General features: G+C 63.1%; 44 protein-coding genes (1 of these 44 running past the window's edge). 24 read left to right on the forward strand and 20 right to left on the reverse strand.

All coding sequences use genetic code 11. The features are described 5' to 3' along the window. Both gpgF and gpgS read right to left on the reverse strand, forming a co-directional pair. Positions 1 to 228, reverse strand: partial view of a glucosaminyl phosphatidylglycerol flippase gene (gene gpgF / locus MQW23_RS04855; protein WP_252106680.1) — the beginning only. It extends 777 nt beyond the left edge of the window; the window shows 228 of its 1,005 coding nt (coding positions 1–228); its start codon is at positions 226 to 228; its stop codon lies off the left edge, out of view. Beyond that, positions 200 to 1,318: an N-acetylglucosaminyl phosphatidylglycerol synthase gene (gene gpgS, locus MQW23_RS04860; protein ID WP_252106681.1), complete on the reverse strand. Its 1,119-nt coding sequence runs from the start codon at positions 1,316 to 1,318 to the stop codon at positions 200 to 202. The genes gpgF and gpgS overlap by 29 nt, the downstream gene beginning before the upstream one ends. 223 nt (positions 1,319 to 1,541) lie before the next feature. On the opposite strand from gpgS, the gene MQW23_RS04865 reads away from it, so the two are divergent. Both MQW23_RS04865 and MQW23_RS04870 read left to right on the forward strand, forming a co-directional pair. Then, a complete protein-coding gene (locus MQW23_RS04865) occupies positions 1,542 to 1,958 on the forward strand; it encodes a ribbon-helix-helix domain-containing protein (protein ID WP_252106682.1) in 417 nt (138 codons plus the stop codon). 33 nt (positions 1,959 to 1,991) lie between these two features. After that, positions 1,992 to 3,185: an extracellular catalytic domain type 1 short-chain-length polyhydroxyalkanoate depolymerase gene (locus MQW23_RS04870; protein ID WP_252106683.1), complete on the forward strand. Its 1,194-nt coding sequence runs from the start codon at positions 1,992 to 1,994 to the stop codon at positions 3,183 to 3,185. 76 nt (positions 3,186 to 3,261) lie between these two features. Here MQW23_RS04870 and MQW23_RS04875 read toward each other — a convergent pair whose 3' ends face one another. Continuing rightward, entirely contained in the window at positions 3,262 to 5,202 is a 1,941-nt protein-coding gene (locus MQW23_RS04875) for an exoribonuclease II (RefSeq protein ID WP_252106684.1), read from the reverse strand. A gap of 217 nt (positions 5,203 to 5,419) precedes the next feature. Between MQW23_RS04875 and MQW23_RS04880 the strand changes: the two genes are divergently transcribed. Further along, positions 5,420 to 6,217, forward strand: a complete 798-nt coding sequence (locus tag MQW23_RS04880; protein ID WP_252106685.1) for an HAD family hydrolase — start codon at positions 5,420 to 5,422, stop codon at positions 6,215 to 6,217. A 46-nt stretch (positions 6,218 to 6,263) separates the two neighbouring features. Here MQW23_RS04880 and MQW23_RS04885 read toward each other — a convergent pair whose 3' ends face one another. Then, complete coding sequence (locus MQW23_RS04885; RefSeq protein WP_252106686.1) at positions 6,264 to 7,916, reverse strand: OFA family MFS transporter; 1,653 nt, start codon at positions 7,914 to 7,916, stop codon at positions 6,264 to 6,266. 303 nt (positions 7,917 to 8,219) lie between these two features. Between MQW23_RS04885 and MQW23_RS04890 the strand changes: the two genes are divergently transcribed. The 6 genes from MQW23_RS04890 (at position 8,220) to MQW23_RS04915 (ending at position 14,901) form a co-directional block, all read left to right on the forward strand. Next, entirely contained in the window at positions 8,220 to 8,942 is a 723-nt protein-coding gene (locus tag MQW23_RS04890; RefSeq protein ID WP_252106687.1) for a response regulator, read from the forward strand. Next, positions 8,942 to 10,411 (forward strand): ATP-binding protein, encoded by a 1,470-nt coding sequence (locus MQW23_RS04895; RefSeq protein ID WP_252106688.1) that lies wholly within the window; start codon positions 8,942 to 8,944, stop codon positions 10,409 to 10,411. The genes MQW23_RS04890 and MQW23_RS04895 overlap by 1 nt, the downstream gene beginning before the upstream one ends. A 277-nt stretch (positions 10,412 to 10,688) precedes the next feature. Continuing rightward, entirely contained in the window at positions 10,689 to 11,903 is a 1,215-nt protein-coding gene (locus tag MQW23_RS04900; protein ID WP_442908583.1) for an ABC transporter substrate-binding protein, read from the forward strand. 62 nt (positions 11,904 to 11,965) lie between these two features. Then, on the forward strand, positions 11,966 to 12,880 hold the full coding sequence (locus MQW23_RS04905; protein ID WP_252106690.1) for a carbohydrate ABC transporter permease: 915 nt from the start codon (positions 11,966 to 11,968) through the stop codon (positions 12,878 to 12,880). Then, positions 12,873 to 13,751 carry a carbohydrate ABC transporter permease gene (locus tag MQW23_RS04910; protein WP_252106691.1) on the forward strand — a complete coding sequence of 293 codons (879 nt, stop codon included), beginning with the start codon at positions 12,873 to 12,875 and terminating at the stop codon, positions 13,749 to 13,751. Before MQW23_RS04905 ends, MQW23_RS04910 begins: the two co-directional genes overlap by 8 nt. Positions 13,752 to 13,779: 28 nt before the next feature. After that, positions 13,780 to 14,901 carry an ABC transporter ATP-binding protein gene (locus tag MQW23_RS04915; protein WP_252106692.1) on the forward strand — a complete coding sequence of 374 codons (1,122 nt, stop codon included), beginning with the start codon at positions 13,780 to 13,782 and terminating at the stop codon, positions 14,899 to 14,901. Between the two features lie 19 nt (positions 14,902 to 14,920). Here MQW23_RS04915 and MQW23_RS04920 read toward each other — a convergent pair whose 3' ends face one another. From MQW23_RS04920 to MQW23_RS04930, 3 genes are all read right to left on the reverse strand, one after another. After that, entirely contained in the window at positions 14,921 to 15,946 is a 1,026-nt protein-coding gene (locus MQW23_RS04920) for a YcjF family protein (protein ID WP_252106693.1), read from the reverse strand. Then, entirely contained in the window at positions 15,943 to 17,331 is a 1,389-nt protein-coding gene (locus MQW23_RS04925; RefSeq protein ID WP_252106694.1) for a YcjX family GTP-binding protein, read from the reverse strand. The genes MQW23_RS04920 and MQW23_RS04925 overlap by 4 nt, the downstream gene beginning before the upstream one ends. Positions 17,332 to 17,419: 88 nt before the next feature. Then, a complete protein-coding gene (locus tag MQW23_RS04930) occupies positions 17,420 to 18,292 on the reverse strand; it encodes a D-hexose-6-phosphate mutarotase (RefSeq protein WP_252106695.1) in 873 nt (290 codons plus the stop codon). Positions 18,293 to 18,489: 197 nt separating this feature from the next. Between MQW23_RS04930 and MQW23_RS04935 the strand changes: the two genes are divergently transcribed. From MQW23_RS04935 to nikR, 5 genes are all read left to right on the forward strand, one after another. Continuing rightward, positions 18,490 to 18,732, forward strand: coding sequence for a GlsB/YeaQ/YmgE family stress response membrane protein (locus tag MQW23_RS04935; protein WP_252106696.1), 243 nt, complete (start codon positions 18,490 to 18,492; stop codon positions 18,730 to 18,732). 210 nt (positions 18,733 to 18,942) lie between these two features. Next, complete coding sequence (locus tag MQW23_RS04940; protein WP_252106697.1) at positions 18,943 to 21,405, forward strand: DUF1266 domain-containing protein; 2,463 nt, start codon at positions 18,943 to 18,945, stop codon at positions 21,403 to 21,405. Between the two features lie 87 nt (positions 21,406 to 21,492). Continuing rightward, on the forward strand, positions 21,493 to 22,122 hold the full coding sequence (locus MQW23_RS04945; protein WP_286086815.1) for a C40 family peptidase: 630 nt from the start codon (positions 21,493 to 21,495) through the stop codon (positions 22,120 to 22,122). A 61-nt stretch (positions 22,123 to 22,183) separates the two neighbouring features. Continuing rightward, a complete protein-coding gene (locus MQW23_RS04950) occupies positions 22,184 to 23,374 on the forward strand; it encodes an MFS transporter (RefSeq protein WP_252106698.1) in 1,191 nt (396 codons plus the stop codon). 10 nt (positions 23,375 to 23,384) lie between these two features. Then, entirely contained in the window at positions 23,385 to 23,786 is a 402-nt protein-coding gene (gene nikR / locus MQW23_RS04955) for a nickel-responsive transcriptional regulator NikR (protein WP_252106699.1), read from the forward strand. A 78-nt stretch (positions 23,787 to 23,864) separates the two neighbouring features. Here the strand turns inward: nikR and MQW23_RS04960 are convergent, their stop codons facing one another. Further along, on the reverse strand, positions 23,865 to 24,347 hold the full coding sequence (locus MQW23_RS04960; protein WP_252106700.1) for an FKBP-type peptidyl-prolyl cis-trans isomerase: 483 nt from the start codon (positions 24,345 to 24,347) through the stop codon (positions 23,865 to 23,867). A gap of 181 nt (positions 24,348 to 24,528) precedes the next feature. Between MQW23_RS04960 and MQW23_RS04965 the strand changes: the two genes are divergently transcribed. Beyond that, positions 24,529 to 24,810 carry a hypothetical protein gene (locus tag MQW23_RS04965; RefSeq protein WP_252106701.1) on the forward strand — a complete coding sequence of 94 codons (282 nt, stop codon included), beginning with the start codon at positions 24,529 to 24,531 and terminating at the stop codon, positions 24,808 to 24,810. 103 nt (positions 24,811 to 24,913) lie between these two features. Here MQW23_RS04965 and MQW23_RS04970 read toward each other — a convergent pair whose 3' ends face one another. The 8 genes from MQW23_RS04970 to MQW23_RS05005 form a co-directional block, all read right to left on the reverse strand. Next, on the reverse strand, positions 24,914 to 25,381 hold the full coding sequence (locus tag MQW23_RS04970; RefSeq protein ID WP_252106702.1) for an outer membrane lipoprotein: 468 nt from the start codon (positions 25,379 to 25,381) through the stop codon (positions 24,914 to 24,916). A gap of 357 nt (positions 25,382 to 25,738) precedes the next feature. Next, the gene (locus MQW23_RS04975) at positions 25,739 to 27,334 is read right to left on the reverse strand and encodes an isocitrate lyase (RefSeq protein WP_252106703.1); all 1,596 of its coding nucleotides are present in this window, start codon (positions 27,332 to 27,334) and stop codon (positions 25,739 to 25,741) included. Positions 27,335 to 27,580: 246 nt separating this feature from the next. Then, entirely contained in the window at positions 27,581 to 28,756 is a 1,176-nt protein-coding gene (locus MQW23_RS04980) for a cupin domain-containing protein (protein ID WP_252106704.1), read from the reverse strand. Positions 28,757 to 28,781: 25 nt separating this feature from the next. Continuing rightward, the gene (gene purB / locus MQW23_RS04985) at positions 28,782 to 30,167 is read right to left on the reverse strand and encodes an adenylosuccinate lyase (protein WP_252106705.1); all 1,386 of its coding nucleotides are present in this window, start codon (positions 30,165 to 30,167) and stop codon (positions 28,782 to 28,784) included. Positions 30,168 to 30,211: 44 nt separating this feature from the next. After that, positions 30,212 to 30,853 (reverse strand): high frequency lysogenization protein HflD, encoded by a 642-nt coding sequence (gene hflD, locus MQW23_RS04990; RefSeq protein ID WP_252106706.1) that lies wholly within the window; start codon positions 30,851 to 30,853, stop codon positions 30,212 to 30,214. Next, a complete protein-coding gene (gene mnmA / locus MQW23_RS04995) occupies positions 30,850 to 31,974 on the reverse strand; it encodes a tRNA 2-thiouridine(34) synthase MnmA (protein ID WP_252106707.1) in 1,125 nt (374 codons plus the stop codon). Before mnmA ends, hflD begins: the two co-directional genes overlap by 4 nt. A gap of 70 nt (positions 31,975 to 32,044) precedes the next feature. Further along, positions 32,045 to 32,482, reverse strand: coding sequence for an NUDIX domain-containing protein (locus MQW23_RS05000; RefSeq protein ID WP_252106708.1), 438 nt, complete (start codon positions 32,480 to 32,482; stop codon positions 32,045 to 32,047). Further along, complete coding sequence (locus MQW23_RS05005) at positions 32,479 to 33,129, reverse strand: pseudouridine synthase (protein ID WP_252106709.1); 651 nt, start codon at positions 33,127 to 33,129, stop codon at positions 32,479 to 32,481. The genes MQW23_RS05000 and MQW23_RS05005 overlap by 4 nt, the downstream gene beginning before the upstream one ends. Before the next feature lie 221 nt (positions 33,130 to 33,350). Between MQW23_RS05005 and MQW23_RS05010 the strand changes: the two genes are divergently transcribed. From MQW23_RS05010 to clpA, 3 genes are all read left to right on the forward strand, one after another. Then, positions 33,351 to 35,585, forward strand: coding sequence for an NADP-dependent isocitrate dehydrogenase (locus MQW23_RS05010; RefSeq protein WP_252106710.1), 2,235 nt, complete (start codon positions 33,351 to 33,353; stop codon positions 35,583 to 35,585). A gap of 216 nt (positions 35,586 to 35,801) precedes the next feature. Further along, positions 35,802 to 36,125: an ATP-dependent Clp protease adapter ClpS gene (gene clpS / locus MQW23_RS05015; protein ID WP_252106711.1), complete on the forward strand. Its 324-nt coding sequence runs from the start codon at positions 35,802 to 35,804 to the stop codon at positions 36,123 to 36,125. A 170-nt stretch (positions 36,126 to 36,295) separates the two neighbouring features. After that, positions 36,296 to 38,572 (forward strand): ATP-dependent Clp protease ATP-binding subunit ClpA, encoded by a 2,277-nt coding sequence (clpA, locus tag MQW23_RS05020; protein WP_252106712.1) that lies wholly within the window; start codon positions 36,296 to 36,298, stop codon positions 38,570 to 38,572. Between the two features lie 155 nt (positions 38,573 to 38,727). Here the strand turns inward: clpA and infA are convergent, their stop codons facing one another. The 3 genes from infA to aat form a co-directional block, all read right to left on the reverse strand. Beyond that, positions 38,728 to 38,946, reverse strand: a complete 219-nt coding sequence (gene infA, locus MQW23_RS05025; RefSeq protein WP_007111068.1) for a translation initiation factor IF-1 — start codon at positions 38,944 to 38,946, stop codon at positions 38,728 to 38,730. Between the two features lie 197 nt (positions 38,947 to 39,143). Beyond that, on the reverse strand, positions 39,144 to 39,878 hold the full coding sequence (locus MQW23_RS05030) for an arginyltransferase (RefSeq protein WP_252106713.1): 735 nt from the start codon (positions 39,876 to 39,878) through the stop codon (positions 39,144 to 39,146). Positions 39,879 to 39,907: 29 nt separating this feature from the next. Next, complete coding sequence (aat, locus tag MQW23_RS05035; RefSeq protein WP_252106714.1) at positions 39,908 to 40,639, reverse strand: leucyl/phenylalanyl-tRNA--protein transferase; 732 nt, start codon at positions 40,637 to 40,639, stop codon at positions 39,908 to 39,910. 173 nt (positions 40,640 to 40,812) lie between these two features. Here aat and MQW23_RS05040 point away from each other — a divergent pair, with 173 nt between their 5' ends. Further along, a complete protein-coding gene (locus MQW23_RS05040; protein ID WP_252106715.1) occupies positions 40,813 to 44,292 on the forward strand; it encodes a DNA translocase FtsK in 3,480 nt (1,159 codons plus the stop codon). Between the two features lie 164 nt (positions 44,293 to 44,456). Continuing rightward, positions 44,457 to 45,110, forward strand: a complete 654-nt coding sequence (gene lolA, locus MQW23_RS05045) for an outer membrane lipoprotein periplasmic chaperone LolA (RefSeq protein WP_252106716.1) — start codon at positions 44,457 to 44,459, stop codon at positions 45,108 to 45,110. A gap of 63 nt (positions 45,111 to 45,173) precedes the next feature. Here the strand turns inward: lolA and MQW23_RS05050 are convergent, their stop codons facing one another. After that, entirely contained in the window at positions 45,174 to 46,517 is a 1,344-nt protein-coding gene (locus MQW23_RS05050) for a replication-associated recombination protein A (RefSeq protein WP_252106717.1), read from the reverse strand. Between the two features lie 339 nt (positions 46,518 to 46,856). Here MQW23_RS05050 and MQW23_RS05055 point away from each other — a divergent pair, with 339 nt between their 5' ends. The 4 genes from MQW23_RS05055 (at position 46,857) to MQW23_RS05070 (ending at position 54,401) form a co-directional block, all read left to right on the forward strand. Beyond that, the gene (locus tag MQW23_RS05055) at positions 46,857 to 47,402 is read left to right on the forward strand and encodes a hemerythrin domain-containing protein (RefSeq protein ID WP_252106718.1); all 546 of its coding nucleotides are present in this window, start codon (positions 46,857 to 46,859) and stop codon (positions 47,400 to 47,402) included. A gap of 101 nt (positions 47,403 to 47,503) precedes the next feature. Continuing rightward, positions 47,504 to 48,289 carry a glutamate racemase gene (gene murI, locus MQW23_RS05060; protein WP_252106719.1) on the forward strand — a complete coding sequence of 262 codons (786 nt, stop codon included), beginning with the start codon at positions 47,504 to 47,506 and terminating at the stop codon, positions 48,287 to 48,289. A gap of 36 nt (positions 48,290 to 48,325) precedes the next feature. After that, a complete protein-coding gene (gene trmA, locus MQW23_RS05065; protein WP_252106720.1) occupies positions 48,326 to 49,429 on the forward strand; it encodes a tRNA (uridine(54)-C5)-methyltransferase TrmA in 1,104 nt (367 codons plus the stop codon). Positions 49,430 to 49,580: 151 nt separating this feature from the next. After that, positions 49,581 to 54,401 carry an NAD-glutamate dehydrogenase gene (locus tag MQW23_RS05070; protein ID WP_252106721.1) on the forward strand — a complete coding sequence of 1,607 codons (4,821 nt, stop codon included), beginning with the start codon at positions 49,581 to 49,583 and terminating at the stop codon, positions 54,399 to 54,401. Positions 54,402 to 54,578: the final 177 nt, after the last annotated feature.

A 54,578-nucleotide genomic window follows, 5' to 3' on the forward strand; every position in this document is an offset into this window, starting at 1 on the left:
CAGCATCAGGCGTAGCCGAAGGGCGTTGATGTTCCAGCACAACGCGGCAATGACGACCATGAGGCTCAGCAGGCCCGTTGGAAAAGCCCTCGCGTATACAAGCGCTTCGCGCCCGCCGGCCAGCAGGACCAAAACCAGGGGCGCGACGATGGCCGCCAGCAGCAAAACCACCGGCAGCACACGCAGGCGCCGGGCGGGCTTAGCGGCCGAGAGCGCGGGAAGGAGCATGACGTTGCTCGCCGGTCAGCGCTTGATAGTGGCCAAGCAGATCGAAGATAACGCTTTCCCATCCAAACCGGCGCTCGACGAAGTGGCGGGCGTAGCGGCCGCTTGCCGCGATGTCGTTATCGAACAGTGCTCGGCAGGCATCGGCCATGGCGTCGGGGTCGAGCGGTGGGCATAACACGCCACCACCCAGCGGCACGTTCTCGATCAGCGCCCCGGCGCGCGCGCCTACCACCGGCAGACCGCTGGCCATCGCTTCCTGGGCGATCAGCCCAAACGTCTCGCGGGTGCCGGCGTGCAGCAGCGCGTCGCTGGCGGCCAGCGCCGCCGCCACCTCGAAAGCGCCGCAGCAGCGGCTCACGCTGGTGACGTTGGCGGGCACGCGCGTCGGCATCCCCGGGCCCATCAGCAGAAGATGATACTCATCGCCCAGGTGCTTCATGGTCGAGAGCAGCACGTCGATGTTTTTCTCCCGCGAAAAGCGCCCGACGAAAATCAGCAGCCGCTTGTGCTCGGCGATCCCGTAGCGCGTTCGCAGGCCCGGGTCGGCGTGGCGCGGATGAAAGCGCTCGAGGTCCACGCCCAGCGACTGAACACGCACGTCACTCACGCCCCAGTCGCAAAGGCGATCCGCCATGGCCTGGCAGGGCGCGAGCACGCTGTCGAAACGGTTATAGAGATCGGTCACGTAGCGAATCAGGCGGCGCTGTACGCGGTGGCCGAAGCGGTCGCCCATCAGCCGGGGCAGGTCCGAGTGGTAGAAGCCCACCACCGGCACGCCAAGACGCTGGCCTGCCTCGAGCGCGGCCCAGGCGGTCACGTAGGGGTCGCCGGCTTCGATGACGTTCGGTGCAAGGTTGACGAGCGCTTCGCGCCAGGGTCCCCGGCGTAGCGGAAAGCGGTAGCCTTGGCCCAGCGGCAGGTTGAGCGCGGGCAGTGTATGGCGATCGCTCAGGCTGTCTCGCTCGGCGCCGGGCACCAGTAGGCTAGTGCGAACGCCGCTCGCTTGCAGTACGCGGTGTTTGGCCTGCAGGTAGGTACGCACGCCGCCGCTGGCGGGGGCGTGAAACATGGTGATGTCGGCAATGTGCAAGGTCGTCTCCGCCGGCGATAGTGATCGCTTAGCCTAGCGAGAAAACAAGTCAGTTATGCGACAGCGGTGTCGCTTGTCGCTTGTCGCTTGTCGCATCGAGCTCGTTTCATTACCGCCGTTACACCGAAAGATCTTGCTTATTGCTTGATTGAGCCTAATATAACATCCATGCGGATGGTATATGGATTCCTATCGCCATCTTTAACGTGGAGAGGGGCTTTTTATGAGCGTTCACGAGCTGCGCCGCAAGACCGGCGACACCAGCGAAAAAATCACCATCAATCTGGGCGTGGTCGATTTGGGGCAGATCGATCTGCTGGTTCAGGAGGGCTTTTACTCCAATCGCACCGACCTGATCCGCACGGCAATCCGTAACCAACTGGCAAGCCACGCCGAGGTGGTCAAGCAGACCGTGTCGCGCAAGGCCTTCGTGCTGGGGCTTACGCACTACAGCCGGGCGGATCTGGAAGCGCTGCAGGCGGCGGGTGAAACCCTGCAGATCCAGGTGCTCGGCATGGCGACGATCGCCGACGATGTCACCCCGGAGCTTGCCGCCGCGACGATCGAGTCCGTCGTGGTGCTCGGCGCCCTGCATGCCAGCAAAGCGGTCAAGGCGGCGCTGTCAGGCCGCATTCACTGATGTATTCATCGATGTATCCTTGAGGTATCGATCATGATCGACGCAACCCGTACCCAGCGAATGCAAGAAGCGACGCGGCTTACCCGCGCCGGAAAGCTCGATGAGGCGATGCGGGTATTGCAAGGGGGCGCGCCTGGCGCCGACGACCCCGAGCCCGCGTCGACTGAAACCGGTAACGTGTTTGATAGCACCTGCGAGGTGAAGGCGCGCATCTTCGAGCCGTTCGAAGCACCGCGCCAGCCCCACGCCTTTGATTGGCGCCAGCAGTGGGCCAGTATGAAAGGTGGCGCGACGAGTGCTGACGATGCGTCCGAGCACCTGGCGCCGGCCACCCCCGGCACCTTCACCGCCGGGCGCTTCGCCAACCGCGTCGGCGCACGTGACTACAAACTCTACACGCCGAGCGGCTATCAGGGTCAGCCGATGGCGCTGGTGGTCATGCTGCACGGCTGCACCCAAAACCCGGACGACTTCGCCGCCGGCACCGCCATGAACCAATTGGCCGAAGAGCAGACGTTTTGCGTGCTTTACCCGGCCCAGCCGGCAAGCGCCAATACCTCGAAGTGCTGGAACTGGTTCAAGGCCCAGGACCAGGCGCGCGACGGCGGCGAGCCCGAACTTCTAGCGGGCATGACGCGCCAGGTTTTGGACGCCTATCATCTTGACGGCTCGCGGGTGTTCGTGGCCGGGCTGTCCGCAGGCGCGGCCATGGCGACCACCTTGGCCATGACCTATCCGGAGCTATTCGCCGCCGTAGGCGTGCACTCGGGGCTGCCCCACGGCGTTGCCAAAAGCCTTCCGGACGCGCTGGCCGCGATGCAGGGCGGGCAGGGCGCCACCGCCGTCACTAAACGGCAGGAGTGCCGCGTGCCGGCCATCGTTTTCCACGGCGACCGCGACACCACCGTGCATCCAAAAAATGCCGAGCGTGTGGTGGCCCAGTACGCCGCGAGCCGGCTTAGCGCCACGACCGAGCAGGGGGCGTCCGGCGCCGGCCAGCGCTATACGCGCCGGGTACATCGCGACGATCAAGGGGGGGGCAGGCTGGAGCAGTGGACGCTGCACGGCGCCGGCCACGCCTGGGCCGGGGGCAGCGCGGCGGGAAGCTATACCGACCCCAAAGGGATAGAGGCGAGCCGCGAAATGCTGCGCTTTTTCTTCGCCCAGCGTAGCAACGCAGAAAACGACCCGGCGGCTTCGAAGCCGTCTCGCCACGCAACGACCTGACCCGACGAGGCGAGTGTCAGGATATAAAAAAACGGCGGCGCCCTGGGGCGCCGCCGTTTTCGCGTTTCAACACCGTTTAGGCGGCGGGCTTGGCCACCAGCGAGCGGGTCTCTTCGCGGGCCTCGACGAGCTGAACGCGCAGGGCGTCGCCGAGCTTGTAGCGCTCCTCGCTCTCGATCTGGATGCGGCCTTCCTTGTCGTCGATCACGACCTTGTCGCGGTCAGCGTGCATCAAGGGCGCCGGCACGAAGGCGGTGGCGCCGTTGGCCAGCAGGCGCACGCGCATGCCGCCGCGGTTGATCGCCATGATCTCGGCCTCAAAAACGTCCTGGTTCTGGGCCGCCGGAGTCAAAAAGCGCACGTAGAGCCAGTCTTTCACGTCACGCTCGGCCATGCGGTTCAGCCGGCGGCGCTCGGTGAGCTGCTCGGTCAGTGCCTGGCTCGCTTCGGCCGGGGCCTGCTCGCCCTTTAACACGCGCTTGATCAAGCGGTGGTTGACCATGTCGCCGTACTTACGAATTGGCGAGGTCCAGGTGGCGTAGGCGGCCAGCCCCAGGCCGAAGTGCGGGCCGGGCTGGGCGGACATACTGGTAAAGCCCTGGAAACGGCGCAGGCGGGCGTCGAGCCAAGCGTCGTCGCGGGATTCGAGCGCGCGCTTGAGATCCTTGTAGTGGTCGAGCTCGGTCAGCGCCTCGAGGGCCACTTCGATCTCCTGACCGGCGAGGAACTCCTGAGCGGCTTCGGCCTTTTCCGGCTCAAACGCGCGGTGCACGTTGAAGATGCCGTGGCCGATGTTGGCGGCCAGATAATCTGCGCAGCAGGCGTTGGCGGCAATCATCGACTCTTCGATCATGCGGTTGGCGATGCGGCGCTCTTCGGTGTTGATCGCCAGCACGTTGCCCGCTTCATCGAGCTCGAACACGTAGTCCGGGCGATCCTTGAACACCAGCGCGTTCGCGTTACGCCAAGCGGTGCGCGCCTCGGTCAGCGCCTGGAGCGCCTTGAGCTGCTCGGCGATGTCATCCGCCGGGGCCCAGTCGCCTTCACCGTCGATCCAATCGGAGACCCGATCATAAGCAAGCTTGGCGTGGGACTGCACGTTGGCAGCGAAGAAGCGGTAATCGCCCAGGCTTCCGTCAGCGTTGACGGTCAGCGTGCAGGCCAGCGCCGGGCGTGTCTTACCTTCCCACAGCGAGCAGAGATCGTCGGCCAGCTGCTCGGGCAGCATGGTCACGTTCTGGCCCGGCAGATAAACGGTGAAGGCGCGCACCCGCGCTTCCAGATCCGCGGCGTGCTCTTCGTCGACGTAGGCCGTCGGGTCGGCGATCGCCACCGACAAATCCCAGCCGCCGTCGTCGCGGGTGGTGATGCGCAGCGCATCGTCCATGTCCCTGGTCTTTTCACCGTCGATGGTGAAGAAGGGCTCACTGGTCAGGTCTTCACGCTCAAGGCCTTCCTCACGCAGCGGCCAGTCGCTGCCGGCCTCCGGGCTTGCCTGCTCGAGCGCGTGACGGGCCAGCGTCACGCGCCAGGGCACCGCCGGGTTGTCGGCCTTGGCCACCAGCTCATCGATCTGGGCGAAAAAGCCGCGGTCGTTCTCTTTCAGCGGGTGGCGCACCAGACGTGCCACGACCCAGTCGCCGTCTGCAATCGTCGATTCGTCGAGGCTGTTTTTGATGCGCGACTTGATGACGTTGCGAATCGAGGGGTGGTCCGGCACCACGGCCAGGCGGTCTTCGCGCTTTTGCACGCGCGCAACGAAACGGTCGAGGCCGGCTTCGATCAGCTTCTCCGGCTCGACGGATTTCTTGTCGCCGTTTTCGTGAATCACCGCCTCGACCCGGTCGCCGTGAATCACCTTTTTCATGGCGGGGGGCGGCACGAAGTAGGAGTCGCCGCCGTCGGTTTCGAGAAAGCCGAAGCCTTTCTCGGTGCCCTTGATCACGCCTTCGGCGCGCGGCGTGGTGTCACGAATCTGTTGCTTGAGCTGAGCCAGCACGGAGTTATTTTGCAGCATGAGTTCAATCAGTTGGCGAGAGTAGCCTGCCACTATACGGATTCCCGCCCACCGCGCCAATTGCCCAGCGAGTCGATATCGCCGGGGGCTCGCAAGGTCAATGACTTACCCGCGCCTTTGATAATCGGTTAAGCTTGCCAGCCGTTTGACGCGCGCGAACATCTGACCAGAACCTTCAATAAACCCTCTCGTTAACGCCCTCGACCAAGGAGCCACCATGACCCCCCGGCTGATTGTTTCCGACCTGGATGGAACGCTTTTGGGCAGTGATCACGTGCTGCACGAAAGCACCATCGAGGTGCTGCGCGCGCTCACCGAGCAGGGCCACCAGCTCACGCTCGCCTCCGGGCGCCACTACCGCGACATGAAAGTGTTTCGCGACGAGCTGGACGTGCCGATGCACCTGATCAGCAGCAACGGCGCCTACACCCACGCCCCGGACGACACTCTGCTCGCGGCCCACCACGTCGACCCGGATAAGGCGCGGGCGCTGATCAACCTCGACCGGCCGGCCAACGTGCGCTTGAGCCTTTACCTGGACGACGCCTGGTATATCGATTCCGAGTCGCCGGGGCATTTGGCGATGCACGCCGCGACCGGCTTCGTCTATCAGGTGGTCCCCGCCGACGAGATGCCGGTCAACGGTATCGGCAAGGTGCTGTACGGCGGCGATCCAAGCGAGCTCGCCCGCATCGAGGCGAGCGTTCGCCAAATCGGCGGGGATCACTTGCACGTCACCTACTCCACGCCGAATTCGCTCGAGATCATGGCCGGTGGGGTGAACAAGGGCGTGGCGCTTGCCGCACTGCTCGAGCGCCTGAACCTGAGCGCCGACGAGTGCCTGGCGTTTGGCGACAACCTGAACGACGTGGAGATGCTTGCACTTGCCGGCGAGGCGCATTACATGGCCAACGCCCACCCGGAGATGGCCGGGCGCCTAGGGCGCGGGTGTCAGATCGGCCACCACCACGAAGCGGGGGTGGCCGAGCTTCTGCGCGAGCGTTTCGGGCTCTAGGCGATCAGAGCCCGGGCGGATGGCGACTCTGGTCTAGAACTGTGGTCTAGAAGAGCGCGGCGGCCTTCGCCAGCGCGATATAGAGCCCGATCAAAAACGGCACCCCGACCGCAAGCCAGGCCAGCACGCCGCGCGCGCCGAAACGCCCCCGGGCGGCCTGGTGGGCATCACTCGACACGCTCGCTTCGTTTTGCAAGGCGCGTTCGCGAGCCAGCTCTTCTTCTGACATGTGCAGCGATTGATCGACCGGGCGCACGAGGCTATTACATACGAGCCCCACGGCCAGCAGCCCGGCCATGATGTAGAGCGTGCGGTCGTACACCAGCGCCGGCGCAACGCCTGCGTCGAGCTGGGCTTCACGAATGAGCGTGATCACGATCGGGCCGATCAGGCCCGCAGCGGTCCAGGCGGTGAGCAGGCGGCCATGAATGGCGCCGACCATCTGGGTGCCGAAGATATCGGCAAGATACGCCGGCACCGTGGCGAAGCCGCCGCCGTACATGCTCAAGATCACGCAGATGGCGATGACGAACATGCCGGCCATGCCCCAGTGCCCCCAGGTGGGCAGCGAGCAGTAGGTAATAATCCCAAGGACGAAGAAGACGTAGTAGGTGTTCTTGCGCCCGAGCTTATCCGAAAGCGAGGCCCAGAACAGCCGACCGACACTGTTGAACAGGCTGATCAACCCCACCAGCCCTGCAGCGGCTGCGGCAATGGCGGCGCTCTGAGCGCCGGTCAAGGCAGCGCCGGTGTTCTCGAGCCCTAACAGGGCAGGACCGAAAACGTCCTGAAGCATGGGGCTTGCCATCGAGATGACCGCGATGCCCGCGGTGACGTTCAAGAACAGCACCGACCAGATCAGCCAGAACTGCCGGGTTTTCCAGGCGTTGCGCAGATGAACGTGACCCTGGGTGATCATGGTGTTGCTCTGCTGTTTGGGCGAGGGCTGCCACCCTTGTGGCTTCCAGCCGTTGGGCGTGACGCGAAAGCTCAAAGCGCCGGCGCTCATGACGATGAAGTAGATGACGCCCATTGTCATCAGAGTAAGTGCGACACCGTTACCGCCGTTGTCGGCGTACAGCCCCATTAGCCATACGGCCAGCGGTGCGCCCACCATGGCGCCGCCTCCGTAGCCCATGATCGCAAAACCCGTGGCCATGCCGCGCCGGTCGGGAAACCATTTGATCAGCGTCGAGACCGGCGTGATGTAGCCAAGCCCCTGACCGATGCCACCGAGTACCCCGCAGCCCAGATACAAAAGCCACAGCTGGTGGGTCATCACGCCAACCCCGCCCAGCACCAGCCCCCCGCCCCAGCAGAGCGCGGCGATGGCGCCGGCCTTGCGCGGCCCGGCATGCTCGAGCCAAGCCCCCCAAAGCGCGGCGGAGATACCCAGCATGGCGATGAAAATACCAAAGGTATAGGTCACATGCCCCACCGCCCAGTTGCAGGTCGTGGTCGTTAGTGCCTGCAAGAGCCCGATATCGCCACAGCTGGCAGCGGTCTCGGTGGAGGGCAGCAGGGTGGACATGGGAATCCAGAACACCGAAAACCCGTAGGCCATGCCGATACACAGGTGAATCGCGAGCGCGGAAGTCGGCACCAGCCAGCGGTTGAACCCTGGACCGGCGATGGTGTTTTCGCGCTCGAAAAAGCCAGGGCGTGCCCCGGCGGAACTGGCGGTAGTGGCAGTACTCATTCGTAATCCTTGATTGTTGTTAAAAGACGAGCGGTCGAGCAGCCTTTATGAAGTGTTGTGCCTATTGTTGCCGTAGTGAAGGGCACCCCAGCGCCGCTTCAGTTAATTTTAAGACGCGGCGCGCCACAACTAGCCAATAGTTATATGAAGGTGATTGCATATGAGAATCCAACGGCCTGCGAGCGCTTTGCAGCGCTCAGAGCGGGCCAAGGCGTCTACCACCTTGGTCGATAGCCGCTTGTGATGAACCGGGCTCTCCACCATTATCGTGGCCCAACGATAATGAGCCGGAACCCGCTTATCATGACCACATCGAGTGACTGCATCATGGTCGTCGACGACGATCCGGAGATCCGCGAGCTGCTGGCGGATTATCTGGGCCGCCACGGCTACCGGGTACAGACCGCCGACGGTGCCGATTCGCTGTTCAAGGCGCTCGAGACGAGCACGCCGACCCTTTTGATCCTGGACGTGATGATGCCCGGCGACGACGGCTTCGCCATTTGCCGCCGCCTGCGCCGCCAGGGGGATCTGCCGATCATCATGCTCACCGCCAGTAGCGATGACACCGACCGCATTCTGGGTCTCGAACTCGGCGCCGACGACTACGTAGCCAAGCCGTTCAACCCGCGCGAGCTTCTGGCACGCATCAAGGCGGTACTGCGCCGTGCACACGCCCCGGCGCCGGCCAGCGTCAAAGACGCCCGGGTAGTACGCTTCGGCGCCTGGCAGCTCGACCGCACCACCCGTGAGCTGACGGACGAGCGCGGCGTTCTGGTCGCGCTCTCCGGCGCCGACTTTCAGCTTCTACAGGTATTTCTCGAGCGCCCGGCGACGGTGATCACCCGGGACGATCTTTATACGCTCACCCGCGGGCGCGACGCGCCGCCGTTGGATCGTTCCATCGACGTTCACGTTTGCCGACTGCGCCAGCGCTTGGGCGAGGACGCCCAGCACTCCCAACTGATTCGTACCGTGCGCGGGGCGGGCTACGTGCTCACCGCCCGGGTCGATGCCGTCGGGTGATGACGCTGAAACGGCTTCTTCAACGCCTGCTTCCGGCCACGCTTCGCGGGCGCTTCGTGATCATCATGATCGCCGGGGTGCTGGCGGCCCAGGCGGGCAGCTACGCGCTTTGGAGCGCTCAGGTGCGCGCCAGCCAGCTCGAACAGCTCGACGAGCTATCCAACAACATGGCGCAAAGCATCGCCTCGACCATGAAGTACTTTCGTTCGCTGCCGGTGGACTATCGCCATATCGTGCTCGACCAGCTGCGCAACATGGGCGGCACACGCTTTTTCGTCAGCGTCAACGAGCGGCGCATCCCGGTGATCGATATTGGCGACGGCCCGGAAAAGGCGCTGGTGGTGGACAACGTCCACACCATTTTGACCCGCGAGCTCGCCATCGACGATGTCGTCGTCGAGTTCTCGCGCCCGGACACCCTGCGCCTTTTCAATAACGAGGTGCTGCTGCATGATCTGCCGCCGCGCTGGGGCCAGCACAGTCTCTTGATGGAGCCGCTGTCGCCGCCGATTCTGGTGGTACAGCTCGAACTCGCCCCGGATATGTGGCTCTATGTCGCCACCCTGCTCGGCGTGCCGGACATTTTCAATGCCAGTGCCTGGCTGTCCGAGGAGCGCCTGCTGGTGGGGATTCTGGTGCTGATTAGCGTGCTGGGGCTCTCGCTTTTAAGTATCAAAAGCGCCACTCGGCCGTTGGCGCGACTCTCGAGGGCCGCACGCCAGCTCGGTGATGATTTGGACAGTCCACCGCTCAAGGAGAGCGGCCCGAGAGAAGTCGCCGCCACGGCGGCGGCGTTCAACCGCATGCAGCGGCGCATCCGCGATCAGGTCGAGGAGCGCGAACGGCTCTTTTCAGCGATCTCTCACGATTTGAAAACCCCGATTACCCGGATGCGCCTTCGCGCTGAAATGCTCGACGACCCGCGCCAGCGTGAGCGCTTTTGCGCTTCGCTCGACGAGCTTTCCGAGCTGGTGAAGGGGGCGCTGGCCTCGGTCAAAGGGCTCGACCTGCACGAGGCGCCGGTGGCCACGGATATCGGGGCGCTGGCGCTTCATCTCGCCACGGAGCTTCGTTTGCAGGGTGGCGATGTCGAGATCACCGGCCAGGCCGCGCCTTTGGTGGTCAAGCCGCTGGCGATCAAGCGCTGTCTTTCGAACCTTTTGGAGAACGCGGTATTCTACGGCCAGCACGCCCGGGTCGAGATCATCGACGCCCCGGAGCGCGTGACGATTCGCCTTAGAGATGCCGGCCCCGGCATCGAGGATTCACAGCTCGACCGGGTCTTTTCGCCGTTCGTGCGCCTGGAAGCCTCGCGCAGCCGCCACACCGGCGGCAGCGGCTTGGGGCTCGGCATCGCCCGCCACATCGCCCGCGCTCACGGCGGCGATATTACGCTTGCCAATCATCCCGCCGGCGGGCTCGTCGCCACGCTGACGCTTGCCCGTCAGGCCAATGTTACCGGCTTGTAATAAAGCGCCAACACTTTGTAGGAAAGCGATACTCCCGTTTGCCTGCCCGGCGGCGTACCCTCACGTAAAGGGCACGCTCGAACGCGGCCCCATTGTTTTAAAACAGCCGAACGTCTTATAACAGTCGACCCGCGCCGCACTCGGGGCGCCGACAATAACAACGCCAGGAGTCACCATGTCCACTTTGCGTCTACCTGCTTTGCGTCTACCAACTCTGCGTCTGTCTACTCTGCCTCTACCGACGTTGCGCCAATCCGCCCTCGGCCTTGCGCTTTCGATGGCCGCCACCACCTCGGCCCAGGCAAGCGATGTCGAAGTCCTCCACTGGTGGACCTCCGGCGGCGAGGCCCGCGCGGCCAACGTGCTCAAGGAGCTTTTGGAAGCCGAAGGCTACGGCTGGGAAGATTTCGCCGTGGCCGGCGGTGGCGGTGAAACCGCGATGACCGTGCTGAAATCCCGCGCCATGTCCGGCAATCCGCCGTCGGCGGCCCAGATCAAGGGCCCGGAAATTCAGGAGTGGGGCGAGCTTGGGCTTCTGGGCGATCTCGACGACGTCGCCGCCGAGGAGAACTGGGACGCGCTGCTGCCCGAGGTGGTCGCCGACATCATGCGCTTCGACGGCCATTACGTGGCGGTGCCGGCCAACGTGCACCGGGTGAACTGGCTGTGGGCCAACCCGGAGGTGCTGGACGCCGCCGGGGTCGAGATGCCCACGACCCTTGACGAGCTGTTCACCGCCGGCGAGGCGATTCGCGAAGCGGGCTTCGTGCCATTGGCCCACGGCGGCCAGGCCTGGCAGGACGCCACCGTGTTCGAAAGCGTGGTGCTGGGAAGCCAAGGGGTGGATTTCTACCGCCAGTCGCTGGTCGAGCTCGACCCCGAGGCGCTGGGAAGCGATCAAATGATCGAGGCGCTTGAAACCTTCAAACGCCTGCGCGAGCTGATGGACGAGGGCATGCCCGGGCGCGACTGGAACATCGCGACCAATATGGTGATCGAGGGTGACGCCGGCTTTCAGCTAATGGGCGACTGGGCCAAGGGCGAGTTCACCGCCGCCGGGCTCACCGCCGGCGAAGACTACCTGTGCGCCGCCGCACCGGGCAGTGAAGACGCCTTCTCGTTCAATATCGACAGCCTTGCCATGTTCCGCGTGAACGACGACGGCGAGCGCGAGGCCCAGCAGGCGCTGGCGCGACTGGTACTCGAACCCACTTTCCAGGAAGCCTTCAACCTGGCCAAGGGCTCGATTCCCGCCCGTCCTGATCTCGACATGAGCGAGTTCGACAGCTGCGCCGAGCAGTCGCTGGCGGATTTCCAGCGCACCGCTGAAACCGGTGGTCTGGTGCCCAGCATGTCCCACGGCATGGCCGTACGCGCCGACGTACAGGGCGCGATCTTCGATGTGGTGACCAACTACTTCAACGACGCCAACATGCCCGCCGACCAGGCCGCCGAGCGCCTGGTGAGTGCCGCTCAGATGGCCTCGTTCTAAGCGTTTCTTGATGTTCGCGCCGCCGCCCGGCGGCGCGCCTTGCTGACCGGCGAGATTTCCCCATGACACACTCGATTTCACCGAAGGCCCGGCGGCCGACGGCGTCCGGCCGACTGCAGGCGTGGCTGCCGCGGCTGGTGCTGGCGCCTTCGGCGGCCGTGATCCTGTTTTTCGTCTACGGCTTCATGCTCTGGACGTTCGTGCTGTCGCTGACCAGCTCGCGCATGCTGCCAAGCTACGACTTCGTCGGCTTCGGGCAGTACGCGCGGCTGATGGCCAACGACCGCTGGTGGGTCGCCTCGACCAACCTGATGATTTTTGGCGCGCTGTTCGTGGCGGTGTGCCTGGTGATCGGCGCTTTGCTGGCCATTTTGCTCGACCAGAAAATCCGTCAGGAGGGGGCGCTGCGCACCGTTTATCTCTACCCGATGGCGCTATCGTTCATCGTCACCGGGGTGGTGTGGAAGTGGCTTTTGAACCCGCAGCTCGGCATCCAGGCGATGGTGCAGGGCTGGGGCTTCGAGTCGTTTCGCTTCGACTGGATCGTCGATCCGAACATGGCGATCTATACGCTGGTGATCGCCGCGGTGTGGCAGGCCTCGGGCTTCGTGATGGCGCTGTTTCTAGCGGGGCTTAGGGGCATCGACGACAGCATCATCAAGGCCGCCCAGCTGGATGGGGCGAGCCTGCCGCGCATTTACTGGCGCGTGGTGATGCCGTGCCTGCGCCCGGTGGTGTTTAGCGCGGTGATGATTCTGGCCCACATCGCGATCAAGAGTTTCGATCTGGTGGTGGCGCTGACCGGCGGTGGCCCGGGCTACGCCTCGGATCTGCCTGCGACCTTCATGTACACCCACGCCTTCAACCGCGCCCAGATCGGGCTGGGCTCCGCCAGCGCCATGCTGATGCTGGGCGGGGTGCTGGCGATTCTGATTCCCTATCTCTATTCGGAACTGAGGAGCCGCCGCCATGGCTGATGCCATTCGTCGCCAAACCGTCGGCGCGCGCCTTTTGCGCGGCGCGCTCTACGCCGTTTTGATTCTGGCCGCACTTTTCTACGCGCTGCCGCTTTTGATCATGCTGATCACCTCCATCAAGCCGCTGTCCGAGATCACCGCCGGTTCGCTGCTGTCGCTTCCGCAAAATCCGACGCTCGCGCCCTGGACCAAAGCCTGGGGCGAGGCGTGTACCGGCATGCGCTGCGAAGGCGTGGGGGGCTACTTCTGGAACTCGTTTGCCATCGTGATTCCGGCGGTGCTGATCTCGACGGCGGCTGGCGCGCTCAACGGCTACGCCTTGACCAAGTGGCGCTTCAAGGGCGCGGAAATCGTGTTCGCGCTGATGCTGTTTGGCTGCTTCATTCCGTTTCAGGTGGTGCTGCTTCCCATGGCGCAGACGCTTGGCTGGCTGGGGCTTTCAAGCTCCCGGGCAGGGCTGGTGCTGGTGCACGTGGTGTTCGGCATCGCCTTCACGACGCTTTTTTTCCGCAACTTCTACGTCGGCATCCCGGATGAGCTGGTGTCGGCGGCGAAGCTCGACGGCGCTGGGTTCTTTCGCATTTTCTGGCGCATTCTGCTGCCGGTATCGGCGCCGATCATCGTGGTGTCGATCATCTGGCAATTCACCCAGATCTGGAACGATTTTCTGTTCGGCGTGGCGTTTTCAGGCCACGACACCCAGCCGGTAACGGTGGCGCTCAACAACCTGGTGAACACCTCGACCGGCGTTACCGAGTACAACGTGAATATGGCGGCGGCGATGATTGCTGCGCTGCCGACGCTGGTGGTTTACGTGCTGGCGGGCAAGTACTTCGTGCGCGGGCTGACCGCCGGTTCGGTCAAGGGTTAAGTACTCAACAATAACGGGAAAGCAATTTATGGCAGCGCTTGAAATCGATCAGGTACGCAAGGAGTTCGGCCGCGAGCGGGTGCTCAAGGACGTGAGCCTTTCCATCGAGTCCGGCCAGTTTCTGATTCTGGTGGGGCCGTCCGGCTGCGGCAAGTCGACCCTCATGAACGCCATCGCCGGGCTCGAGCCGGTCACCAGCGGGCACATTCGCATCGACGGTGAGGACGTGACCGGGCGTACCCCCGCCGAGCGGGATATCGCCATGGTGTTCCAGTCCTACGCGCTCTACCCGAGCATGACGGTGCGCCAGAACATCAGCTTCGGTCTCGAGATGCGCAAGGTGCCCAAGGCCGAGCGCATTGAGGCGGTGGAGCGGGTCGCGGATCTTTTGCAGATCTCGCACCTTCTGGAGCGTAAGCCCGCCCAGCTCTCCGGCGGGCAGCGCCAGCGGGTGGCGATGGGCCGAGCGTTGGCGCGCGAGCCCAAGGTGTATCTGTTCGACGAGCCGCTGTCGAATCTGGACGCCAAGCTGCGTGTCGACATGCGCACCGAGATCAAGAAGCTCCACCAGCGCCTGGGCACGACCATCGTTTACGTGACCCACGACCAGGTCGAGGCGATGACGCTGGCGGACAAGATCGCGGTGATGCGCGACGGTCATATTCTCCAGCTGGGCTCGCCGGACGAGGTCTACAACGATCCGGTAGACATGTTCGTCGCGGGCTTTATGGGCTCGCCCTCGATGAACTTCATTCGCGCCACGCTCGAACAAAGTGACGGCGGGGTTCAACTGCGTATCGAAACCCCGAGCGAGGAGAGCCTGACGCTCCCCTGGCCCGCGGCGCGAACCACCGAGGCGCTTACCGAGCGGATCGGCAAAACGGTGATTCTTGGCCTGCGCCCGGAGCACTTTAGCGAGGAGGACGCGCGCCTCGGCGCCCAGGCGGAGGGTACGCCAATGACGGCGACGGTCAGCGTGGTCGAGCCGACCGGGGCGGATATCCTGCTGCGCCTGCCGCTGGGCGAAGAGGAGATCACCGCCCGAGTCGGCCCCAAGTGCGCCGTCGCCCCGGGGGATCGGCTGGCGCTGCGGGTCGACATGAGCCGGGCGGTCATGTTCGACGCCAACAGCGAACAGCGCATTGCCTGACGCGCTCTTCGGTCTTGTGTTAGCGGTCAGCGCGCGGGGCAGGCTCCTTGTCGGCCCGTTTGAGCTGGCGCCACAGCGACTGGCGCAGATCGGAGAGTTTGGGCTGCTCTTCGGGCGTGAACGCCAGCGGCCGGCACAGGCGCTGGGCGCGAAGGCCGAGGCGAGCGCTCAAGAGCCCGGTGGCCAAGCCCTGACCTGCGCGAGTCGAAAGCCTGGCAGTCAAGTCGAGCGAGAGCATGTCCATGCTGACATCAGAAGCAAGCTCGGTGGCGCCGGCGAAGGCCATGTTGTGCAGGACGTTGCGAAAAAGCCGCAGGCGACTGGCGTAGCCAAGCTCGAGCCCGTAGAGCCTACAGAGCCGGTCGACCATGGCGAGGCTTCGCCAGGCGACCAGCGCCATGTCTACCAGCGTGAGCGGGCTGATCGCCACCATCAGCGCCGTCTCGCCGGACATGCGCGTGATCAGCTGCTGCGCGCGGCGATCCCGGGGCGCGAGCAGGTGGTAGCAAAGCAGCGTTTGCACCTCCACGCCGCTGTGGTGCGGCTGGCAGGCGCGCGTGAACGCCTGCCAGTGCGGGTCGTCGTCACTGAGCTTGAGCTGGACTTTCAGCTTCTCGGCAAGCGCCTTTGACTGCTCGAAGGAGCAGTGGGGGAGCGTGGCGAGCTCTTCGCGTAAACGATCGTGACGCTTGAGGCGTTTCAGCCGGCCAAGCTCCTTGACCAGCGACGCGCCGCCGAGCGTGATCAGCCCCAAGCCAAACGCCTGCCAGGCCACGCTTAGCCAGGCCGAGCCCTCGATGGCGTCGGGAATGCCGGTGGCGAACTCGGCGGCCCCCAATCCGCCTGCACCGATCAGCGCGAACATCAGCCCCCAGCGGCGCTTGCGCGGCGCGCCCAGATGAGCCTCTGGCAGGGCGCGGGCCTCGGGCTCGGTCAACGGCTGGTCTTCGCGCAGCGGGTCGAAACGTTCGTGGGTGCGCAGCGGCTCATCATCCAGGGGCGTGTCGTCGAGGTTGAACTGGCGGCGTGGGTTGGGGGTCGTCATTGCAGCTTGTCTCCAATCAGCCAGTCGAGGGCGGCGTCCATGCGGATATGATCGAGCGCATCGGTGTCGCGGCTCATCGGGCGAAAGCTTGGGTAGTCGAAGCCCTGGCCCTGCCAGAACTCGGCGGTGGGCAGCCGGCTCGGCACATCGCCCGGGTAGAGCAGCACCTCCTCGCCCTCCAGGGTCGTGCCTCTCAGCGCCGGGGTGCGTTTGCCGTTTTCCTGCACCTCGCGGGTCTGAGTGGCGCGAATGGCGGCCAGCGAAAATGCCTTGACCGGCACGTTGGCGTAGCGCAGATCCTTCAAGGGCTCGGCCAAAAGACTCTCGAGAAGCGTGACCACGTTGGCGTGCTGGTCCGGCGTAACGTGGTCCGCCTTGGTCGCGGCGATCGCGAGCCGGTCGATTTTCGGCGCGAACATCCGCGTGAGCAGGCTGCGCTTGCCGTAGTTGAAGCTCTGCATCAGTTGGCCCAGCGCCTGTGATAAATCCTCGAAGCGCTCGGGCCCGGCGTTGAGCGCGCCCAAGACGTCGACCAGCACGATCTGGCGGTCAAAGCGGCGAAAGTGATCGCGGTAGAAGGGGCGTACCACCTGCTGCTGGTAATAGCGAAAGCGCGCCTTGAGCGTGGCGTAAAGGCTTTCCTCTGGCAGCGCGTCCAGGGTTTCCTGGGACTGGGTCAAATCCGGCAGCGGGAAGAACTGTAACACCGGCGCGTCCTCGAGCTCGCCGGGCAGCAAAAACCGCCCCGGCTGGAGATCCGAAAAGCCCGCCTGTTTGGCCCGCTTGAGCCCGTCGGCGTACTGCTTCGAGATGCTGGCAAGGGTGGTTTCGTCCACCGGCTTGGCCGGGTCGAGCGCCTCTACTGATGCATGCCACTCATTGAATAGCGCCCGGCGGTGTGGGCCCTGGTGCTGCGCCTGGGCCTGACACCAGCTGTAGAAGTCGTGCTGCAGAAGCGGCAGGTCCAGAAGCCACTCGCCGGGGTAGTCGAACAGATCCAGCGTCAGCTTCGCGGTTTCCGGCGTGAACCAGCCGCTTTGCGCCGGCTTGAAGCGAAGCTCAAGGCGTAGTTCGCTGATACCGCGCGTAGGCGCCGGCCAGCACGGCGGCGTGTCGTCGAGTGCCGCCATACCCGGATCGTAAGGAAAGCGCGGTACGCCCAGGTCCGGCTGGTTGAGCCGCTTGGCGCCGAGTAGCCGCCCTTCGCGGGCGGCGGGCAGCAGGTCGAGTTTGGCCTCGAGGCCCGCGTGGCGCAGTTGGTTGACCAGTGAGGTCAAAAACGCCGTTTTGCCGGCTTGGGAGAGCCCCGTAACGGCAAGTCTTAGCTGGCGGTCGCGGCCGCGCTCCAACAGGTTGTTGAGCTCCCGACTTAACGGCTGGGGCATGCGTGTTGTTCCTTGCGGTGAACGCTCAAAAGGTGATGCTTCCAAGCTTAGCAAAGCGCTGATTAACCGGCGATTAACGCCGCCACGGTTAGTCCAAACTCAGCGTCGTGCCTAACAGATGCTGCGCGCCGGGCACCAGCCACACCGGGTCGAGGCGGGTGTTGGCGGCTTCCACACAAACAAAGCGAAAGCCGGCATCCAGCGGCGTGTCCGCAGGCAGCGCATCGCCCGGGTGCCATACCACGGTGGAGTCGCTCGACTGCTTCGCCACGCGCAGGGTGCGCTCGCCGTCACTCAGCGCGACTGCCTCGTTGGTGTGGTAGATGCGATCGACCGGGCCTTGTACGGCGAGCACGCCCTGCTGCTCGGCTTCGGCGAAGTCCTTGAGCTTGTCCAGGTAACGCGCCCCGGCCAGGCCTTCGAGGCGGCACTGGTGGGTATGCGCCACGCCGAGATAAGTGTGCAGCGCGCCGCTCATCTTCACCGGCGTCTCACCGATGTTCTCGCTGATCAGCTCGACGTTCAGGCGCTGGGCGTTGGCCTGAATGAACACCCGCGCGGTGAGCAGGCTGTGCAGGCGCTCAAGCGGAGAGAGGTGTACCTCAATACCTTCGGCGTGCTCATCTACCGCGTCGAGTCGCCATTGCGCCTGGCGGGCCAAGCCGTGAAAAGGGCCGTCGCGCTCTGGAGACTCGTCGGCGTAGCGCTCGTCGGCGAACCAGGGCCAGCACAGCGGAATGCCACCGCGAATGGTGTCGGGAAGCGCCGAAGGCGTCGGCGTGACCCAGAGCCAAGCGGCGCTATCGCCTTTGGGTTTGAAGTGCAGGACCTGGGCGCCTTGCAGGCTCACGATCATCTCGCCCCACGCCATGTTGAAGACGACGACCTCGCGGTCTTGCCACCGGGCGTTGGACTGACCGTCGACGTCGTCGACGAGCGTTTGCAGCGAATCGGGGATCATGGGCGTTCCTTTTGGAGAATGGACAGTGGTAGTGGAGAGCGGGCAGTGGGCAGATGAGCAAGCCGGTCTCGAGCCGTCACTAGGCCTAAGTCGCCTTGCACATAAACCAGGCGCATCTCGGTGACTGTGTGCTATGTTAGGACAAGCGCGCCCGGTAGGTAAAACCGGCGCCTATATCGAAAAACCAGGGAGGTATTATGGGCTTTTTAGCGTGGCTTATCATTGGTGGTCTGGCTGGCTGGATTGCCGGCAACATCATGCGCGGTGGCGGCTTCGGCATCATCGCTAACATTGGCGTCGGAATTGTAGGCGCGGTGATCGGCGGCTTTTTGTTCAGCCTGTTGGGGCTTTCCGCCGGCGGCTTCATCGGCTCGCTGGTCACCGCGACCGTAGGTGCCGTCGTGCTCTTGTGGGTCATTAGCAAGGTGCGCAAGGCGTAAGCCTAAATAGAGCCGGGTAACGGGCTGCAAAAGCGACGCCCGTTTCACCCGGCCAGACGCGTTCAAACGTTTAAAACACCGCCCCGGAGCCTCTCCGGGGCGGTGTTTTTGTTCAAACCCTCAAGCGCGCTATCGGCCTGGCCAGGAGTTTCCGTTACACTAGGGCGCTTTGTGCCGGCGCGTTGCCGAGTGTCGTTTTCGAGGTGTCTTTTGTCCGATGCATTAACCGCCTGGTGGGCCCAGCAGCTCTTGCTGTGCGATGGGTTATCTACCGCGCATCCTCTAGCGCTGGATAGCGTACAAGCCGAAAAACGGCTCAAGGCACTGGGTATTTCCCACCGCGGCGAGCTGGTGGAGAAGTTTTTGCACGGGCTGGGGGCGGTAAGCGCTCCGGCGCATCATCTGCTGGGCGCGCTCGAATGGAGCGCGCTGGCTGGCGCCGCCGGCTGGATTACCCAGGCGCAGGCCGGCACCTGGGCGCACCACACCATGCGCCGCATTGGGGGCGAATATCACGACCTGCGCAGCTGGCTGATCGATCTGCGCTCGGCGCTTGACGGTCACATTTCCAAACGCGCCCATGAGCGCTTTCTGGATGCCTGCCAAACGCTGACCCAACGCGAAAGCGAGGCCGACGCGGTGAGCTGGGAAGCGTTCGAAGAGGCGCTTGCAAAGGCGCCGGCCCCGGACGCACTCTGGCCTCAAGAGCCGTGCGCTCGGCCCTGGCGGCTCGGCGCGCTGTTTCATCCGGTGATGTGCTACCCGGCCACCCCCGGTGACTGGCCCGAGGCGCGCCAGTGGCTCTCGCGGGTGTGGCAGGTTGACGATCGTGACCAGCTTCTCGGCGTGGTGCTCTGGCTCAGCGCTCAGGGCGATCGCCAGCGCTGGGATATCGAAGCCCGCGAGCTGCTCGAAATGGACAAGGCGCAGCGCCTGGAGTGGCAGCGCGGCGCCGACGACGACTCCGCCTACGCGCCGGTTCTGGTGCAGTTCGTCAGCCAGAACGAGCCCTTCGACTGGGCCGGCTGGGACTGGTTGCGCATCGTCGAGCTCGCTTGGGCCGGGGCCTGTAGCGGGCTGTTAAGCCAGGCCGAAGCGGATGACATCGCCGCCCACAGCGCCGATTTGATCCAACAGCGCTACGCCGACTGGCCGACACTGCTCGCCGCCTACCGGCGTGGCCAGAGCCTGTTCGAGGGCATCGACCGGCGTGATATGACGCCAAGCGCCCACGCCACGCTGCTGCTCAAGGCGGCCTGTAGCCCTTGGGAGATCGCGCCCAACGCGCTGCTCGACAGCGCCACCCAAACCGCCTCGCGCGCGCGCATCAAGGGCTGGCGCGCCAGCGGCCACCACTGGCTGCTGGCGCTGGCGAGCGTGCGCGAGCCCGATGCGCTGCTGCGCCAGGTCGACCCGGGCGCCTTCATGGGCGAAAAGCGTCGCGCCGATGCCGCGCTCTATTTGCAGGACGCGCTGTCGCTGCACGCCGACGAGGGGGCAGGGGCGCTGGAGCGCTACTGGCTGCCCGCCCAGGCGCACCATTTGAACCAGCTCGCCGCCGACGCCGTGCACGGCGTCATGCCGCCGGCACAAACCGTCTTTGGCCGCCCGAGCGTCGACGACGCCCGTCAGCTTCAAAGCCTCAAGGGCGTCAGCCGCCATGCCGCCACCATTCACATGGCCGAGAAGTTCGCCTTCTATCTTTACATGGCGTTTGATAGCCACCTGTTCGAAAGCAAGGCGCTGACCGAGTACGCCGACGCACTCAAGAGCTGCCTGTGCCGCTTTTACCCCTCGCCCAAACACCTGCTGGAAGCCTGGTTCGCCTGGGAAGGGTGTTTGCCGGAACCCGAGCACGACTCGCTGATCGGCGAGATCGCCTGGCACCTGGGCGACCCGGGCAGCCTTTTCTACTGGCTGGACTGGCACCCGGGGAGCTGGCGCGAGCCCGGCGAGCGGCCAAGCCTTACCCACTTCACCGCCATGGCGCTGGTCGGCCCGCTCAATAGCGCCGTGTGGAGCGAGCCTCAGATCGAGAGTGAGCGCGAAAAGGCTTCGATACGCGAGTGGGTCGACACTCACTATCACCTGGCGAGCGCCGCCGACATGCAGGATTTTCTCGGCTTCATGCTCGAGTCCGGCGACCGTCAGGAGTACCAGATCAACTACGCGCCCTATACCTTGAACCCGGAGCGGCTCAAAAGCGAAATCGCCATTCTGGAGTCCGGCGAGTGCGTGGAGGAGGAGCGCCACCACCTTCTGCGCCTGCGCCGGGTGCGTGACAACGAGGATGGCTGCAACGACGTCGACATGGCGGCCTGGGACATCGCGCAGCTCATGGACCTGGCGATCGCCGGGCGCCAGCTGGGGTGGCTCGACCGGGACGCCTTCGACCGCACGCTGGACCGTGCCTACCAGCTTGCCGATACCCACTACGCGGGCTGGCAGGAGTATGCCGCGGGCATGTACGCCGGCTTCTCTTTTTTCATGGGCGAAACCCCGGAGCGCGAGGAGTTTCTGGCGGGCTTTCGCCAGGCCATGGTCGCTTGGCTCAGCGGCGCGCCGATTCTCGCCGGCCCCTGGACGAGCCTGGATTTTCCCGGCACCCGCCCACGCCACTTCGCGCCGCTACACATCGACACGCTCCCGGGCGATCAGCGGATATTACATTGAGGCTCGCCAAAGGGGCTGTAATTGGCTTATAGTCCTTGGCTAGAAAAAAAGCTTGGTTTCGGGTCATTAATTCAAGGGGTTGTTTGCATGGTTTCGTTGCCACACTGGTCTGTGACAGCTGCCCGTGTAGTGGGCGCTTGCGTGATTTTTTCCTTGTTAGCAGGGTGTGCCGGTTCCCAATCACATCAGGGCGTGGAGCCCCCGGACGACTACTTTGCCATGTCGCTTCCCGGGCTTAAAAACGGCTCGAACGCGCAAATGTCGCCCGTCGACAATACCCTGAACCCGCTAAGCAGTTTCCAGACTCCTCCACCAATGATGATCAAGAACGCGCTGCTCGCCCAGCACGAGCGATGGTCCGGAACCCCTTACCGGATTGGCGGCACCACCCAGCGCGGGGTGGACTGCTCCGGCTTCGTTCGAAACATTTATCGCGATGCGTTCAACCGGGATCTTCCAAGATCCACCACCGATCAGGTCCACGAGGGACGCTTGATCGACCGCCAGGAGCTTCAGGCGGGCGATCTGGTCTTCTTCCGACCCCCCGGCCCCTATAACCACGTTGGCATCTACATGGGCGACGGCTACTTCATGCACGCGTCCTCCTCCCAGGGCGTGATCATTTCGAGCATGCAAAACAGCTACTGGCAGCGCTACTATTGGCAATCGCGCCGCGCGCTGGAGCCTACGCATCTGGCAAGTTTGGGCGGTTTCTAATTTTTTTGAAGATGGATGAAGCGGTGGCCTGGGCCAAAACGTTTTCGTTGCCGGACGTGCCATGATCGAGGCGAAAACCCGCGCCTGGTGGCGCGCCACGGCGGCGCTCTGCCTGGGCTCCTTTCTCGTTTTCATCAATCTCTACGTGCCCCAGCCGCTGCTGCCGGCGCTCAAGACGACTTTTGAGGTCTCCACCCTTGGCGTAAGCCTTCTGATGTCCGCCGCGACCCTGTCGCTGGCTTTTGCGCTGCTGGTTTTCGGGCCGCTGTCGGACGCGATCGGCCGCGAGACGATCATGCGCGTGACGCTGGTGGCCGCCGGAGCGCTGTCGCTGCTGCTGGCCGTGGCGCCCAATTTCGAGACGTTACTGCTGCTAAGGCTCGTTCAAGGCTTCGTGCTCGGCGGGCTGCCGGCGGTGGCCATCGCCTGGATGGGCGACGAGTTCGATAGGCCTGCGCTTCTGAGCGCCGTGGGGCTTTATATCGGCGCCAACTCCCTGGGCGGCATTAGCGGGCGCGTGGTCGGCGGCTTCGCTGCAACACTTGGCGGCGAGTCCGCGGCATTTTTGACGGTCGGGACGATGACGCTACTGGGCTGTCTGCTCTTTTGGCGGCTTTTACCCAATAGCCACGCGTTCGCGCCCAAACCCTTCAAGCTTCGCCAGGCGCTGCGGGATTTGGCCGGCCATCTTCGCACGCCGGTGCTGCTGGCCGCCTACGCGCTGGGAGGGCTCAACTTTCTGGTGTTCATCAACCAGTACAGCTACATCACCTTTCGCCTGGCGGCGCCGCCTTATCAGCTCGCCGCGGGCGCGCTGGGGCTGATCTTTTTGACCTATCTGGGCGGCACCTTCGGCTCGACGGTGTCGGGGCGGTTGGCGCAGCGCTTTTCGCCGGCGCGCTGCATGGGGGCGGGTATTCTTATTTTGATGCTGGGCACCGCGGTGACGCTCTCATCGCCGCTGTGGCTAGTGATTCTAGGCCTATTGATCAACGCCTTCGGCTTTTTTCTTTGCCACTCGCTGGCCTCAGGCTGGGTAGGGCGCTACGCTCAGGGCGCGCGCGGCAGCGCCTCGGCGCTTTATCTGGTGTTTTACTACCTGGGGGCGAGTGTTGGCGGGTTCTGGCTCGAGCCTTTTTGGCGCTGGTCGCAGTGGCCTGGTGTGGCGGTTGGCTCCTGGCTGCTGCTCGGTGTCACCTTTTTCATTGCGCTCGGCCTTTGCCGGTTCGAGCGGCGCGAACGTCAGCGATAGAGAGGCTTTTATGCAGCGAGTAACGCTCACTCTGGACGACGACCTGGTCCGGGACGTGGATGCGCTGATGCACGCGCGGGGCTATCAGAACCGCTCCGAGGCGATTCGCGACTTGGCGCGCAGCGGGCTCAATCGGCTCAAGACCGAGGCGGCGCCGGAGGCGACCTACATGGGCGCGCTCGTCTATGTCTATGATCACGGCGCCCGCGAGCTTTCAAAGCGCCTGACGCGCCACTCCCACGACCACCATGATCTGACGCTCTCGACGCTTCACGTACACATCAATGCCGACAGCTGCCTGGAAGTGGCGCTTTTGAAAGGCAGCGGCCATGCGCTGCAGCAGTTTTCCGATGAAGTGACCTCGTCGCGCAGCGTGCGCCACGGCCAGCTGGTGCTGATCCCGGAAGCCTGAGGGCGGGTAGCTTTAAGTAGACGCAAAAAGGGCGGCCCTAGGGCCGCCCTTTACGCTTTCGAGTCAGGTGCGAAGAGCTTAGTGCTCGACGCCGCCTTCGCCGTGCACGTGACCGTGCTCGACTTCTTCCTGGCTCGCTTCACGAACGTTGGCGATTTCAACGTCGAAGTTCAGGTGCTGGCCAGCCAGCGGGTGGTTGCCGTCGACAACGACCGTGTCACCTTCGACTTGCTTGACGGTGACCATCAGCGGACCGCCTTCAGTCTGGGCCTGGAACTGCATGCCCGGCTCGACGCTTTCAACGCCTTGGAAGGCGTCACGCGGCACTTCCTGCATCAGCTGCTCTTGAACTTCACCGTAACCCTCTTCCGGGGTTACCTTGACGTTCAGCTTTTCGCCTTCGTTACGGCCTTCAAGCTCTTTTTCGAGGCCCGGGATGATGTTGCCAGCGCCGTGTAGATAGGTCAGCGGCTCGCGGCCTTCAGAACTGTCTAGCACTTCACCTGCATCGTTGGTCAGGGTGTAGTGGAACGCGACAACCGAGTTCTGCGCAATTTGCATTGAATAACCTTTCGGTGAGTGCATGTACCACAATGGTAACGTGTGTGAGCCCGCTTGTCAGGGGGCGCGAAGCGGTTTTTCAACGCTTCGAACAAGGATCGGTCTTGCGTGTCAAATAGCCCGGCGATACTCTAAGCCTCACTTTTTCGCGCTTCTTCAAACCGTTTTTCCGGGAGCTTTTATGACCACCGTCATGATTTTATGGGTTATTGCCTTTGTTCTGATTGCCTATTTCGCCTACAAGGGGTGGGATAACGGCGTCAGCGAAGGGCTCGATAAGGTGCTACCCGCCGCCTTGAAAAGCCGTGGCGAGAGCCGCTACGTCTGGATCGTCGCGCTGGCCGTGCTCGGCGCGACCGCGCTGATCAACCCGGTCGAGATTCTGCTGGTCGCCATTTTGCTCGCGCTGATTGGGCTTGCCGTGATGAAGCTGGCCAACTGGGCGAGCGGCCTGTCGCACTAATCTCGGCACGCTACATCGATTCCGGCGCAGAGCTCAAGCGCCAATGCAAAAGCCCGGCCATTGGCCGGGCTTTTGCTATCCAGAACGTACGCTGGAGAAGCGCTTAGTAGGGCGCCACGCTCATATTGCCGCCACTACCGATCAGGCGTACCCGCTGGCCGGCCTGGAACTGATGGTCGGCGCGCTGAACCACCACGACATCGCTGCCGTCGTCGCGGCGAATTTCCATTTCCAGTGCGCTAACGCGGTTGGCGCGATCCTCAATGGAGCTACCGGCCACGGAGCCGCCGAGCGCGCCGGCCACGGTCGCCAATTGACGGCCGCTGCCGCCACCCACTTGGCTGCCCAGCAGGCCACCGATGATGGCGCCGCCGCCGGTGCCCAGAAGGCCCCCTGCGCGGCTGTCAGCCTGGATTTGAACCGGGCGAATGGCGACGATGGTGCCGTAGCTCACGCTCTGACCGGTCTGGGCCTGGTTACCACGGTATACATCGCCGGAGTAAGGCGCGGTGTTCGCACATCCGGCCAGGGTTAAAAGGCTCAGGGCGGCAACGGGTAACAGTCGTTTCATGTAAAACCTCCAGTTCTCTCAGCGCGAGCGGCTGTTTTAAGCGTCACGGTTATCAAACAGTGTTCGTTAAAGATAACCAAAGTCATAGGCTTTGACTACCCAAGGGTCAAAAAGGTCACTGAGCTTTAAAAAGGTCACATTTGGCGCTTGGGTAGGCAAATCGAGCAAATAGCGTGCAGCGACCGTGCACGAGGGCCGCGACCCTCATTCGTTCGACCGACGCGACGTTACAAGCGCGGTAACGCGTTGAGACTTTAGTCAACGCCGGCGTTTTGTGCAAGAGCTGTATAAGGTAAGTGCTTCAACGTAAGCGGCGCGCCGCAGGCGGGTGCCCGGGCGCGCCGCTGGGTAAGCGCCTTAGAACTGATTCATTGTGTTGTCCTTACCGCCGGCCTTGAGCGCTGCATCGCCGTGGAAGAACTCCTTGTGGTCGTCGCCGATGTTCGAGCCGGCCATGTCCTGGTGTTTGACCGTAGCAATCCCTTGGCGAATCTCCTGGCGCTGGACGCCGGCGACGTAGGCGAGCATGCCTTCCTCGCCGAAGTAGCCCTTCGCCAAATTGTCGGTGGAGAGCGCCGCCGTGTGGTAGGTGGGCAGGGTGATCAGGTGGTGGAACACGTGGGCATCCTTGGCGGCACTGCGCTGAAAGTCACGCGTCCAGTCGTCGGCCAGCCGGCCAAGCTCGGTGGCGTCATACTCAGCGCTCATCAGCTTGTCGCGCTCATAGGCAGAGACGTCCTTGCCCTCTTTTTGCCAGGCATCGAACACCTGCTGGCGGAAGTTGAGCGTCCAGTTGAACGACGGCGAGTTGTTGTAGACGAGCTTGGCATCCGGCACCACGTCGCGGATGCGGTCGACCATGGCCGCAATCTGGCCGACGTGGGGCTTCTCGGTTTCGATCCAGAGAAGATCGGCGCCGTTTTGGAGGCTGGTGATGCAGTCGAGCACCACGCGATCCTCGCCGCTGCCGGGCTTGAACTGGTAAAGCCCCGAGACCAATCGCTTGGGTTTGACCAGCTTGCCGCCTTGCTTGATGACCACATCGCCGTTTTGAATCTCCTCGGCGCTTGCGATCTCGTCGCCATCGAGAAAGGCGTTGTATTGATCGCCCAGATCGCCCGGCGTGTGGGTCACGGCGATCTTTTGCGTGAGGCCAGCGCCGAGCGAGTCAGTGCGGGCAACGATCACGCCGTCGTCCACGCCGAGCTCCAGAAACGCATAGCGCACGGCGTTGATCTTGGCGAGGAAGTCTTCGTGGGGCACGGTGACCTTGCCGTCCTGGTGGCCGCACTGCTTCTCGTCGGAGACCTGGTTTTCCAGTTGAATGCAGCAGGCGCCGGCGAGGATGAATTTCTTTGCCAGCAGATAGGTGGCCTCGGCGTTGCCAAAGCCGGCGTCGATATCGGCGATGATCGGCACGATGTGGGTTTCATGCTCGTCGATCTGGCGGGTCAGCGTCTCGATTTGGCCCCGGTCATCCGCCGCTTTGGCGTCGTCGAGCCGGCGGAACAGGTGGTTGAGCTCCCAGGCGTCGGCCTGTTTCAAGAAGGTGTAGAGCTCTTCGATCAGCGCCGCCACGGAGGTCTTTTCGTGCATCGACTGATCCGGCAGTGGGCCAAACTCGGAGCGTAGCGCGGCGACCATCCAGCCGGACAGGTAGAGGTAGCGCCGCTTAGTGGAACCGAAGTGCTTCTTGATCGCGATCATCTTCTGTTGGCCGATGAAGCCGTGCCAGCAGCCCAGCGACTGGGTGTACTGCGCGTGGTCCTGATCGAACGCCGCCATGTCGGCACGCATGATGGAAGCGGTGTAGCGGGCGATGTCCAGACCGGTGTGAAAGCGGTTCTGGGCGCGCATTCGCGCGGCGTACTCGGGCTTGATGGCGTTCCACTTGCCGCCTTGGGCTTCCTTGAGCTGAGCCATTGCCTTGATGTCGTCGAGAAGTCCTGTCATGTCGCACTCTCCGGTCGTGTTCGCAGTCGGCCCCTGGGCCGCGTTTCCCGCGCCAGTCGGGGCGGGTGTGCCTTTACTATCGACAAGGTGATGCAGCGCAGCAATTGACACTTCGGGGCAGGTGTCGTCGTAGTTAAACGACACGGCATTACGCGAACGGCGCGACTGGGTCGTTTTTTTTCACCATCCATAAAAAAAGCGCCGCTGGGAGGCGGCGCTATGGGCGTGGCGGCTGTGACATCGACGCTACTCGTCGTCGTCATCCATGAAGGCGAGGCTTCCCGCATTGACCAGGTAGGTGAGCACCGCTGCGGCGCCCTCGAGCTCGAGAACGTCGGCGTACAACGGGGCCGGGTCCGCGATGCGCCGCGCCAGGGGCTCGGTACAGGGCAGGCCGTCGCCGTCGGCGAACAGCGTGGTCACCCCGGCCTCGGTGCGCCAGGCGATGCGCGAGCCGGGCATGTGGAAAAGCGGCTCGCCGGCGTGTAGTTGCGCGACAAGGTCTTCTTCACCGAGCGGCTCCTCCAGCGGCATGACCTGATCCATATACTTTGGTTGAGTCATGGCCCGGCCGAACCACTGGGCGAGCTCTTTGGGCTGGTCCAGCGTCGAGAGGATGAAGTGGCGCATCCGCTCGATGGCGGCGTCGTCGAGCTCGCCGGTATGCTCGGCAGGCGCCATGCCGGCGTCGCTGTAGCGCTGCGAGCCGGGCAGCTGCTCGCCCAGGTAATCGGCGAACGAGGTGATCGCCTCGTCCGCGGAGAGCGCGCGAAAGCCGACCGAGTACGTCATGCAGTTGTCGGTCTGGCTCACGCCGTGATGCGCCCAGCCCGGCGGCAGGTAGAGCATGTCGCCCGGGTTCAGCGTCCAGTCGGAATCCGGCTCGATCTCGAAGGTCTCGAGAATCTTGAGATCGATACCCTGGATGATCGGCGCATCGTCCGGCTGCTTTCCGCCCAGCTGCCAGCGGCGCTGGCCGCGCCCTTGGAGCAGAAATACGTCGTATTGATCGACGTGGGGGCCGACGCTGCCGCCGGGCGGGGCGTAGCTCACCATGATGTCGTCCAGGCGCCAGCCGGGCAGAAAGTCGAACTCTTTCATCAGCGCGGCGACGTCGGGAACGTAGTGATCCACCGCTTGAACCAGCAGGCTCCAGTGGCTTGCCGGCAGACGCTCGAAGGTGGCGTCATCGAAGGGCCCGGCACTGACCTGCCAGGGGCCGTCCGGGCCTTCCTCCTCGACTAGCCGCGCCTCGACGCCGGGCTCGCAGGCAAGGCCTGCCAGCTCGTCCGGGTCCAGGGGACTGACGAAATCCGGAATCGCGCCACGGATCAACAGCGGTTTTTGCTGCCAGTAACTTTTTAAAAACTCTTCCGGCGTCAGATCGCCCAGAAGGGTTAGCGGCTCGTTTGGGTTACTCATGGCGAACTCCTGGTGAGTCGGCGCGTTATAGCGCTTCAAGACGCTGGGGCAGCGCTTCGGCTTGGGCGCGAGCGTTGCCGATGTAGCTTGCCGGCGAAAGCGCCTTCAGCTCCTGTTTGACCTCGGCGGGCAGTTCCAGCGTGTCGATGAACGCGGCAAAGCCCGCCTGGTCGATACGCTTGCCGCGGGTCAGCTCCTTAAGCTTCTCGTAGGGCTTTTCGATCCCATAGCGGCGCATGACGGTTTGGATCGGCTCGGCCAGCACTTCCCAGCTGTTGTCCAGATCCTCGGCCAGGCGCGTCGGGTTGGCCTCGAGTTTGCCGATGCCCTTCAGGCTCGCATGGTAGCCGATCAGCGCGTAGGCCAGGCCCACGCCGAGGTTTCGAAGCACCGTGGAGTCGGTCAGATCGCGCTGCCAGCGCGAGATCGGAAGCTTCTGGGCGAGGTGGCTCAACACCGCGTTGGCCAGGCCCAAATTGCCCTCGGAGTTTTCGAAGTCGATCGGGTTGACCTTGTGCGGCATGGTGGAGGAGCCGATTTCGCCTTCCACGGTGCGCTGCTTGAAGTAGCCCAGCGAAATGTAGCCCCACACGTCGCGGTCGAAGTCGATCAGGATGGTGTTGAAACGCGCGATCGCATCGAACAGCTCGGCGATGTAGTCGTGCGGCTCGATTTGGGTGGTGTAGGGGTTGAAGCGAAGCCCCAGCCCTTCGACGAACGTGCGCGCGTTGGCTTCCCAGTCGATCTCCGGGTAGGTCGTCAGGTGGGCGTTATAGTTGCCTACCGCGCCGTTGATCTTGCCCAGCACCTCGACGGCTTCGATCTGCTTGAGCTGGCGCTTCAAGCGATAGGCGACGTTGGCCATCTCCTTGCCAAGCGTAGTCGGGCTTGCGGTCTGGCCGTGGGTGCGCGAGAGCATCGGCTGGGCCGCGTGCTCCACGGCGAGCGCGGCGATATCGTCGGCGACCTTGTGCAGCGTCGGCAGCATGGCATTCAAACCATCGACCAGCATGACGCCGTAGGAGAGGTTGTTGATGTCTTCACTGGTGCAGGCAAAGTGAATGAACTCGGTTACCGCGTGAAGCTCCTCGCTGTCCTCAATCTTCTCCTTGAGGAAGTACTCGACCGCCTTGACGTCGTGGTTGGTGGTGCGCTCGATCTCCTTGATCCGCTCGGCGTCGGCCACCGAGAACTCGCTGATCAGCGTTTCCAGAAACGCGGTGGCATCATCAGAGAGCGGGCTGACCTCGGTGATGCCCTCGTGTTCGGCCAGACGCTGCAGCCAGCGCACCTCGACGATCACACGGGCGCGGATCAGGCCGAATTCGCTGAAGTGTTCCCTGAGCGCGGCGGCCTTGTCGGCGTAGCGGCCATCGACGGGGGAGAGGGCGGTCAAAGCGGTGAGTTGCATGGCAAGGTTTCCAAAAATAACGGGGGATCGTGGGGGCCAGAGGCCTAATTGAAACTATCGAGGGCGCGGCGCAGCGCCTTGCGCTGAAACACCAGCTTCCAGCGGCGCCCGCCCTGCTGATGCCACAAGAGCGCAAAGCGAATGCCGCTCATCAGGCACGCCCGCACGCGCTCGGGCATCATGCGAGTCTGCAAAAGCGTCGGGTCGCCCTGTACGACGATGCGCGTTTTGAACGTCGAAAGCGTCTGTTGGTAGGCTTCGCCCAGGCTTGCGATCACGTTTTCGTGGGTCGGGCCGAAGTGCTCCGCCTGATGCTGGGCGTGGGCGAGCTTCTCGCCGAGAGCATCCATCATCGCGGTGTCGCTGCGCAGCTTGTTCATCAGCATCAGCATGGAGAAGCCGTAGCGCAGCACCACCGGGTTGGCCTGCTTGCGCCCGGAAAGTGCTTCGAGGGTCTCGAGACCGCGGCGCAGATTGTTGGGGTGACCGCCATAGATCGCCTCGAAGCTGGCCGGGTTGGTATCGAGCGTGGCGTTGATCAGCGTCTCCCAGGCGCGGGTGTCGACCTGGCCGGTACGGGCCAGCTCATCGACCAGACTCGCTGCCTGGAAAACGCCGGCCAGCGCCAGCGTTTGACGCGCGGAAGGGGAGTCCGGGGCGCGATGGATCGGCGTGGTCGGGCTCATGCGGCGACCTCGGCGGTGTTCCAGGTCGCGCTGATCACGCCGCCCCCCAGGCAAACGTCACCGTCGTAGAGTACCAGCGACTGGCCCGGGGTGACCGCCCACTGCGGGTCATCGAAAACGACCTCGACGCCGCCATCGGGAAGGCTGCGAACGACGCAGGGGCAGTCGCTCTGGCGGTAGCGCGTTTTCGCCGTAAAGCGACCCTCGGCGACCGGCGCCTTGCCGGCGACCCAATCCATCGCCTCGGTGGAGAGCGCGTTGGTATAAAGGTGCTCGTCGGTTTTGCCCTGGACGACCTGGAGCACGTTGCGATCGAGATCCTTGCCCGCCACGTACCAAGGCTCCTCGGAGTAGTTGGCCAGCCCCCCGATTCCCAGGCCCTGGCGCTGGCCCAGGGTGTAGTACATCAAGCCCATGTGCTCGCCGATGACATCGCCACTGAGCGTTTCGATTCGGCCTGGCTGGGCGGGCAGGTACTGCTGTAAGAAGTCCTTGAAGCGGCGCTCACCGATAAAACAGATACCGGTAGAGTCTTTCTTCTTCGCCGTGATGAGATCGAACTCTTCGGCAAGCGCGCGCACGGCGGACTTTTCGAGCTCACCCACGGGGAAGAGGGTTTTGGCGATCGCGGCTTCCGGTACGGCGTGCAGAAAGTAGCTCTGATCCTTGTTGGTATCGAGCCCCTTTAAAAGCCGCGGGCGGCCGTCGCGCTCGCCGCGGCGCACGTAGTGGCCGGTGGCGATCAGCTCGGCGCCGAGCATTTTGGCGTAGTCGAGGAAGACCTTGAACTTGATTTCCCTGTTACACAGGATGTCCGGGTTCGGCGTGCGCCCGGCCTTGTACTCCTCGAGAAAGTGCTCGAAAACGTTGTCCCAGTACTCCGCGGCGAAGTTGGCGGTATGCAGTTTGATACCGAGTTTGTCGCACACGGCTTGGGCGTCGGCCAGGTCCTCTTTCGCGGTGCAGTACTCGGTGCCGTCGTCTTCGTCCCAGTTCTTCATGAACAGGCCTTCGACCTCATAGCCCTGTTGCAACAGCAAAAGCGCCGAGACCGACGAGTCGACGCCGCCGGACATGCCGACGATCACCTTGCCGTTCGACGTGCTTGGTGTGGATGTCATTGCCATCCTCGTAAAGTGGTATGCAGTTGGGAACGATTATACACGATGCGGCCCAGGCGCTTCGAGTGGTTCACTCGCGGATCACGCAAAGGGGGTAGTGGCGCCCGGCGAGCGCGTCCTCGAGGCGCTTGAGCACCAGCGGGCTGCGTAGCCGGCCGTCACGTCCGAGGGATTTGACCTCTTCGAGCGTGAGCCAGTGCGTGGCGTGGATGTCGGTGTCCAGCGGCGTGCTGAGCCACTTCTCTGGCGTGGCGATGAAGCCGTGGCTGTGAAAGGTTTTATCCTGGGTGTGGAACACCTCGAGGCCAAGGTAGTGGCTCAGGCGCACCCGCCAGGCGGTCTCTTCCTCGACCTCGCGCAAGATCGCCGCCATCGGGCCTTCGCCGGGCTCGATGTGCCCGGCCGGCTGGTTGAACAGCGTGTGCGGGCCACCGCGCTCCTCCTCGACCATCAGATAGCGCCCGTCGCGCTCTATAACGCAGGCGGCGGTGGTGTGAATGCGCTTCATGAGCGTGGCCCTCGACCTGGTTTCTGACCCGCACGGGGCGTTTGGCCTGGGCGTGGCTTCTTACCGGGGCGCTGTTTGCCGCCCTTCGCGGCGGGCTTTTGCGGCGCGTGCAGGGTTTCGGTGCGCCACTGGCCCGGGGCCAAAGCGTCGAGGCGCCAGTGGCCGATGGCCGCGCGAATCAGGCGCAGCGTGGGAAAGCCGACGTGGGCGGTCATACGCCGCACCTGGCGGTTTCGCCCCTCGGTGATGGTGAGCTCGATCCAACTGGTAATAGGGTGGCGCTTGGGTTCGATGGGTGGAATGCGCTCTGCTACCGCCGGGGCTTTGAGGCGCCGAGCCTTGGCCGGGCGGGTCGGGCCATCCTTTAGCGTCACCCCCGCCTTGAGCGCGGCGAGCGCCTTGTCGTCGATCTCGCCTTCGAGCTGAACCCAGTAGGTTTTGGGCTGCTTGTGGCGCGGATGGGTAATCTGGTGGATGAGCGCGCCGTCGTCACAAAGCAGCAGCAGTCCCTCGGAGTCGTAGTCGAGCCGACCCGCGGCGTAGACGCCAGGCACGTCGATCACGTCAGAGAGCGTGGCGCGCCCCTGGCTATCGGTGAACTGGGACAGCATTTTGTAGGGCTTGTGTAGAAGATAGAGCGTGCTCATCGGGCTCTCTTGAAGCGGGGTGAATTTGTCGACAATCACATAAAGGAGTAAAGTGCAGCGCTGAATTACACAAATACTAAACGTTATGATGACACTATCGTCATCGCGTCGCTTGCATGAAGCGCTTTGATTCGTGGCCAAGCGCCAAGCTTTATCCTGGCCCCGCACCATCGAGCCGCCCGGAAATTTTTAGTCACAGCGAGAAACGAGGTTAACGCACAATGTCCGAAACGCCGAAGATCATTTACACGCTCACCGATGAAGCCCCCGCGCTTGCAACGTATTCGCTGTTACCGATTGTCGATGCGTTTACCGACTCGGCGGGTATCGTCGTCGAAACCCGCGATATCTCTCTGGCGGCCCGCGTGCTGGCGCAGTTTCCCGATCGTTTGAGCGACGAACAGCGCGTAAGCGACGACCTGGCCGAGCTCGGCGAGCTTGCGACCACGCCGGAAGCCAACATCATCAAGCTGCCGAACATCAGCGCCTCCGGCCCGCAGCTCAAAGCGACCATCAAGGAGCTGCAGGGTCAGGGCTTCGATCTTCCGAACTACCCGGACGAGCCGCAAAACGACGAAGAGAAGGCCATCAAGGCGGCGTATGACAAGGCCAAGGGGAGCGCGGTCAACCCGGTGCTGCGCGAAGGCAACTCGGATCGTCGTGCGCCGAAGTCGGTCAAGAACTACGCGCGCAAGTACCCGCACCGCATGGGCGAGTGGAGCAAGGACTCCGACTCCCACGTGGCGCACATGTCGGAAGGCGACTTCTACGGCAGCGAGCAGTCCGCGATCATCGAAGCCGCCGGCACGCTCAAGATCGAGCTCAAGCAAAAAGACGGCACTAGCACCGTATTGAAAGAAGGCCTAACGGTGAAGGAAGGCGAAGTGGTCGACGGCGCCTTCATGAGCAGCCGCAAGCTGCGTAACTTCATCGACAGCGAAATCAAGGATGCCAAAAAGCGCGGCATCCTTTTCTCGCTGCACTTGAAAGCCACCATGATGAAGGTATCCGACCCGATCATGTTCGGTATCGTGGTCGAGGAGTTCTACAAGGACGTGCTCGACAAGCACAAGGATGCCTTGAAGCTAGCTGGTTTCAACCCGGCGTCTGGCCTTGGTGATCTTTACAGCTCGATCGAGAAACTGCCTTCCGAGCAGAGTGAGGCGATCAAATCCGACATCGAGGCGCTCTACAAGGAGCGCCCGCCGATGGCGATGGTCAACTCGCACAAGGGCATCACCAACCTGCACGTGCCTAGTGACGTGATCATCGACGCCTCCATGCCCGCCATGATTCGCGATTCCGGTAAGATGTGGAACGCAAACGACGAGCTGCAGGACACCAAGGCGGTGATTCCGGATCGCTGCTACGCCACGATCTACCAGAGCGTGATCGAGGACTGTAAGAAAAACGGCGCCTTCGATCCGACCACCATGGGCAGCGTGCCCAACGTCGGCCTAATGGCGCAGAAAGCCGAAGAGTACGGCTCGCACGACAAGACCTTCCACATTCCCGCGGACGGCACCGTGGTGGTGAGCGATGCCAATGGCCAGACACTATTCAGCCACGACGTGGAAGCCGGTGACATCTGGCGCATGTGCCAGACCAAGGACGCGCCGATTAAGGACTGGGTCAAGCTTGCGGTCAACCGCGCGCGCGAAAGCGGCTCGCCGGCGATCTTCTGGCTCGACGCCAACCGCGCTCACGACGCGAAGCTGATCGAGAAGGTCGAGACCTACCTCAAAGAGCACGATACCGACGGTCTGGATATTCGCATTCTGGCGCCGGTCGAGGCGATGGAACTGTCGCTGGAGCGTATCCGTAAGGGTGAGGACACCATCTCGGTCACCGGCAACGTGCTGCGCGACTACCTGACCGACCTATTCCCGATTATGGAGCTTGGCACCAGCGCCAAGATGCTCTCGATCGTACCGCTGATGAACGGCGGCGGCCTGTTCGAAACCGGTGCCGGCGGCTCCGCGCCGAAGCACGTCGAGCAGCTGGTCGAAGAGAACCACCTGCGCTGGGATTCGCTCGGCGAGTTTTTGGCCTTGGCCGCCTCGCTCGAGCATCTGGGCTCCACCTTCGACAACCAGCGAGCCACGGTGCTAGCGAGTGCGCTGGACGAAGCCAACGGCAAGTTCCTGGACAGCAACAAGTCGCCGTCGCGCAAGACCGGCGAAATCGACAACCGCGGCAGCCACTTCTATCTGGCGCTGTACTGGGCCGAGGCGCTCGCCGCTCAGGACCAGGACGCAGAGCTTAAAGAGCTCTTCACCAAGCTTGCCAAAACTCTGCGCGACAACGAGTCCACCATCATGGACGAACTCAACGGCGCGCAGGGCAAGGCGGTCGAGCTCAAGGGCTACTTCCATCCGGATCGTGAGCTTGCTAGCAAGGCCATGCGTCCGAGCCAGACCTTCAACGAAGCGCTGGCGCTGGTCGCCAAGGGCTAACGCTCGCTTTAAGGTACACACCCTCGTCCGCTCGGCGGGCGGGGGTTTTTTGTGCGACTCAGTGTGATAATTTTGTCTTTTCCATGAACCCTTGCTGCGCATGGGCGTCTTAAAGCAAGCCTGCTTGCCACATCATCCGCCTGTCAGCACAGAGACGATACGCAACGCTTTATGCCCAATCTTGAGAATCCTTGCCTGAACGCTTTGGTGTCAGGCATGACACGCTCGGCGTCGACCGAGCACGACGACGACCTGGACGTACAGACGTCAGAGCCCGAACTCGCCCAGCCGCCGCTGTATAAAGTAGTGCTTCACAACGATGACTACACGCCGATGGAGTTCGTCATCGAAATACTCCAAGGCTTTTTCAATATGGATAACGAAAAAGCCGTGGAGATCATGCTGGCCGTGCACACCCAGGGCAAAGGGACCTGCGGTATTTTTACTCGCGACATCGCCGAGACGAAAAGCCATCAGGTCAACGAATACGCCCGCGAATGCGAGCATCCGCTCATGAGCGATATCGAAGCTGCCGATTGAGACAACCCCGGACAACGCGTGAAAGCGCCCCGGTAAACGTTGAAAAAAAGTGGCAGTGGGGCTTGCAAGCGGGGCATTTGTACCCGATGTTGAAAGTGCCGGTCGATTAAACTGATCCGACGCAAGTCCCGGGTGAATACGCCCCGGGGAGTAGCGAAAAGGGGACTGCCATGCTGAGCAAAGAACTTGAACTGACCCTGAACACGGCCTTTACCGTGGCTCGCTCAAAGCGCCACGAGTTTATGACCGTCGAGCACCTGCTTTTAGCGCTTCTGGATAACGCTTCCGCCGTCGATGTGCTGAAAGCGTGCGGGGCCAATCTCGACAAGCTGCGGTCCGATCTGCAGGATTTCATCAATTCGACCACGCCACTGATTCCCGAAGGCCAGAGCGAGCGCGAAACGCAGCCGACGCTTGGCTTTCAACGCGTGCTTCAGCGCGCGGTTTTTCACGTACAGTCATCGGGTAAAAGCGAAGTCAGCGGTGCCAACGTGCTCGTGGCCATCTTCTCCGAGCAGGAGAGCCAGGCCGTCTACTTCCTGAAACAGCAAAACGTGGCGCGGGTCGACGCCGTCAACTACATCGCCCACGGCATTTCCAAGGTATCCGGTCACAATTCATCGAATACATCTTCTCAGCAGGAGGGTGACGATGTGGAAGAAGCCAGTGCCGAAGGCGGCGCACACCCGCTGACCGGCTACGCCACCAACCTCAACGAGCAGGCGCGCCTTGGCAAGATCGACCCGCTGATCGGGCGTGATCACGAGCTCGAGCGCGTGGTACAGATTCTCGCCCGCCGGCGCAAGAACAACCCGCTTTTGGTCGGTGAAGCTGGCGTGGGCAAGACCGCGATCGCCGAAGGCTTGGCCAAGCGCATCGTCGAAGAAGACGTGCCGGACGTCATCGCCGACGCCGTGGTCTACTCACTCGACATGGGCGCGCTGCTCGCCGGTACCAAGTACCGTGGCGATTTCGAGAAGCGTCTGAAAAGCCTTCTGGGTGAGCTCAAAAAGCAGCCCAACTCGATTCTCTTCATCGACGAGATTCATACCGTAATCGGCGCGGGCGCCGCGTCCGGCGGCGTGATGGACGCCTCGAACCTGTTGAAGCCGCTACTCTCTTCCGGGGAACTACGCTGCATCGGTTCGACCACGTTCCAGGAGTTTCGCGGTATCTTCGAGAAGGACCGTGCGCTTGCTCGGCGCTTCCAGAAGGTGGATGTGCCGGCGCCCTCGGTCGATGACACCATTAAGATTCTCAAGGGGCTGCGCTCGCGCTTCGAAGAGCATCACGAGCTCAAGTACACCGACGGGGCGCTTGAGAGCGCTGCGCGCCTGGCGGATCGCTACATCAACGACCGCCATCTGCCGGACAAGGCGATCGACGTGATCGACGAGGCGGGTGCGCATCAGCGCATGCTGCCCTCCGAGATGCGGGTCGACACCATCGACGTCGAGCAGGTCGAAGCGGTGGTGGCTTCCATCGCGCGGATTCCGCCCAAGAGCGTCTCCAGCTCCGATCGCAAGCTGCTCGAAAAGCTCGACCGCGATCTCAAGATGCTGGTGTTTGGGCAGGATGAGGCGATCGACTCGTTATCCGCGGCCATCAAGCTGTCGCGTGCCGGTTTGAAATCGCCGGACAAGCCGGTAGGCAGCTTCCTGTTCGCCGGCCCCACGGGTGTGGGCAAGACCGAGGTCGCCAAGCAGCTCTCGCATATCATGGGGATCGATCTGGTGCGCTTCGATATGTCCGAGTACATGGAGCGTCACACGGTATCACGCCTGATCGGCGCGCCGCCTGGGTACGTCGGCTACGACCAGGGCGGCCTGTTGACCGAGGCGGTCAACAAGCAGCCGCACTGCGTGCTGCTGCTCGACGAGATCGAAAAGGCGCACCCGGAAGTCTTCAACCTGCTGCTGCAGGTAATGGATCACGGCCGCCTGACCGATAACAACGGCCGTGAGGCGGACTTCCGCCACGTGATTCTGATCATGACCTCCAACGCCGGTGCCGAGCAGGCGTCGCGCCGCTCGATCGGTTTCCAGACTCAGGATCACACCACGGACGCTATGGAGGTCATCCGCCGCACATTCTCACCGGAATTCCGCAACCGCCTGGACGGTATCATCCAGTTCAGCGCGCTGCCGATGACCGTGGTACGCAACGTGGTCGACAAGTTCCTGATCGAGCTTCAGGCTCAACTCGACGAGAAACGCGTTCAGCTCGACGTGGACGACTCGGCCCGCGACTGGCTGGCGGACAAGGGCTACGACCCGGACATGGGCGCACGCCCGATGGCGCGCCTGATTCAGGAAAAGCTGAAAAAGCCGCTGGCCGAGATGATTCTCTTTGGCGAGCTGGCCGAGCACGGCGGTACGGTGCATGTCAGCCTGGAAGAGGGCGAGCTTTCGCTTTCGACCGAAGCCGAGATGGCCGACGCCCCGTAACGGTCAACGCGTAAGGCTCAACCGCATACAGCGCCCTGTCATTGACGGGGCGTTGTCATTTTGAGGCGCCGTAAAAGAGGAGAAACGCTCGTGCCAATATGCGTAACGAAGGGGGCGGTTACGCCGGTTCAAATAAGCACGAAAGCGTTGGGCGGTTAGCGCGAACGGTAAACGATGCGGCCCTTGGAAAGGTCGTAAGGGGTCAGCTCTACCTTGACCTTGTCACCGGTCAGAATGCGGATGTAGTTCTTGCGCATTTTGCCCGAAATGTGGGCAGTCACCACGTGACCGTTTTCGAGCTCGACACGAAACATGGTGTTGGGAAGGGTATCGACAATGACGCCTTCCATTTCAATATGGTCTTCGCGTGCCATATAGGCAGATCCTCACTTATTTAATATCATCGTAGCCAGTTTAACAGATTCGCCGGCACTGTGGTTGCCAAGTACGGTGATTGGCAAGTAAAGCCGCCGCCAAATACGCGTCAACTGGCCAAATCGTTTACATGGGCTTGGTAAGCAGCGCTATATTGTGCCGCAAGGCTGGCGTCAAGGCAAAAAAGCGCGCCGTTTTAGCGAATGAGCGCACGCCAGCGGCGCCCGTCCAGCACTTCCAGCGGCGAAAACGCCTGCTTGTAACGCATTTTTCGACACTCCTCGATCCAGTAGCCCAGGTAAAGGTGGCTCAACCCCAGCTGCTGGCAACGCTCGATCAGCTTCAGGATCGCAAGCGTTCCTAGCGAGCGCCGGTCGAGCTCCTCATCTACAGCGAAGAAGGTGTAGATCGCCGATAGACCGTGCTCGAGGCGATCGAACGCGGCCACGCCGATCAATCGATCTTCCAGGTAGAGCTCCATCAGGTTGGCGTAGGGCTGGTCGAGGGTCAAAAAGGTGCGATACTGCTCCTGGCTTGGCGGATACATGTCGCCGTCGCTGTGACGCGCGCGGATGTAGTGGGCGTAGAGTGCGTAATGGGCGTTATGGTAATGAGCGGCCACGACGCGGGTCGTGACGTCGGCGTTGCGTTTGGCGATTTTGCGCTGGGTCCGGTTGGGTTCGAACTGCGCGACGGGAATGCGCACCGATTGGCACGCTTGGCAGCCTTCACAGTGTGGCCGGTACAGATGCCGACCGCTGCGGCGAAAGCCCAGCAGCGAAAGCGCGTCGTATACGCCGTGGGAGGGCGCTTCCTTGGGGTCCAGAAACAGCGTCGTCGCTTTTTGATCCGGCAGGTAGCTGCAGGCGTGGGGCACGGTCAGAAAAAAGCGTAGATCGCGGACCGGGCCGCGGAAGGCGCTGCTGCTCACGGCTATCTCCTTGAGGGTTGACGCTTGCATCAATAGGCTGAGGGTACGGCGTTCAGCCAGGGCGACGCCGGAACGACCGGGTAGTGACCGTCCAGGTCGAACGCGTTTTCCGGCAGCCACTGTTCAAGATAGCTTACGAACGTCGCGCGGGCGATGGGCGCGGCGCCCAAACGTTCCAGGTGCGGGGTATGCATCTGACAGTCGATCAGCGCGCCGCCGTTGTCCGCCATGGCGCGCGCCAGGTGTGCCAGCGCCACCTTGGAGGCGTCCGGCGTTTTCGAGAACATCGACTCGCCGAAAAATACCGGCCCCAGCGCTAACCCGTAAAGCCCGCCGACGAGTTCACCGCCCAGGTGAACCTCAACGCTGTGGGCAATGCCCAGGCCATGAAGGTGGCGGTAGGCCGCGCGCATGTCCGGGTTGATCCAGGTCTCCGGCTCGCCCTGGCGGGGCGCAGCGCAGGCGTGGATGACCGCATCGAAGTGTTGATTCAGCGTCACGCGAAAGCCACCATTGCGCAGGCGTTTGGCAAGGCTTCGCCGCAGCTTGAACTGCGCCGGTGCCAACACCATCCGCGGGTCGGGGCTCCACCAAAGCACGGGGTCGCCATCGTTGTACCAGGGGAAGATCCCGCGGCGATAAGCCTCGATGAGCCAGTCAGGGGTCAGCGCGCCGCCGGCGGCGAGCAAGCCGTTGGGCGTGTCGAGCGCGCTGGCCGACGCCGGAAAGGCGGGCAGTGGCGATGAAAGCCAGGGCAGCATGAAGGACTCCTTGTCGCCTTTGATAACAGCCTTTGTGATCGCCTCAAAAAACGCCGCCAGCGCGTTTGAACGCCAACTCGAAGCGACAAGCGCTGTGATGGCGAAAGGATGCTCGGTATGATGCAAACTCGCAAGTCGATTAACGACGCCACCAGGTGTAAAGGGAGAATCGCTTGAAAGTAAACAAGACGGTAGACAAGCGAACGCAGGGCGGGTCGCGTCGACCATCAACGTCGGCCCAGTCCACTCGGGTCAAGGCCGCCAAGGACAAGGCGCGGCGTTTCGGCCTGCGCCTTCAGGGCTCGATGCGCGAAGGCGTCGTCGTGGTACTGCTGGCGCTGTGCGTCTTTTTATTGCTGGCCCTGTTTAGCTACCAGCCGGAAGATCCGGGCTGGTCCTACCAGGGGCCGGAAACCGACGTGCACAACTGGATGGGCCCGGTCGGCGCCTGGCTTGCCGACGTGCTCTACTCGCTTTTGGGGGCGAGCGCCTTATGGTGGCCCGGCATGTTCGGCTTCGCCGCCTGGTGGCTGATGCGCTCGCGCCAGGTGCGCTTTGAAATCGACCCGGTCGCCATCGCGGTGCACGCTGGCGGGTTGGTGCTGTTGATGTTCGGCACCACCATGCTCGGCGCGCTGCACTTTTATCATCCCGACAGCATTTTGCCCTACGCCTCCGGCGGCATTCTGGGCGAGGGTTTGGTCGGCACGCTGCGCCCGCTGGTTGGAAGCGGCGGGGTAGGCCTGATTGCCGCCGCGCTCATTTTGATCGGCTTTCCGCTATTTACCGGCCTCTCCTGGCTGAACGTGGCCGATGAGCTCGGCAAGCGCTTTTGCCGTTTGGGCGCCGGCTGGCGCGCCCGTCGTGCCAAAAGCAAGCAAAAGCGCGAAGAGCGCGCCTCGATCAAGGCCGCTTCCAAAGAGGCAACGCGCAAGTTCAAGGAGCGCAACCGGCAAGAAAAAGAAGCCCGCGAGCAGCAGGAAGCCGAAGCCGACGCGGCGCGCCGGGAAGCCAGTGCGGCGGCCGGTGCGCACGCCGCACCAAAGGCCCGCGGAGGCAGCCGGCGCGAGCCGCGCATGGCGGCTTTCGATCAAAGCGAAACCACCCATACCTCGATTCCCTGGGAGGCAGCGGCCCATCACTATACGCCGCCCGCGCCGGCTTCCAGCGAGCGGGAACCTTCCGCCGAGCCCGCCCCGAGCAAGCCAACGGCGGTAAAACCCGCCCGCGCCGAGCCTACGCTCTCGACCTCTAACTCTGATGCGTTAGAAGGCACCGACGCGGCAAAGATGGCAAGCGCACCGGTCGATGAGGCGCCGGCAACGCAAGTGCCGCCCGTTGAAGAAGCGCCCGCTGAAAAGACACCGCGCGAAGACGCCCGCGCCGAACAGGCACGCACCGTGTCACGCCCGGTAGACGCCGCGCCCAGCGAGCCGATGTCTGCACGCGTCGAGGCGCCGCTTGAGACCGGGAAAACCGAGGCGCCAGCGCCGGTGACGCCGGTGCAAGCGACGGAAGAAACACCGCCTGTGCCCAGCGCCTTTGCCGCGCCCACCCAGGCCGACGAACCTGCTTCCGAGCCCGAGCCCGAGCCCGAGCCCGAGCCCGAGCCCGAGCCGCAGCCGGCGCCTCCTGCCTTCGATCCGGCGCCTTTGGAGCAGGATACGCCCATTGAGCCGGCGCCCTGGAGCACGCCATCCGATACCGACGAGGCTCCGCTGTCGCTTCGCGCGTCCAGACGCGATGAAGAGCCCGCGACCCCCGCGCGCTTTTTCATCGACGAGCCCCAGGAGGAAGACGCGCTTGATGACGAGCTTATCGATGATGAAACGTCGCCGCAGGAGTGGGGCGCCCAGCCGCGCGAGCCGCTGAGCGCCAGCGCGCCAACTTTTGATGCGACCCGGCGGGTGCCGGAAGTGGTGCCCGAGCCGGTGTGGGAAGACGACGAAGAGATCGAGCCGGCTTATGCTCCCGCTCCGGCCACAACGCCTGCACCCGCCCCGGCCGCGGTCGCGCCGAGGGAAGCGCGTCAGGAGCCGACGTTTGCTCAGGAGCGCGCGGAGCCTGAGCCGGATACCGGGCCCACGCTTTGGACCGTCGAGCACTTGCAAAACCAGCGCCCGGCGTTCGAAACCGAAGACGAGCCCGAAGGCGAGGTGCCAAGCTACCAGCTTCTTACACCGCCGGAGCCGCATCAGCCCAACTATACCGAAGAGCAGCTTAGCGACATGGCGGAGCTTCTCGAGGTGCGACTGCGCGATTACGGCGTGAAGGCGGACGTAGTCGATACCTGGCCTGGCCCCGTCATCACTCGCTTCGAGATCAAGCCCGCCCCCGGCGTGAAGGTCTCCAAGATCAGCAATCTGGCCAAGGATCTGGCGCGTTCGCTGATGGTCAAGAGCGTACGCGTGGTCGAGGTGATCCCCGGCCGGCCTACGGTGGGTATCGAAATTCCCAACCCGCACCGGGCGATGATTCGCCTGCGCGAAGTCATCGACTCCGACCGCTACCAGCAGGAGAGCTCGCCGCTCACCATGGCGCTCGGTCAGGACATCGGCGGCGGCCCGGTGGTGGCGAATCTGGGCAAGATGCCGCACCTGTTGGTGGCCGGCACCACTGGCTCGGGTAAGTCGGTGGGTGTGAACGCCATGCTGATCTCGATGCTTTTAAAGGCCACGCCAGACGAGCTCAAGCTGATCATGGTCGACCCCAAGATGCTCGAGCTTTCGGTGTACGACGGTATCCCGCACCTGCTGGCGCCGGTGGTCACCGACATGAAAGAGGCCGCTAATAGCCTGCGCTGGTGCGTCGCCGAAATGGAGCGGCGCTACAAGCTGATGGCTGCAATGGGCGTGCGCAACATCGCCGGCTTCAACGCGCGTCTTGATGAGGCCGAGCGCGCCGGCGCCCAGGTCGCGGACCCGCTATGGGAGCCGCAGCCCTGGGAGATGCACCAGACGCCGCCGGTGCTCGAGAAGCTGCCCTACATCGTGGTGGTGATCGACGAGTTCGCCGACATGTTCATGATCGTCGGCAAGAAGGTGGAGGAGCTGATTGCGCGGCTGGCGCAGAAAGCCCGCGCCGCCGGTATTCACCTGATTCTTGCCACCCAGCGCCCGTCGGTGGACGTGGTGACCGGCCTGATCAAGGCAAACATTCCCTCAAGAATGGCGTTTCAGGTGTCATCAAGAATCGACTCGCGCACGATCCTCGATCAGGGCGGCGCTGAAAGCCTGCTGGGCCACGGCGACATGCTTTACCTGCCCGCCGGCTCCGGCCCGCCGAACCGCGTGCACGGCGCCTTCGTCGACGACGACGAGGTGCACCGCGTGGTCGAGGATTGGAAGCGCCGCGGCGAGCCAGAGTATATCGATGAAATCCTCTCCGGCGGCGTCTCCGCGGATGCGCTGGCCGGGCTTGAAGCCGAAGGCGGCGACGGTGATGACGCCGAACAGGACGCGCTCTATGACGAAGCCGTGCAGTTCGTCACCGAGACCCGCAAGGCGTCGATCTCTGCGGTGCAGCGCCGCTTCAAGATCGGCTACAACCGCGCTGCGCGGCTGGTCGAGGCGATGGAAGGTGCCGGCGTGGTGTCGTCGATGGGGTCCAACGGTGCCCGCGAAGTGCTGGCCCCGCCGCCGGTGGGCCAGTAAGTGAGGCGTCAATCGTGCAACAAGCGTGAAAGTCGCGCCGCCGGTGAAACCCCGGGGCGCGATGAACGTCTGAGTGTGGACACAGGGATGTTCCTGTCCAAATATCACAACCGTTGCGGCACGCGCGTGCCGCCATTTGGCAACACTGCCTGGGGAGTAAGGTAATGAGCGATCAAGATACGCGGCGCGGTGCTTCGCTGGCGCTGACGGCCAGCGCACTGGGTTTGACCTTCGCAGCACCGATGGCGCTTGCCAACGAGGCTGCCGAGCGTCTCTCCGAACGTCTCGAGCCGCTGGAGAGCTATCAGGCATCTTTTGAACAGATGATCAGCGGCAGCGGCGGTGAGCGCCTGCAGGATGCGCGCGGTGAAATGTGGCTATCCCGCCCGGGCATGCTGCGCTGGGAAGTCGAAGCCCCGTATGCTCAGGTGGTGGTGTCCGACGGAAACGAGGTCTATCTCTATGACCCGGATCTCGAGCAGGTCACGGTGCAGGCGATGGACAACCGCGTCTCCCACACACCGGCGCTGCTGCTCTCGGGTAGCGCTTATGATCTGACCGAGAACTTCGACGTATTCTACGCCCAGGAGGGGAGCGAAGACGTGTTTACGCTCGTGCCGACCTCCAACGAGACGCTGTTCGAAGAGCTCTCCATGGTGTTCGAAGGCGAAACCCTGAGCGAGCTGATGATGACCGACAGCACCGGCCAGCGCACGCTGATCACCTTCGATGACATCGTGCAAAACGGACGCGTCGACCGCAGCCTGTTCGATTTCGAGATTCCCGAAGGCACTGACGTTATTCGCGAAACCTACTAGGGGAAACCGCCGGCCTCGGCGCTGACCTTGGCCGGCGACTTTTAAGTCACCCGTATGAGCCAATCAAACGCCGCCCGGCGTCTGGTTGGCTTCTTCGTCTCTGGCCTCACGCCAAGCCATGATCTCGGCAAAGCGCTTCTCCTGACCAAAAGTGCTCGGTTCGAAAAAGCGCGTTTTGGGCAGCGCCTCGGGCCAGCAGTCGTGGGCGTCGCCGGCCGGGTAGCCGTCGGGCTCACTATGGGCGTAGCGGTAGCCTTCGCCGTGGCCAAGCTCCTCCATCAGCTTCGTCGGGGCGTTTCTCAGGTAGCTCGGCACGTCCACCTGGGGCTGGCTCTTGACGAACGACTGCGCCGCCTTCCAGGCGCGATCGATGCGGTTGCTCTTGGGCGCGACCGACAGATGAATGGCCGCGTGGGCGATCGCCCGCTGGCCCTCATAATCGCCCAGGCGCAGGTAGGCGTCCCAGGCGGCGATCACCAGCGGTAACGCCCGCGGGTCGGCGTTGCCCACGTCTTCCGAGGCAATGGCGCACAGGCGCCTCACCACGTCCAGCGGGTCGCCGCCGCCTTGGATGAAGCGCGCCATGTACAAAAGCGCGGCGTCCGGACGCGAGGAGCGAATCGATTTGTGGATCGCCGAGAGCAGATCATAATAGGCGTCGCCCTGCTTATCGAAGGCGCTGGACTGGTGGCCGATCACATCCGCGAGCGCCGCCTTTTCCAGCACTTCCCGCTCGCCGCGCTGCTCGGTAAAGTCGCAAGCGGTTTCAAGCAGCCCCAGCGCCCGGCGCGCGTCGCCGGCGCTGGCGCTGGCCAGCGCTTGTAGCACGCCTTCTTCGAGCTCGATTGACCGCCTGCCCAACCCGCGCTCGCGATCCTCGAGCGCCTGGCGCATCACGTCGATCAGCTCCTGCTCGCTCAGCGGCTTTAAAACGTAGACCCGAGTGCGCGATAAAAGCGCCGAGTTGACCTCGAAAGAGGGGTTTTCGGTGGTCGCGCCGATCAGCGTTAGAAGCCCGGATTCGACGTGGGGCAAAAGCGCATCCTGTTGGCTCTTGTTGAGGCGATGGATTTCGTCCAGAAAGAGCAGCGTCTGCGCGCGGGTCTGGCGCGCTCGCTCGACCACCGCGCGGATCTCCTTCACACCGGCCATCACCGCACTGAGCTGCTCAAGCGCCGAGTCCGAGGCGCGGGCCAATAGCTCGGCCAGCGTCGTTTTGCCCACTCCTGGCGGGCCCCAAAGGATCATCGAGCGTACGCTTTTCGTCTCGACCATCTGGCGCAGCGGTTTATGAGGGCCGACCAGCGCCTGCTGGCCCACGTAGTCGTCCAGGTGGCGCGGGCGCATGCGAAAGGCGAGGGGGGCGCCGTCGGCGGGCGGGGCCTCGGCGCTGTCAAAAAGGTCCATGTCTTTATCCTTCGTGCGTCAGGGCGTCGAGAGTCGCCGGGTCATGCTATGGCAAAGCACGTTGCGGCAGGCTACTTTAGGACATACGCTTTGTAACGCGGTGTCTTGAAGCGGCAGGCAACGAGCTCAGCACGACCGCAAAACTGCGTTTGAGCGCTTGGCAACATGCATTGCCAAATTCTCATTGCCATCGTGTATTTACTAAAGATTGGTTGCTAAAGATCAGTTGCTAAAGATTAGTTGTCACAGTGTAGTAGACACTGCTTATCCAGCGCGTGTCCAATGCCTTGACAGGGATTTTGAAGGTAAGGCTCGACAACCACTTAAGGAGTTTGGCTCATGTTAAATCAACTGCGTCAGGACCATGCCAATATGGCGCGCATGCTTCATGTGCTACAGCTTAAGCAGAAAACGCTGGTGCAGGGCGAGCGGCCCAACTTCAAGCTGATGCGTGAAGTGGTGGACTACATCCTTGCCTACATGGACGAGTTCGCCACACCTCTGGAAAAGATCTGCGTGGAGCGCCTCGAGGAAAAAGCCTCGGAAGAGCTGCCTTTCATGGAGAAGATGGCCGAGGACTACCGCCAGCTCAAGCCGAGCCTTGCTCAACTTTCCGACGACATCGACATGATCCTGATGGATAACGTGCTGCCGATGGATCGCTTCGCCGAGGATTTGAGCACCTACCTCGACGCCCACCGAACGTATCTTCGCCACGAGCGCGAGCACCTGTTCCCGCTGATCGACAAGTACTTCACCGACGAGGATCTGGAAGCGCTTCGCCAGGCGCTGCCGGATAAGGCGCAGCAGGAGCTTGAGCGCTTGCAAAACGCCTACCCGGAGCTCTACGCCGAGCTCAACAACGCCGAGGTGCCTGACATCTGATTCCACGCGCGCCCGAGCCTTTCGGGCGTGTTAAACTCGCGCCTTTTAAACACCCAGAGAGCGCTTGTGGCTTACTCATCCATTGGCCCGGGCGGGGCGCCATGAGCGGGCCCGTCCTGATCTTCGATTCTGGCGTCGGCGGGCTATCGGTGGCCCGCTCACTTACCTCACGCCATCCCGATATTCCTGTGTGTTACGCCTGCGACAATGCCTGGCTGCCCTACGGGCTGCGCGACGACGTCACGCTTTCCAAGCGTATTCTGGCCGTATGCCAGGTGGCGGTCACTGCCTGCCAGGCCAGCGCACTGGTCGTGGCCTGCAACACCGCCAGCACCCTGGCGCTAAGCGGGCTTCGCGAGACGCTGGACATTCCGGTGATCGGTACTGTGCCCGCCATCAAGCCCGCCGCGCTTGCAAGCCGTACACGACATATCGGCCTGTTGGCCACGCGCGCCACGGTGCACCGCCCCTACACCCAGGATCTGATCGAGCGCTTCGCCAGCGACTGCGAGGTCACCAAAGTGGCCGCCGACGCGCTGGTCACCGAGGCCGAGGCCTGGCTTGCCGGTCAGCGCGTCGACCGCGCACGCCTGCTGGATGCGCTCGAGCCGCTTTGGCAGGCGGTCATCGCGTCGCGCCCGCTCGATACCGTGGTGCTTGGCTGCACCCACTTTCCGCTGTTGAAACCGGTGCTCGAAACCCTGGCGCCCCGGCCGCTTCAATGGATCGACTCCGGCGATGCCATCGCTCGCCGGGTCGTCGACGTGATGCCCCACGCCCGTGGCCCACAGGATGGGCGCTCGTTCACCACCGCCGACGCCGACCACCTCGTTCGCGGCTTCGAGGCCTTTGGTTTCAAGGCCCCGCACCGCTTGTCGCTGCCCTGAGCGCGGGCAGCGCTGATCACTTTTTAAGGAGCCCTCTTGGCCATTCCCGCTGTCGACCCCCAACGTTACGCTGAGCAGCTCGATGAAAAGCGCACCTTCGTCGAGGCGCTGTTCGCGCCGTTTGCACCGCCGGCGCTCGAGGTCTATTCGTCGCCGCCGAGCCACTACCGCCAGCGCTGCGAGTTTCGGATCTGGCACGAAGGCGACGATCTGTTTTATGCCATGTTCGAGGTCAACCCGAGTGATCCCAAGGATAAAAAGGTCGTGCGCCTGGATCAGTATCCGGTGGCAAGCGAGCGCATCAACGAGCTGATGCCGAAGCTCAGAGAGGCGTTTTTGCAAAGCGACACGCTTCGGCGGCGACTCTTTCAGGTCGAGTTTTTGACCACGCTGTCCGGCGAGGCGCTGGTCACGCTGATCTACCACCGTCCGCTCGACGAGGCCTGGGAGGCCCAGGCGCGGGCGCTGGAAAAGTCGCTGGGTATCATGATCATCGGCCGTTCGCGCAAGCAGCGCCTAGTGCTCACTCGCGACCACGTCTGGGAGCGGCTGACGGTCGATGGGCGCACCCTTGACTACCAGCAGGTCGAGAATAGCTTCACCCAGCCCAACGCCCATATCTGTCAAACCATGCTCGAGTGGGCAAGGCAGGCGACCCGTGATCAAACCGGGCGCGATCTGGTGGAGCTTTACTGTGGAAACGGCAACTTCACCATCGCGCTTGCGCGTAATTTTCGCCGCGTGCTGGCCACGGAAATTTCTCGTACGTCGGTGGCCAGTGCTAACGTTAATATCGAGGCTAACCATATTGAGAACGCGGTAGTCGCGCGGATGTCTGCCGAGGAGTTTTCACTAGCGCTAAAAGGCGAGAAAGCCGGGCGCCGGGTCGCGGAGATGAATCTCGATAGCTTCGATTTTTCGACCGTGCTGGTAGACCCGCCGCGGGCGGGGCTTGACGAGCAGAGCTGTCTTCAGATCAGCGAGTACGAGCGGATCGTCTATATTTCCTGCAATCCGCGAACGCTTGCCGAAAATCTTAAAATATTGACGCAAACTCACGACGTCGAGCGCTTTGCGCTGTTTGACCAGTTCCCGTTTACCCACCACTGTGAGTGTGGCGTGGTGCTGGTAAAGCGCTAAATGAGCATGATGCGAGTACGGCATACTCCATAAGCAAGTTGGCAGATGGTTAGAGAGGAGTGAGCTGCTACAGTAAGCTAACGGAAATCGTGGCCCCAAGGCCGATTATTGTTCGTTTTGGCCCCACCGGCCCAGGCAATCGAGGTGATGGATGCACAACGTTGCGAGTGTTGAGAGTCGACAAGACCTTTTGAAACAGCTGCAGGAGCGCCTGGAAGCGCGGCTGGAGCCGGACCGGGCGGCGTGTATCGAAGCGTTCGCCCGCCACTTTTACGCCACCGTCCCGGTGGAGGATCTTGTCGACCGCCGTCTCGACGATCTTTACGGCGCCACGCTTTCGATCTGGCAGTTTTTGCTGCACCACGACCCGCAAAGCCCGAAAGTGCGCATCTTCAACCCTGATTTCGAAGAGGACGGCTGGCAGTCGCACCACACCTTCGTGGCGGTACTGCACGAGGACATGCCATTTCTGGTCGACTCGGTGCGCATCGAACTCAACCGCCGGGGCTTGACCGTTCACGCGATTCAAAACGCCGTGTTCGCCGTCGCCCGCGACGGCCGCCACCATCTCGAGGCCCTGACCACGCCGCGCGACGAAAACGCCCCGGAGGCGCGGGAGTCGCTGATCGTCATCGAAGTGGATCGCCACAGCGACCCGCAGGCGCTGTCGAACATGGAAGAGAAGCTTCATAACGTGCTGCGCGACGTGCGCACCGCGGTGCAAGACTTCGACCCAATGCGCCATCAAATCACCTCGGCCATTCAGGAGCTCGAGAAGAACTGCCCGCCGCAGCTCGACCCTGACGACCACGAAGAGGCGATCGCGTTTCTCGAGTGGCTCTTGAAGGACAACTTTACCTTTTTGGGGTACGACGAGTACTACCTGAAAGACGGCGAGCTCGAGCGCGACCCCAATAGCGTGCTGGGCGTTTTCCGCCTAAACCAGACGCGCTATCGCGAGCGTATCCGTACCGAAGAGGGCGTCGACGAAAGCGGTTTCGTGCTGGTGCCGCAGCTTCTGTCGTTTGCCAAGAGCGCGCATCACAGCCGCGTGCACCGCCCCACCTACCCGGACTACATCACCGTTGACCGCTACGATGACGACGGCAACGTGATCGGCGAGCGGCGCTTTTTCGGCCTGTTCACCGCCACGGTGTACAACGAGTCGCCGCGTAACATCCCGCTTTTGCGCCGCAAGCTCAAGGCGGTGATGGATATCGCGGGTTTCAACCCGCGCGGCCATAACGGCAAGCAGTTGCTGCAGATTCTGGAAGTCTTCCCGCGCGACGATCTTTTCCAGATCGATACTGAAGCGCTTGCTGAAACGGCGCTGGGAATTCTCAATATCCGCGAGCGCCGTCAGGTGCGCCTGTTCATCCGCACCGATGTCAGCGGCAAGTTCTATTCATGCCTAGTGTTCGTACCGCGAGACGTGTTCTCCACCGACCTTCGCCAGCGCATCCAGACCATGCTGTGTGACGAGCTTGATGCCCGCTTTGGCGATTTCAACACCTACCTTTCCGAGTCGATGCTGGCGCGCATCCAGCTCATTTTGCGTTTCAAGGGCGACGCACCCACCCAGTACGATTTAAAGCGGCTGGAAAATAAGGTGGCCAAGCTTGCGCGCAGCTGGCGCGACGAGCTTTTCGACGCCATGAATGAAGGCTTCGGCGAAGAGCGTACCAACGAACTAATGGAGCAGTTCCAGCAGGCGTTTTCGGCAAGCTACCGAGAGGACTTCAGCGCCCGTACGGCGGTGTTCGACATCCAGCATCTGCTGACGCTGCGCGGGGACAAGAAGCTGTCGCTGTCACTCTACCGGCCGATGGAAGAGCAGGCCGGCGGCATGAACCTGAAGCTCTACCACCGCGATAGCCAGATTCCGCTCTCTGACGTGCTACCGATGATGGAAAACCTCGGCCTGCGTGTGCAGGGCGAGCGCCCCTACGATATCAATAGCCCCCACGCGCGCTACTGGATCCACGACTTCGAGCTCGAACATTCGCGCACCGGGGTCGACATGAGCCAGATGCGCCACATCTTCAGCGAGGCGTTTCAGCGCATCTGGGCAGGCCAAGCGGACAACGACAGTTTCAACCGGCTGGTGCTCGGCGCCGGGCTCGATTGGCGCGAAGTCGCCATGCTCCGGGGCTACGCGCGCTATCTCAAGCAGATTCGCTTTGGCATGTCCCAGGATTACATCGCCACGACGCTTGCCAACTACCCTTTGATCACCCAGAGCTTGGTCGAGCTATTCAAACAGCGCTTCGACCCCGAGGTCGAGTCTCACGACACCCAGGCCTGCGAAGCACGCCTTGTCGAGCACCTGGACGGCGTAGCAAGTCTCAGCGACGATCAGCTCTTACGGCGCATCATGGAACTGATCAAGGCAACGCTTCGCACCAACTACTATCAGCGAACCGAGGCAGGCGAGTTCAAGGATTACATCGCCTACAAGCTCGAACCCACGAAAGTGACCGGCATTCCCAAGCCGCGGCCGATGTTCGAAATTTTCATGTGCTCGCCGCGGGTCGAAGGCGTTCACCTGCGCGGTGGTAAGGTCGCGCGCGGCGGGCTGCGCTGGTCCGAGCGTCTCGAGGATTACCGCACCGAGGTGCTGGGGCTGATGAAGGCGCAGCAGGTGAAGAACTCGGTGATCGTACCGGTAGGCGCCAAGGGCGGTTTCGTCTGCAAGCGCATGCCGGAAAACGCCGACCGCGAAACCGTGCAGAACGAAGGCATCGCATGCTACCAGATCTTCATCCGCGCGCTGTTGGACGTGACCGATAATCTCGAAGGAAGCGAGGTAGTGCCACCGCAGAACGTGGTGCGCCATGACGAGGACGACACCTATCTGGTGGTCGCGGCGGACAAGGGCACGGCATCGTTTTCCGACTACGCCAACGCGATCTCGCTGGAGTACGGCCACTGGCTCGGCGATGCTTTCGCCTCCGGCGGTGCCAACGGCTACGACCACAAAAAAATGGCGATCACCGCGCGTGGCGCCTGGGAGTCGGTCAAGCGCCACTTCAAGAACCTGGATCTCGACACCCAGCGCGACCCCTTTACAGTGGTCGGCATCGGCGATATGGCCGGCGACGTGTTCGGCAACGGCATGCTGCTTTCCGACAAGATCCAACTGGTCGGTGCGTTCAACCATCTGCACGTTTTCGTCGACCCCAACCCGGATACCGACGCCTCCTTCGCCGAACGACAACGCATGTTCGACATGGGTCGCTCGAGCTGGGAAGACTACAGCCAGGAGCTGATCTCCCAGGGCGGAGGCGTGTTCAGCCGCAGCGCGAAGTCGATCACGATTTCCGAGGAGATGGCCCGGGTCTTTGGCATCGAGGCCGACAAGCTCTCGCCCAACGAGCTCATCAACGCCATGCTCAAGGCGCGGGTCGATCTGATCTGGAACGGCGGTATCGGCACCTACGTCAAAGGCTCCGAGGAGACCGACGCCGACGTTGGCGACAAGGCCAATGACGGGCTTCGCATTAACGGTTGTGAGCTCAACTGCCGCGTGGTGGGCGAGGGCGGCAACCTCGGCTTGACCCAGCGCGGTCGTATGGAGGCCGCGGCGAAAGGCGTGCGCGTCTACACCGACTTCATCGACAACGCCGGCGGGGTGAACTGCTCCGATCACGAGGTCAACATCAAGATCCTGATCGACGAGGTGGTTAAGCGCGGCGACATGACCGAGAAGCAGCGCAACGAGCTGCTCGCCGAGATGACCGACGAGGTCGCCGAGCTCGTGATTCTGGATAACTATCGCCAGACCCAATCGATCGATCTCTCCGAGATGCTCTCCCGCCAGGGCTCCGGGCCTTACCGGCGTTTTATCAGCGAGCTCGAAAGTGCCGGTCAAATCGATCGCGAACTCGAGTTCCTGCCCTCGGACGAGGTGCTCAAGGAGCGCGCCAGCAACAACGAAGGCATGCGCCTGCCCGAGCTCTCGGTGCTGACGTCCTACGCCAAAAGCACGCTCAAGGGTGATCTAATCGAGTCCAACGTGCCGGACGACCCCTACATCGACCGCCACCTCGAACGCCTGTTTCCCTCGCTGTTGGTCGAGCGCTACCAGACGGAAATGTACGAGCACCGCTTGAAGCGTGAAATCGTCGCCACCCAGGTCGCCAACGACCTGGTGGATCACATGGGCGTAGTGTTCATTCGCCGGCTGATCGATTCTACCGGAGCGGGCCGCGCGGACATTACCCGCGCCTATGTCATCGCCCGGGACGCCTTCAACTTCAATGAGCTATGGGGTCAGATCGAGGCGCTGGACAACCAGGTGCCCAACCGCGTCCAGTACTCGATGATGCTCGATTTGATGCGCCTGATCCGCCGCGCGACGCGCTGGTTCGTGCGTCTGCACATGGGGCTCTCCACCCAGGATGCGATCGAATACTTCCGCCCGCGGCTGTCGCAGCTTCAGGAGAGCATTGGCGAGCTATTGAGCGGCGAGGAACAAAAGCAGTGGCTCAAGCGCCGCGACGAGCTCATCGAACAGGGCGTACCAGAGGCGCTGGCCTCGACGGTGGCCGGCGCGCCCAATCTTTACGGCGGGCTCGGTATCATCTTCGCTGCGCGCAGCACCAATGAAAAACCCCAGCGCGTGGCTGAGGTGTTCCACGAAATCGGCAGCCGCCTGGAGCTGCCCTGGATGACGCGTCAGGTGACCCAGCTTGAGGTGCGCGATGCCTGGCAGGCCCAGGCGCGGGAAACCTTCCGCGACGACATCGACCGCCAGCAGCTGGCGCTGACCATCAGCGTGCTCAACATGGACGCCGGCAGCCGCGATACCCAGGAGCTGGTGGATGAGTGGCTCAAGCAGCACGCCGACCTTCACCGCCGCTGGCGCCGTTTGCTCGAGGAGGTGCGCGGCGGCACCGAGGGCGGCTTTGCGCTCTTTGCGGTGGCCGTGCGCGAACTCGTCGATCTGGCCGAAAGCGGTAGCGAAGGCTAGGACGCCCGCTCGCTTGACCCGGCGCGGGGGGGGGGGGGGGGGGGGGGGGGGGGTGTGGGGGGGGGGGGGGGGGGGGGGGGGGGGGTGTGGGGGGGGGGGGGGGGGGGGGGGGCGAAGGGGACCCGCCCCCCCAACAGAAGGAGCCGGCCGGGCGTGGGGTCAAGAGAGGACGTTCTC

Origin of the sequence: Halomonas sp. S3-1-1, assembly GCF_023757625.1 — a bacterium.
Taxonomy (GTDB): Bacteria; Pseudomonadota; Gammaproteobacteria; order Pseudomonadales; family Halomonadaceae; genus Vreelandella.

Excerpts from the sequence above, each read along its gene's own strand:
- MQW23_RS04865 (WP_252106682.1), top strand. The coding sequence starts at position 1,542 with ATGAGCGTTCACGAGCTGCGCCGCAAGACCGGCGACACCAGCGAAAAA.
- MQW23_RS04870 (WP_252106683.1), top strand. The coding sequence starts at position 1,992 with ATGATCGACGCAACCCGTACCCAGCGAATGCAAGAAGCGACGCGGCTT.
- MQW23_RS04875 (WP_252106684.1), bottom strand. The coding sequence starts at position 5,202 with ATGCTGCAAAATAACTCCGTGCTGGCTCAGCTCAAGCAACAGATTCGT.
- MQW23_RS04880 (WP_252106685.1), top strand. The coding sequence starts at position 5,420 with ATGACCCCCCGGCTGATTGTTTCCGACCTGGATGGAACGCTTTTGGGC.
- MQW23_RS04885 (WP_252106686.1), bottom strand. The coding sequence starts at position 7,916 with ATGAGTACTGCCACTACCGCCAGTTCCGCCGGGGCACGCCCTGGCTTT.
- MQW23_RS04890 (WP_252106687.1), top strand. The coding sequence starts at position 8,220 with ATGACCACATCGAGTGACTGCATCATGGTCGTCGACGACGATCCGGAG.
- MQW23_RS04895 (WP_252106688.1), top strand. The coding sequence starts at position 8,942 with ATGACGCTGAAACGGCTTCTTCAACGCCTGCTTCCGGCCACGCTTCGC.
- MQW23_RS04900 (WP_442908583.1), top strand. The coding sequence starts at position 10,689 with ATGGCCGCCACCACCTCGGCCCAGGCAAGCGATGTCGAAGTCCTCCAC.
- MQW23_RS04905 (WP_252106690.1), top strand. The coding sequence starts at position 11,966 with ATGACACACTCGATTTCACCGAAGGCCCGGCGGCCGACGGCGTCCGGC.
- MQW23_RS04910 (WP_252106691.1), top strand. The coding sequence starts at position 12,873 with ATGGCTGATGCCATTCGTCGCCAAACCGTCGGCGCGCGCCTTTTGCGC.
- MQW23_RS04915 (WP_252106692.1), top strand. The coding sequence starts at position 13,780 with ATGGCAGCGCTTGAAATCGATCAGGTACGCAAGGAGTTCGGCCGCGAG.
- MQW23_RS04920 (WP_252106693.1), bottom strand. The coding sequence starts at position 15,946 with ATGACGACCCCCAACCCACGCCGCCAGTTCAACCTCGACGACACGCCC.
- MQW23_RS04925 (WP_252106694.1), bottom strand. The coding sequence starts at position 17,331 with ATGCCCCAGCCGTTAAGTCGGGAGCTCAACAACCTGTTGGAGCGCGGC.
- MQW23_RS04930 (WP_252106695.1), bottom strand. The coding sequence starts at position 18,292 with ATGATCCCCGATTCGCTGCAAACGCTCGTCGACGACGTCGACGGTCAG.
- MQW23_RS04935 (WP_252106696.1), top strand. The coding sequence starts at position 18,490 with ATGGGCTTTTTAGCGTGGCTTATCATTGGTGGTCTGGCTGGCTGGATT.
- MQW23_RS04945 (WP_286086815.1), top strand. The coding sequence starts at position 21,493 with ATGGTTTCGTTGCCACACTGGTCTGTGACAGCTGCCCGTGTAGTGGGC.
- MQW23_RS04950 (WP_252106698.1), top strand. The coding sequence starts at position 22,184 with ATGATCGAGGCGAAAACCCGCGCCTGGTGGCGCGCCACGGCGGCGCTC.
- nikR (WP_252106699.1), top strand. The coding sequence starts at position 23,385 with ATGCAGCGAGTAACGCTCACTCTGGACGACGACCTGGTCCGGGACGTG.
- MQW23_RS04960 (WP_252106700.1), bottom strand. The coding sequence starts at position 24,347 with ATGCAAATTGCGCAGAACTCGGTTGTCGCGTTCCACTACACCCTGACC.
- MQW23_RS04965 (WP_252106701.1), top strand. The coding sequence starts at position 24,529 with ATGACCACCGTCATGATTTTATGGGTTATTGCCTTTGTTCTGATTGCC.
- MQW23_RS04970 (WP_252106702.1), bottom strand. The coding sequence starts at position 25,381 with ATGAAACGACTGTTACCCGTTGCCGCCCTGAGCCTTTTAACCCTGGCC.
- MQW23_RS04975 (WP_252106703.1), bottom strand. The coding sequence starts at position 27,334 with ATGACAGGACTTCTCGACGACATCAAGGCAATGGCTCAGCTCAAGGAA.
- MQW23_RS04980 (WP_252106704.1), bottom strand. The coding sequence starts at position 28,756 with ATGAGTAACCCAAACGAGCCGCTAACCCTTCTGGGCGATCTGACGCCG.
- purB (WP_252106705.1), bottom strand. The coding sequence starts at position 30,167 with ATGCAACTCACCGCTTTGACCGCCCTCTCCCCCGTCGATGGCCGCTAC.
- hflD (WP_252106706.1), bottom strand. The coding sequence starts at position 30,853 with ATGAGCCCGACCACGCCGATCCATCGCGCCCCGGACTCCCCTTCCGCG.
- mnmA (WP_252106707.1), bottom strand. The coding sequence starts at position 31,974 with ATGACATCCACACCAAGCACGTCGAACGGCAAGGTGATCGTCGGCATG.
- MQW23_RS05000 (WP_252106708.1), bottom strand. The coding sequence starts at position 32,482 with ATGAAGCGCATTCACACCACCGCCGCCTGCGTTATAGAGCGCGACGGG.
- MQW23_RS05005 (WP_252106709.1), bottom strand. The coding sequence starts at position 33,129 with ATGAGCACGCTCTATCTTCTACACAAGCCCTACAAAATGCTGTCCCAG.
- MQW23_RS05010 (WP_252106710.1), top strand. The coding sequence starts at position 33,351 with ATGTCCGAAACGCCGAAGATCATTTACACGCTCACCGATGAAGCCCCC.
- clpS (WP_252106711.1), top strand. The coding sequence starts at position 35,802 with ATGACACGCTCGGCGTCGACCGAGCACGACGACGACCTGGACGTACAG.
- clpA (WP_252106712.1), top strand. The coding sequence starts at position 36,296 with ATGCTGAGCAAAGAACTTGAACTGACCCTGAACACGGCCTTTACCGTG.
- infA (WP_007111068.1), bottom strand. The coding sequence starts at position 38,946 with ATGGCACGCGAAGACCATATTGAAATGGAAGGCGTCATTGTCGATACC.
- aat (WP_252106714.1), bottom strand. The coding sequence starts at position 40,639 with ATGCTGCCCTGGCTTTCATCGCCACTGCCCGCCTTTCCGGCGTCGGCC.
- lolA (WP_252106716.1), top strand. The coding sequence starts at position 44,457 with ATGAGCGATCAAGATACGCGGCGCGGTGCTTCGCTGGCGCTGACGGCC.
- MQW23_RS05050 (WP_252106717.1), bottom strand. The coding sequence starts at position 46,517 with ATGGACCTTTTTGACAGCGCCGAGGCCCCGCCCGCCGACGGCGCCCCC.
- MQW23_RS05055 (WP_252106718.1), top strand. The coding sequence starts at position 46,857 with ATGTTAAATCAACTGCGTCAGGACCATGCCAATATGGCGCGCATGCTT.
- murI (WP_252106719.1), top strand. The coding sequence starts at position 47,504 with ATGAGCGGGCCCGTCCTGATCTTCGATTCTGGCGTCGGCGGGCTATCG.
- MQW23_RS05070 (WP_252106721.1), top strand. The coding sequence starts at position 49,581 with ATGCACAACGTTGCGAGTGTTGAGAGTCGACAAGACCTTTTGAAACAG.